Annotated in this window: 54 protein-coding genes (1 of these 54 only partly in view); 34 read left to right on the top strand and 20 right to left on the bottom strand. The window is 31.3% G+C overall.

The features are described 5' to 3' along the window. A protein-coding gene (locus IFB02_RS04525; protein ID WP_106686717.1) for a S46 family peptidase crosses the window boundary here: on the bottom strand, positions 1–292 show its 5' end (the start). The gene continues 1,799 nt to the left of window position 1, outside the view; only the first 292 of its 2,091 coding nucleotides appear in the window; it begins with the start codon at positions 290–292; its stop codon lies beyond the left edge, outside the window. Positions 293–391: 99 nt separating this feature from the next. On the opposite strand from IFB02_RS04525, the gene IFB02_RS04520 reads away from it, so the two are divergent. Continuing rightward, on the top strand, positions 392–910 hold the full coding sequence (locus tag IFB02_RS04520) for a hypothetical protein (RefSeq protein ID WP_146131257.1): 519 nt from the start codon (positions 392–394) through the stop codon (positions 908–910). Continuing rightward, a complete protein-coding gene (locus IFB02_RS04515; protein WP_106686715.1) occupies positions 910–1,698 on the top strand; it encodes a nitrilase family protein in 789 nt (262 codons plus the stop codon). Before IFB02_RS04520 ends, IFB02_RS04515 begins: the two co-directional genes overlap by 1 nt. On the opposite strand, the gene IFB02_RS04510 is transcribed toward IFB02_RS04515, so the two are convergent. Both IFB02_RS04510 and IFB02_RS04505 read right to left on the bottom strand, forming a co-directional pair. Further along, on the bottom strand, positions 1,685–3,292 hold the full coding sequence (locus IFB02_RS04510) for an Ig-like domain-containing protein (protein WP_106686714.1): 1,608 nt from the start codon (positions 3,290–3,292) through the stop codon (positions 1,685–1,687). The two genes, IFB02_RS04515 and IFB02_RS04510, sit on opposite strands and share 14 nt — an antisense overlap. 57 nt (positions 3,293–3,349) lie before the next feature. Beyond that, positions 3,350–4,030: a ComF family protein gene (locus IFB02_RS04505; RefSeq protein ID WP_106686713.1), complete on the bottom strand. Its 681-nt coding sequence runs from the start codon at positions 4,028–4,030 to the stop codon at positions 3,350–3,352. 167 nt (positions 4,031–4,197) lie between these two features. Here IFB02_RS04505 and IFB02_RS04500 point away from each other — a divergent pair, with 167 nt between their 5' ends. From IFB02_RS04500 to IFB02_RS04490, 3 genes are all read left to right on the top strand, one after another. Then, positions 4,198–5,025 (top strand): hypothetical protein, encoded by an 828-nt coding sequence (locus IFB02_RS04500; protein WP_106686712.1) that lies wholly within the window; start codon positions 4,198–4,200, stop codon positions 5,023–5,025. 89 nt (positions 5,026–5,114) lie between these two features. Continuing rightward, positions 5,115–6,020 (top strand): hypothetical protein, encoded by a 906-nt coding sequence (locus IFB02_RS04495; RefSeq protein ID WP_106686711.1) that lies wholly within the window; start codon positions 5,115–5,117, stop codon positions 6,018–6,020. Positions 6,021–6,125: 105 nt separating this feature from the next. Continuing rightward, complete coding sequence (locus IFB02_RS04490; protein WP_106686710.1) at positions 6,126–7,670, top strand: glycine--tRNA ligase; 1,545 nt, start codon at positions 6,126–6,128, stop codon at positions 7,668–7,670. Between the two features lie 72 nt (positions 7,671–7,742). Here IFB02_RS04490 and IFB02_RS04485 read toward each other — a convergent pair whose 3' ends face one another. After that, positions 7,743–11,186, bottom strand: a complete 3,444-nt coding sequence (locus IFB02_RS04485) for a hypothetical protein (RefSeq protein WP_106686709.1) — start codon at positions 11,184–11,186, stop codon at positions 7,743–7,745. A 118-nt stretch (positions 11,187–11,304) separates the two neighbouring features. On the opposite strand from IFB02_RS04485, the gene IFB02_RS04480 reads away from it, so the two are divergent. From IFB02_RS04480 to IFB02_RS14010, 6 genes are all read left to right on the top strand, one after another. Beyond that, the gene (locus IFB02_RS04480; protein WP_106686708.1) at positions 11,305–12,066 is read left to right on the top strand and encodes an exodeoxyribonuclease III; all 762 of its coding nucleotides are present in this window, start codon (positions 11,305–11,307) and stop codon (positions 12,064–12,066) included. 27 nt (positions 12,067–12,093) lie between these two features. After that, complete coding sequence (locus IFB02_RS04475; protein ID WP_106686707.1) at positions 12,094–13,050, top strand: OmpA family protein; 957 nt, start codon at positions 12,094–12,096, stop codon at positions 13,048–13,050. Positions 13,051–13,347: 297 nt separating this feature from the next. Beyond that, entirely contained in the window at positions 13,348–14,385 is a 1,038-nt protein-coding gene (locus tag IFB02_RS04470; RefSeq protein WP_106686706.1) for an aldo/keto reductase, read from the top strand. Positions 14,386–14,529: 144 nt separating this feature from the next. Then, positions 14,530–19,230, top strand: coding sequence for a T9SS type B sorting domain-containing protein (locus tag IFB02_RS04465; protein WP_165569186.1), 4,701 nt, complete (start codon positions 14,530–14,532; stop codon positions 19,228–19,230). A gap of 121 nt (positions 19,231–19,351) precedes the next feature. Then, positions 19,352–20,260, top strand: coding sequence for a PorP/SprF family type IX secretion system membrane protein (locus IFB02_RS04460; protein WP_106686723.1), 909 nt, complete (start codon positions 19,352–19,354; stop codon positions 20,258–20,260). Then, positions 20,193–22,193: an OmpA family protein gene (locus IFB02_RS14010; protein WP_270005553.1), complete on the top strand. Its 2,001-nt coding sequence runs from the start codon at positions 20,193–20,195 to the stop codon at positions 22,191–22,193. The genes IFB02_RS04460 and IFB02_RS14010 overlap by 68 nt, the downstream gene beginning before the upstream one ends. 101 nt (positions 22,194–22,294) lie before the next feature. Here the strand turns inward: IFB02_RS14010 and IFB02_RS04450 are convergent, their stop codons facing one another. Continuing rightward, the gene (locus tag IFB02_RS04450) at positions 22,295–23,839 is read right to left on the bottom strand and encodes an Rne/Rng family ribonuclease (protein ID WP_106686724.1); all 1,545 of its coding nucleotides are present in this window, start codon (positions 23,837–23,839) and stop codon (positions 22,295–22,297) included. Positions 23,840–24,149: 310 nt separating this feature from the next. Beyond that, entirely contained in the window at positions 24,150–24,440 is a 291-nt protein-coding gene (locus tag IFB02_RS04445; RefSeq protein WP_106686725.1) for an HU family DNA-binding protein, read from the bottom strand. Between the two features lie 138 nt (positions 24,441–24,578). Between IFB02_RS04445 and mutY the strand changes: the two genes are divergently transcribed. The 4 genes from mutY to gldD all read left to right on the top strand — a co-directional run bounded on the left by mutY (position 24,579) and on the right by gldD (position 28,075). Further along, positions 24,579–25,619 carry an A/G-specific adenine glycosylase gene (gene mutY / locus IFB02_RS04440; RefSeq protein WP_106686726.1) on the top strand — a complete coding sequence of 347 codons (1,041 nt, stop codon included), beginning with the start codon at positions 24,579–24,581 and terminating at the stop codon, positions 25,617–25,619. A gap of 90 nt (positions 25,620–25,709) precedes the next feature. After that, on the top strand, positions 25,710–26,153 hold the full coding sequence (locus IFB02_RS04435) for a single-stranded DNA-binding protein (RefSeq protein WP_106686727.1): 444 nt from the start codon (positions 25,710–25,712) through the stop codon (positions 26,151–26,153). A gap of 15 nt (positions 26,154–26,168) precedes the next feature. Then, entirely contained in the window at positions 26,169–27,473 is a 1,305-nt protein-coding gene (locus IFB02_RS04430) for a gliding motility-associated protein GldE (RefSeq protein WP_106686728.1), read from the top strand. A 17-nt stretch (positions 27,474–27,490) separates the two neighbouring features. After that, positions 27,491–28,075 (top strand): gliding motility lipoprotein GldD, encoded by a 585-nt coding sequence (gldD, locus tag IFB02_RS04425; protein ID WP_106687034.1) that lies wholly within the window; start codon positions 27,491–27,493, stop codon positions 28,073–28,075. Positions 28,076–28,123: 48 nt separating this feature from the next. On the opposite strand, the gene IFB02_RS04420 is transcribed toward gldD, so the two are convergent. After that, positions 28,124–28,693: a heavy-metal-associated domain-containing protein gene (locus tag IFB02_RS04420; protein WP_106686729.1), complete on the bottom strand. Its 570-nt coding sequence runs from the start codon at positions 28,691–28,693 to the stop codon at positions 28,124–28,126. 98 nt (positions 28,694–28,791) lie between these two features. On the opposite strand from IFB02_RS04420, the gene IFB02_RS04415 reads away from it, so the two are divergent. Beyond that, positions 28,792–29,685, top strand: coding sequence for a DMT family transporter (locus IFB02_RS04415; protein WP_106686730.1), 894 nt, complete (start codon positions 28,792–28,794; stop codon positions 29,683–29,685). 36 nt (positions 29,686–29,721) lie between these two features. Here the strand turns inward: IFB02_RS04415 and IFB02_RS04410 are convergent, their stop codons facing one another. Next, positions 29,722–31,803, bottom strand: a complete 2,082-nt coding sequence (locus IFB02_RS04410) for a M16 family metallopeptidase (RefSeq protein ID WP_106686731.1) — start codon at positions 31,801–31,803, stop codon at positions 29,722–29,724. 44 nt (positions 31,804–31,847) lie between these two features. Continuing rightward, on the bottom strand, positions 31,848–33,173 hold the full coding sequence (locus IFB02_RS04405; RefSeq protein ID WP_106686732.1) for a M16 family metallopeptidase: 1,326 nt from the start codon (positions 33,171–33,173) through the stop codon (positions 31,848–31,850). Between the two features lie 187 nt (positions 33,174–33,360). Between IFB02_RS04405 and IFB02_RS04400 the strand changes: the two genes are divergently transcribed. From IFB02_RS04400 to rpmA, 3 genes are all read left to right on the top strand, one after another. Beyond that, positions 33,361–33,813: a DUF4199 domain-containing protein gene (locus tag IFB02_RS04400; protein ID WP_106686733.1), complete on the top strand. Its 453-nt coding sequence runs from the start codon at positions 33,361–33,363 to the stop codon at positions 33,811–33,813. Between the two features lie 96 nt (positions 33,814–33,909). Continuing rightward, positions 33,910–34,554 carry a 50S ribosomal protein L21 gene (rplU, locus tag IFB02_RS04395; protein WP_106686734.1) on the top strand — a complete coding sequence of 215 codons (645 nt, stop codon included), beginning with the start codon at positions 33,910–33,912 and terminating at the stop codon, positions 34,552–34,554. A 38-nt stretch (positions 34,555–34,592) separates the two neighbouring features. Continuing rightward, a complete protein-coding gene (gene rpmA / locus IFB02_RS04390; protein ID WP_106686735.1) occupies positions 34,593–34,853 on the top strand; it encodes a 50S ribosomal protein L27 in 261 nt (86 codons plus the stop codon). Positions 34,854–35,020: 167 nt separating this feature from the next. On the opposite strand, the gene ahcY is transcribed toward rpmA, so the two are convergent. Next, positions 35,021–36,337, bottom strand: coding sequence for an adenosylhomocysteinase (gene ahcY, locus IFB02_RS04385; RefSeq protein ID WP_106686736.1), 1,317 nt, complete (start codon positions 36,335–36,337; stop codon positions 35,021–35,023). Positions 36,338–36,469: 132 nt separating this feature from the next. On the opposite strand from ahcY, the gene IFB02_RS04380 reads away from it, so the two are divergent. From IFB02_RS04380 to IFB02_RS04345, 8 genes are all read left to right on the top strand, one after another. After that, positions 36,470–37,096 carry a 4'-phosphopantetheinyl transferase family protein gene (locus IFB02_RS04380; protein WP_106686737.1) on the top strand — a complete coding sequence of 209 codons (627 nt, stop codon included), beginning with the start codon at positions 36,470–36,472 and terminating at the stop codon, positions 37,094–37,096. Next, positions 37,096–37,818 (top strand): geranylgeranylglyceryl/heptaprenylglyceryl phosphate synthase, encoded by a 723-nt coding sequence (locus IFB02_RS04375; protein ID WP_165569185.1) that lies wholly within the window; start codon positions 37,096–37,098, stop codon positions 37,816–37,818. Before IFB02_RS04380 ends, IFB02_RS04375 begins: the two co-directional genes overlap by 1 nt. A gap of 1 nt (position 37,819) precedes the next feature. Next, positions 37,820–38,080, top strand: coding sequence for a hypothetical protein (locus tag IFB02_RS04370; RefSeq protein ID WP_106686739.1), 261 nt, complete (start codon positions 37,820–37,822; stop codon positions 38,078–38,080). Then, complete coding sequence (pnuC, locus tag IFB02_RS04365) at positions 38,064–38,696, top strand: nicotinamide riboside transporter PnuC (RefSeq protein ID WP_106686740.1); 633 nt, start codon at positions 38,064–38,066, stop codon at positions 38,694–38,696. Before IFB02_RS04370 ends, pnuC begins: the two co-directional genes overlap by 17 nt. Further along, entirely contained in the window at positions 38,657–39,235 is a 579-nt protein-coding gene (locus IFB02_RS04360; protein ID WP_106686741.1) for an AAA family ATPase, read from the top strand. Before pnuC ends, IFB02_RS04360 begins: the two co-directional genes overlap by 40 nt. Then, positions 39,219–40,775, top strand: a complete 1,557-nt coding sequence (locus IFB02_RS04355) for a DUF4301 family protein (protein WP_317173495.1) — start codon at positions 39,219–39,221, stop codon at positions 40,773–40,775. The genes IFB02_RS04360 and IFB02_RS04355 overlap by 17 nt, the downstream gene beginning before the upstream one ends. After that, entirely contained in the window at positions 40,775–41,182 is a 408-nt protein-coding gene (gene arfB / locus IFB02_RS04350) for an alternative ribosome rescue aminoacyl-tRNA hydrolase ArfB (RefSeq protein WP_106686743.1), read from the top strand. The genes IFB02_RS04355 and arfB overlap by 1 nt, the downstream gene beginning before the upstream one ends. Positions 41,183–41,507: 325 nt before the next feature. After that, complete coding sequence (locus IFB02_RS04345) at positions 41,508–43,637, top strand: TonB-dependent receptor (protein ID WP_191073068.1); 2,130 nt, start codon at positions 41,508–41,510, stop codon at positions 43,635–43,637. A 65-nt stretch (positions 43,638–43,702) separates the two neighbouring features. Here IFB02_RS04345 and IFB02_RS04340 read toward each other — a convergent pair whose 3' ends face one another. After that, positions 43,703–44,146: a hypothetical protein gene (locus IFB02_RS04340; protein WP_191073067.1), complete on the bottom strand. Its 444-nt coding sequence runs from the start codon at positions 44,144–44,146 to the stop codon at positions 43,703–43,705. A gap of 163 nt (positions 44,147–44,309) precedes the next feature. Here IFB02_RS04340 and greA point away from each other — a divergent pair, with 163 nt between their 5' ends. Next, positions 44,310–44,783, top strand: a complete 474-nt coding sequence (gene greA / locus IFB02_RS04335) for a transcription elongation factor GreA (protein ID WP_106686746.1) — start codon at positions 44,310–44,312, stop codon at positions 44,781–44,783. A gap of 109 nt (positions 44,784–44,892) precedes the next feature. Then, positions 44,893–45,282 (top strand): HIT family protein, encoded by a 390-nt coding sequence (locus tag IFB02_RS04330; protein ID WP_106686747.1) that lies wholly within the window; start codon positions 44,893–44,895, stop codon positions 45,280–45,282. Here the strand turns inward: IFB02_RS04330 and IFB02_RS04325 are convergent. Further along, the gene (locus tag IFB02_RS04325; RefSeq protein WP_106686748.1) at positions 45,273–45,617 is read right to left on the bottom strand and encodes a hypothetical protein; all 345 of its coding nucleotides are present in this window, start codon (positions 45,615–45,617) and stop codon (positions 45,273–45,275) included. The two genes, IFB02_RS04330 and IFB02_RS04325, sit on opposite strands and share 10 nt — an antisense overlap. A gap of 1 nt (position 45,618) precedes the next feature. Further along, entirely contained in the window at positions 45,619–46,770 is a 1,152-nt protein-coding gene (locus IFB02_RS04320; RefSeq protein ID WP_106686749.1) for a sensor histidine kinase, read from the bottom strand. A 119-nt stretch (positions 46,771–46,889) separates the two neighbouring features. Between IFB02_RS04320 and IFB02_RS04315 the strand changes: the two genes are divergently transcribed. The 3 genes from IFB02_RS04315 to aat all read left to right on the top strand — a co-directional run bounded on the left by IFB02_RS04315 (position 46,890) and on the right by aat (position 49,070). Beyond that, positions 46,890–47,744, top strand: a complete 855-nt coding sequence (locus IFB02_RS04315) for a flavin reductase family protein (protein WP_106686750.1) — start codon at positions 46,890–46,892, stop codon at positions 47,742–47,744. Between the two features lie 46 nt (positions 47,745–47,790). Beyond that, positions 47,791–48,165: a DUF3127 domain-containing protein gene (locus IFB02_RS04310; protein WP_191073066.1), complete on the top strand. Its 375-nt coding sequence runs from the start codon at positions 47,791–47,793 to the stop codon at positions 48,163–48,165. A 281-nt stretch (positions 48,166–48,446) separates the two neighbouring features. Next, complete coding sequence (aat, locus tag IFB02_RS04305; protein ID WP_106686752.1) at positions 48,447–49,070, top strand: leucyl/phenylalanyl-tRNA--protein transferase; 624 nt, start codon at positions 48,447–48,449, stop codon at positions 49,068–49,070. A 234-nt stretch (positions 49,071–49,304) separates the two neighbouring features. On the opposite strand, the gene IFB02_RS04300 is transcribed toward aat, so the two are convergent. Continuing rightward, on the bottom strand, positions 49,305–49,868 hold the full coding sequence (locus IFB02_RS04300) for a DNA-3-methyladenine glycosylase I (protein ID WP_106686753.1): 564 nt from the start codon (positions 49,866–49,868) through the stop codon (positions 49,305–49,307). A 77-nt stretch (positions 49,869–49,945) separates the two neighbouring features. On the opposite strand from IFB02_RS04300, the gene IFB02_RS04295 reads away from it, so the two are divergent. After that, complete coding sequence (locus tag IFB02_RS04295; RefSeq protein WP_106686754.1) at positions 49,946–50,560, top strand: thioredoxin family protein; 615 nt, start codon at positions 49,946–49,948, stop codon at positions 50,558–50,560. Positions 50,561–50,610: 50 nt separating this feature from the next. Here the strand turns inward: IFB02_RS04295 and IFB02_RS04290 are convergent, their stop codons facing one another. From IFB02_RS04290 to IFB02_RS04265, 6 genes are all read right to left on the bottom strand, one after another. Then, positions 50,611–51,327, bottom strand: coding sequence for an energy transducer TonB (locus IFB02_RS04290; RefSeq protein ID WP_223878871.1), 717 nt, complete (start codon positions 51,325–51,327; stop codon positions 50,611–50,613). Positions 51,328–51,391: 64 nt separating this feature from the next. After that, positions 51,392–52,087, bottom strand: coding sequence for a tRNA pseudouridine(55) synthase TruB (gene truB, locus IFB02_RS04285; RefSeq protein WP_106686755.1), 696 nt, complete (start codon positions 52,085–52,087; stop codon positions 51,392–51,394). Between the two features lie 3 nt (positions 52,088–52,090). Beyond that, on the bottom strand, positions 52,091–52,885 hold the full coding sequence (locus IFB02_RS04280) for an undecaprenyl-diphosphate phosphatase (protein ID WP_106686756.1): 795 nt from the start codon (positions 52,883–52,885) through the stop codon (positions 52,091–52,093). A gap of 68 nt (positions 52,886–52,953) precedes the next feature. Then, positions 52,954–53,214 carry a DUF3098 domain-containing protein gene (locus IFB02_RS04275; protein ID WP_106686757.1) on the bottom strand — a complete coding sequence of 87 codons (261 nt, stop codon included), beginning with the start codon at positions 53,212–53,214 and terminating at the stop codon, positions 52,954–52,956. A 48-nt stretch (positions 53,215–53,262) separates the two neighbouring features. Further along, the gene (locus IFB02_RS04270; RefSeq protein WP_158256251.1) at positions 53,263–53,406 is read right to left on the bottom strand and encodes a hypothetical protein; all 144 of its coding nucleotides are present in this window, start codon (positions 53,404–53,406) and stop codon (positions 53,263–53,265) included. A 139-nt stretch (positions 53,407–53,545) separates the two neighbouring features. Beyond that, entirely contained in the window at positions 53,546–54,421 is an 876-nt protein-coding gene (locus IFB02_RS04265; RefSeq protein WP_106686758.1) for a cell division protein FtsX, read from the bottom strand. A 127-nt stretch (positions 54,422–54,548) separates the two neighbouring features. On the opposite strand from IFB02_RS04265, the gene IFB02_RS04260 reads away from it, so the two are divergent. Beyond that, on the top strand, positions 54,549–57,560 hold the full coding sequence (locus tag IFB02_RS04260; protein ID WP_106686759.1) for a leucine--tRNA ligase: 3,012 nt from the start codon (positions 54,549–54,551) through the stop codon (positions 57,558–57,560). Positions 57,561–57,671: the final 111 nt, after the last annotated feature.

The following is a 57,671-nucleotide window of genomic DNA, read 5'->3' as shown; positions in this document are numbered from 1 at the left end:
CGTTTTCTAAAGACGAATGTGATTGTATTTGACCATAACCACAATGATGATTGGTAAGTATTAAACCTTTAGGAGAAATAACTTCTGTTGTACATCCGCCATTAAAATGCCCAATTGCATCTTTTAAGCTAGAGTTGTTAACGCTGTAGATGTCGTCTGCAGTAAGCATACTACCAAGGTTAGCCATTTCAGTTTCGTTCATTCCATCAAGTAAAGAAGGAATCCACATTCCGCCTTGTTGTGCAGTAACATTTAAGGAGAAAAATAGAATTAGAATTTTTAAAAATTTCATAGTTTGTTATTTACAAGTTTTCAAATATAAAAAATAAGTTAAAGGCATTAGTAGTACTGGTCAAAATGATTATATTTAATTTTAATTAATACTATTATTATGAATCAAAAATTAACCATAATTCTTCTGTTTTTTGTTACAATTTGTATGTCTCAAGAGGTAACTGTAGATAGTCAAGTTTACCAAGTAAAACAAAATACAGTATTGCTAAATGGAATAGATGTAACTAACGATTTAAATCAAGTACAAAAAGAAAAAATTATGTCGCTTGCAAAACTTAAACGCGAGCAACTTAAAAATGAAGAAAAAGCTTTAAAACAAGCGAAAAAAGATGCAAAAGCAGCAAAAAAACAAGAAAAAGAATTAAAAAGAATAAAAAAAGCGCAAAAGAAAACAGATGCTGCTTTAAAGAAAAAAGAAAAGACTTTAGCAAAAAAGGAAAAAGCAGAAGAGCAACTAAAAGAAGCAACTAAAGAATTAGATAAAGCAAAAGATAAATACAATAAATTAAAACGAAAGGATAAGATTGATGCAGACGATGAGCTTAAATGGCAAGACAAGCTTGAAAAATTGATTGAAAAAGTAGACAAAGCCGAAAAGAAACTAAAAAAATTATAATGCCAGATACTTTATTGCATGTTGCTATTATCCAGCAAACTTTAGTTTGGGAACATCCATTACAAAATAGGATAAACTTTACTAAACTAATAGATCAAATATCTAATCCAGTAGATCTTATTGTTTTGCCAGAAATGTTTACAACAGGATTTACTATGTCTCCTAAATCTATTGCCGAAACTATGGAAGGAGAAACAGTTACTTGGCTTAAAAATTTAGCCGAAAAAAAACAAGTAGCTATAATGGGAAGCGTTGTGATAAAAGAAGCTGATGCTTACTACAATAGATTGCTTTTTGTAAAGCCAAATAAGCAAATAGAATTCTACGATAAAAAACACCTATTTACTTTAGCAAATGAAGATAAGGTTTACACAGGCGGAAATTCGCATGTAATTATTAATTATAAAGGGTTTGCAATACGACCGCTAATCTGTTATGATTTACGTTTTCCCGTTTGGTCAAGATACACTTCAACACATCCTTTTGATGTTTTAATTTATGTTGCTAATTGGCCAAAACAACGCATACATGCTTGGAATACGCTTTTGCAAGCTAGAGCAATAGAAAATATGAGTTATTGTATTGGCGTTAATCGTGTTGGATTAGATGCAAATAATTATGAATATTCTGGTCATAGTGCAGTTTATGATGTTTTAGGCGAAAAAATATCAAAAATACAACCTAATACAGAATCTGTAGAAATTGTTACTTTAAGCAAAAATCATATTGATAATTTTAGACAAAAATTAAAGTTTTTGGAAGATAGGGATAGATTTAATTTAGAATAAAATCTATAACATTACTCCAACCAACTCTTATGTCTTGCGCGTCTTTAGAGTAGCTAACACGTTCTGGTTGTATTTTTCTTAAAAAATCTCCAGTATCGTATTTACCATTTTTATTTTCGTCAAAGATTACTCTAACGTAATACTTTCCTGGAGTTAGATAGTAAAAATCTACAGGTTCTGGTTTGGTACTGTATTTTTCGTATTTAACTTCACTTTTTTCATTTACTAACTGTACAATAACAGGATAAGTAGCATTTTGTAATAGCACACGAGCATCACCTAAATTTTCAGGATTTGGTGTTCTTAAATTAAAATTTAAAGTATCGTTAGTGTTTTCAAAATAATCAATAACTGCTTCTGGTAGTATTTTTATGTTATATTGACTATTTTCTTTTTTATCAAAAGCAATGTCTAGCTGGTTTAAAATACTGTCTACAGATGTAGTAAAATCTATGTTTGTAGAGTCCTGATCTATTATTGCGATTTTGTTTTTACTTACTTTACTAATTGGTATGTTAGCTTTTAATTTAAAATTTTGAGTTAAAGCTATAGTGTTTATTGGTTGTCCTTTTAGGTTTAAAGAGTCTTTTAAATTATCCTTTAGCTTAACAGAAAATGTATCTATAATTTTAGTATTTGTGACTTTAAAAACCAAAGAGTCATTATTTAGCTTAGGTGAATAATAATAGTTTAATGTATCTGCTTCTTGCTCTTTTACAATACGGTAATTAAAACTATCGGTTACTTTGCTTAATAACTCAATTTGTGTTTTTGTGTAATCACCTTGATAAGGAAAAGCAATCTTCTCTCCAGCAACCAATCTAGGTTTAAATGCTTTGTAATCTAAGTCTTCTTTAAATAATTGTAATTCGTAATTAGCAGACGTATCTGGAACAGTAATAAAATCTTCGTAAAAACCAATTTTGTCTGTTTTTTGATCAAACAAATTGTTAGAGTTATTGTCTAAGACTGCAATTAATCTATAGGTTCCTGCTTTTAAATTTTCAATAGTAAAATTGGTTGTACTATCTAGCGTATTTGTAACGTATTTAGGTTTTTGTTTATAGATAATAGAGTCTGTATATGTCGAGTCTACTTCATATAAATTAACAGATATAAAAGGATCTGTAGTTCTGGTTAAAGCATCTTTTACACTACCTTTTACGGTTAAAGAGTCTATGTAATCTCCTGTAGAAAACACGTATTTGTAATACGTAAATGGGTTTTCTTCATTATTATCTACAATGCTATTTCCAAAATTAAAAGCATATGTAGTATTGGGTTTTAAAGTGTCATAAATTTTAATAGTAATGTATTTACTTGCGCTACCTAAAGGTGTTACTTCAGGTTGATTATTCATTGGTGGAGAAATAATTAATTGCTTTTGCAGGTTTTTTATTTTAATGTATTCGTTAAAATAAATTCTAATTTCATTTGCATTAAAATTAGTGCTGTAATTAGCAGGTTCGGTTTTTACAATTTCTGGCGGAGTTACATCTTTTGGTCCGCCACCAATAGATCCACGATTAGCACAATTAATAATAGTAAGTGCTATTAAAAAATAAAAACTAATATTTAACCAATGTTTTTGCATAAAGACGTAAATAGTATCACAAATTAACAACTAATTTATGGTTTAACGAAACATCATTTATGCTATTGCCATACATGCAATACTTATTTTGATATTTTTTGCTTTTTGTAGTTGTAAGCAACACGCTTCAATTGTATTTCCTGTAGTTATTACATCATCCACAAGAAGAATATGTTTGTTTTCTAGATGCTCAACATTAACAATATCAAATAATTCTTTATTGTTGTACCAACGATCAATTCTTTTTTTAGAAGCCTGAGAAGCTTTGTTAACACTAGTTTTAATTAATGTATTGTCGTCATAATTAGCTTCAAGTTTAACTGCAATTTGCTCTCCAAATTTGGCGACTTGGTTATAACCTCGTTTTTTTAGTTTTTTAGTATGTAAAGGAACAGGTATGACAACATCTATTGTTGAATAATCTTTGATAGATTTTAATTCTTCACCAAGCCAAGATCCTAAAAACATACCAACCTCTTGATTTTTCCCATATTTTAATTGATGTAATAAATGTTGAACAATACCGTGTTTACTAAATCGTAACAAAGCAGTTCCAGATTGTATGTTTGCTCTACCATAAAGTACATTTTTAACTGTGATATCATTTTTAAAATGAAAATTTGTGACAGGCAATAAATGTCTGCAAGAAATACATAAAAATGATTCATGATCTGTTAATGTGTTTTTACAATGGTTGCATACAGGAGGAAAAAATATATTTAAAAGATTAGTAAGCATTTTATCGATTGACGTTGAATGGTTTATAAGTTTTATCGATTAAATTTAATAAAAATTCTTTGACATCGAACGATTTTACACATAAGGCAAAAAATTATCGTTTCATCGAATAAATGTTAATTTTTCAGTATTTAAAATTAGATTTGCAGACATTTTAAGAAAATTTTATGATTATAAATCCCCAAATAAATAATCTAAAATTAACTAATGTGTTGCTAGTAATTCTAGTAATAATTTTAGTTGGTTTCAATTATTTTAGCTTAAATAATTTAAGTCAAGATAATCGTTATCTAACCAACGAAAACTTATTGTTAGAAAAGGAGGTAAGTCAATTAAATCAACAAAATGCAAACCTTCAAAAACAACTACAGTTACTTGTAAAGTCTGATAGATATTTAAAAAACAATCTTAATTCTAATTCTGTAATAGAAGCTAAAATAACTAATACTTTAGCGCAAAATTTCAGCAATAAAATCGATGCAGAAAAGGTAGACGCAAGTTTAAAACCTAGTATAGAGGTTGACAACATAAAGACTTCAAAAGTAAAAGAGACTAAAAAAGAAGTTGCAACAGCACAAGTACAAACCAAAAGCACTAACACGTCACTTGTATCTCTTTCAAAATTTGAAGCAGTTGCAGTTAAAAAAACAACAACTACTGGCGATTTAAAACTAACTAGTCAAGCTTCAAGAACAAAATTAATTAATGTAAGTTTTACATTAGATAATAATCAAGTTAAGCATAACATAAAAGATAATTTTTATGTTCAAATAGTAGATCCAAAAAATAATGTAATGGGTCTAAAAAAAGAACAAATAATAGATGAAAAATCTATTATATACAGCGAAAAAATAGAAGTTTTAAATACAGATCAAAATACCTTTAAGGTTAACATAAAACCATATCTAGAAAAGACCTTTTATAAAGGAAATTATTTTGTAAATCTATATTATAAAAACAAATTAATAGCAAATACAAACCTAGTACTTAAATAGTTATTGTTTATCAATTATTTTATCGTTTAAACGATTTTAATTCTTTTTAAAAACTATTTATTGTTAATTAGGTATATAATTTATTAGCAATGATAGTTTTCCCTAAAACATACAACTACAGGTTAATAATTGTTTGGTTAATAGTAGCTTTATCTATACTTAGTGTTTACAGTATTTATAGTTTTAGCACGTTACAAGATTATAAATCGTATTTAGTACAAGAAAAAAAGTTAATTCAAAATGAGTTATCAGAGATGATTTCGCGTTTTGATACTTTAGAGGTTAAAAACATAGAACTAAGACAAAAACTAAATGCGTCTAGACAAAAAGTACAAAAAACTTTAGACTCTTTAAATACCTTATCTATTAGTACAGAGATACTTTCGTATTACAAATCTAGACTTCAAATTTTAAAAGAAGAACGAAAAACATTTCTTGATTTAGTAGAGCAATTAGAACAAGAAAATAGAAGATTAACTTTAGAAGCCGAAAAAACTGAAGAAGAGCTAGATCAAGCAAACTCAGAAGTTAAAAACTTAAAACAAAATAATAGATACCTGTCAAGTAACCAAAATGCTTTATCTAAAAAAGTAGAAAAAGCTAGCCAATTACAAGCAACAATGCTAGAAGCAAGTGCAGTAAAAAGAGTGACAAAATCTAAAGTTATAACTACAGAAAGAGCTAGCAGAGCCAATAAATTTGTAGTACAATTTATTGTCCCAAAAAATATGTTAGTAGAAGAAGGCGAAAAAGAATTTTACATCCAAATACTTAATCCAGATAACAATGTAGTGTCCGATCAAGGTAACACAGTATTTGACAATAAATCTTTAATCTACACAAAAAAAATAAAGGTAAATTATCAAAAAGAAGATTTAAACGTCAGTACATTTATCGAAACTACAAAAGAAGAGCCTATTAAAAACGGTGTTTATTTTGTAAATGTGTTTAATAATCAAAATAGAGTAGCTACAACATCTATCACTTTAAAATAATACGCAATACAAAATTAAGCTTGTAATTTAACTTCTATAAATTAGCTTAAAAACAGCGATAAAAAATATTGCAAACTTTTTGTAATCGATTATCTTTGCTACACTATGGCAAACAACGACGATCAATTTAAAAAAGTAATCTCTCATGCAAAAGAGTATGGTTACGTGTTCCAAAGTAGCGAAATTTACGATGGACTAAGCGCAGTTTACGACTACGCACAAAACGGTGTAGAATTAAAGAAAAACATACGCGACTATTGGTGGCGCGCAATGGTGCAAATGCACGATAATATTGTAGGATTAGATGCTGCAATTTTTATGCATCCAACCACTTGGAAAGCGTCTGGACACGTAGATGCTTTTAACGATCCGTTAATAGATAACAAAGACTCAAAAAAGCGTTACCGAGCAGATGTTTTAGTTGAAGATTATTGCTTAAAAATCGAAGCTAAAATTGATAAAGAAGTTAAAAAAGCCGAAAAACGTTTTGGCGAAGCTTTTAATAAAGAAGAATTTTTAAGCACAAACGGTCGTGTTTTAGGCTATCAAGAAAAAATTGATACCATCCTAAAACGTCTTGGTAAATCTTTAGAAAATGAAGATTTAGCAGACGTAAAAGCCTTAATTGAAGAATTAGAAATTGCTTGTCCATTAAGCGGAAGTAAAAACTGGACAGACGTTAAGCAATTTAACTTAATGTTTGGTACCAAATTAGGTGCAAGTGCAGACAGCGCAATGGATTTATACCTACGTCCAGAAACAGCACAAGGTATTTTTGTAAATTTCCTTAATGTGCAAAAAACAGGACGTATGAAAATTCCTTTCGGTATTGCTCAAACAGGAAAAGCTTTTAGAAACGAAATTGTTGCAAGACAATTTATCTTTAGAATGCGCGAGTTTGAACAAATGGAAATGCAATACTTTATCAAACCAGGAACTCAAAAAGAATGGTTTGATTACTGGAAAGAAACACGTCTTAAATGGCATAAATCGCTAGGTTTAGGCGAAGATAATTACCGTTTCCATGATCACGAAAAATTAGCACATTACGCAGATGCTGCTACAGATATCGAGTTTAAGTTCCCATTCGGATTTAAAGAATTAGAAGGCATTCACAGTCGTACAGATTTCGATTTAAAACAACACGAAGAGTATTCTGGTAAAAAACTTCAGTATTTTGATAACGAAGATAATACAAGTTATACGCCTTATGTTTTAGAAACATCAATAGGTTTAGATCGTATGTTTTTAGCAGTGTTTTCTAACAGTTTACAAGATGAAACTTTAGAAGACGGAAGCGAAAGAACCGTTTTAAAATTACCAGCAGTTTTAGCGCCAACAAAAGCAGCAATTTTACCATTAGTTAAAAAAGACGAAGGTTTAACTAAAATGGCAAAAGATATTGTAGACGATTTAAAATGGGACTTTAACGTTACTTATGACGAGAAAGATGCAGTTGGCAGACGTTACCGTCGTCAAGACGCAGCAGGTACGCCATTTTGTATCACAGTAGATGGCGAAAGTCTAGAGAATAATACAGTAACGATACGTCATAGAGATACTATGGAACAAAAACGTGTTAAAGTTGAAGAATTACGCGACATCATTAAAAAAGAAGTTGATGTAAAAGAATGGTTAATGAAGATGTAAAATTCCTGTAAAAGCAGAAATTTATAAATAAAAAACGCCCAAAACTTTATGTTTTGGGCGTTTTTTATGATGTTAAAAATAAGCTTTTAACTGTACGCTTCCTGTGTGAATTGTATTAGAAGTTTCGGTTTTTCTACCAAAGTAATTAAGATTTAAATCTAAAAACTTGGTAAGTTTTTTTTGCGCTAAAAGTGTCCATGTAAAGTTTTTTCCTGGTTGTAAACCTTCAAGTAATTGATAAGCTACAGGACTATTGGCGTTTCCAGTAAAGTCGTTTTTAAATACATTAAACTCAGCCGAAATAGCACCAGATTGCGCATTGTTTTTAGGAGAAAACGCAAAGGATAGTCCGTATTTTTGCTGTTTTAAAGACTCTTCATTATTAATAGTGTTGTCTTTATTAGTTAATTGATAAAACACATCAAACTGAACGTTATCGTTAAGTAAATAGGATAATTTAGGGTTTAAAATTGTTGCGTCTACATCAAAATTTTTACTTGTAAAATTTTCACTTTCGCTAAATTGATTTTCTAAAGTAGAGGTTAATGTTACTAACCAACTATTGGCAATTTTATGATTAAAATTTATTTGGTGACTATTTAATTTGTTTTCTATAAAACCAAAACTTAATGTGTTTTTAGATTTTGTGTTAAGATAGGTGTACGATGTTGTAAAATGTTGCTTACCTCTATTAAAAAATAAGATGTTTCTAAAGTTTTGATTTAAACCAAGTTGATTGGTTTCGTCTTTTTTAAATGGATTAAGATCAAAATTGTTTCCGTTTCTTTTTATTTTTCTATCGATTAGATAACTGGTTTGATTGTAAAATTTTGAAATAACTTGCCTTATTTTGGATGTAGAATTTATCCATTGTATTGGATTTAAAGTTACATTTTGACTTAGCCTATTTTGATGAGTTTTAATATAAATTTGATTAGGTAATAACACTCTAATATAATCGCCTTGATCTGTAAATTGCGCGATTTCAAATTCTTCTAATTCTTGAATATTATTATTGTTATAATCTATCCATGTGTATGCGCCTTGACCAGATTCTACTTGAACGTAAGTAAAATCTTGTTGTGGTAACGCACCAGAATTAGTCTCGAAAGCAGTATTCCAAATTATCCCATTTTTTGCTATTTTTTTATTAAATAACAATCTGGAATTTAAAGAGTTTTCTTTATTAATTGTTTCGTCTTCAAAATCTAGAGTACGATAATTAACATACAAAGACACATCTGTATTTTGGGTTTTAATTAATCTAGAATTTAAATAATATGTGTTAGAAGTGTTTACTCTTGTTAATTTTTGGTTTTGAACACTATCATTAACTCTAAATTTATAACCTACTTCTGCAAAAATATTTGTGCTATCACCAACTCCTGTAAATACTTGATAGGCAGAAAACCGCTGTGTAAGATCTGTAAATGCTTGGGTTTGTTTAACACGTTCTTTATTTTCTTCAGAAGAAAATCCTGCGCCAATCCATTGTTTTTTTAAGCTATAAAGTGCTTTGTTATATGTTCTTATAAATTTAGACGAATTTTCTAAACCATTAGATTTTAAGTAGCTAGTTTGCGATACAAATCGCAGTTTTTTTAATTTTAAGTTGGTAGATAAATTGTGTTTGTTACCATTAAAAGTACCACTATAATTTAAATGCTGAAATGTGTAATTGGTAAACCCTTTTTTAGGATGAAAAACCTCAAAACCAGTAGATAATAATGCTTGATTGCCTAAGTTGCTATTTTGTAGTTGTGTAGTGTTTTGACTTAAATTCCAGTCGCGATTAAATTCTGGTTGATATAGTCTTTGTATGGTTTTAAAATCCTGTTGTATGTAGTCTAAATCTGCAATTGTTTTTACAGACCAAAGACTATCATTTTTTATAATGTTTTGCGTAACGTTTAATTTGTTAGCAAATCCATTATTGTTATTATCGTCTATGGTAGAGAATAAATTTAGATCATTTTTACTTGCTGCAAGTTCAAAATTTATACTAGTGTTTTTATTTGGGTTGTAATTAGCATTTACCACAGCAATTTGTAATAAAGTAGGTGCATCTAATTGAACAACTGGTGCATAGTTACCTTGTTTAATTCCGTTAATTGGCGCAATATATTCGTATATATTTGTAATGGTATTAGATGTTGATAAAATATAGTCGCCATTATTCTCGCCAACTAAAGTAAAGGTTACATTATAAAGTGTATCGTTAGGATTATTAGAGAAAATATAAATTGGATTACCATTTACTAATTCTTTTCTGTATAAAATTCTGTTTTCGTTATAGGTTTCTTCAACTTCAGATGGAGCAACCATTAGCAATGGGTCATCTCCAGCTTGAGATAAAATGGTAACTTGATCTTCAGATAAATTTTGTTGTAAAGGATTGTTTTTAGCATCATTTTCAGAATAGACAGAAGCGCCAATTGTAAGTTTTTCGCCAGAGTGATTTCCGCCTGCAAAAGCTACAATTCTTGAATAATTTCGTTCAGAATATTGAAAATCAATACTAATTCGCATTTCTGAAGTGACAGGAAAAGTAGGATTAAAGATAATCTCACCAGCATTGTAATCTATAATATAATCTTCGTTTTCGCCTCTTTTTAAAGCAATTCCATTAACGTAAACAGTTTCACTTCCAGAAACAATAAGTACAAATAATTCGCCACTTGGACCTTGTAATTTATAAGGGCCTTGATTACCTTCTTGTGCTGTAAATTGATAGTTGGTAAATTGCCCACGTACTAATGCGCCAGATGCAAAAACGTTGGTTGGATTAGAGTCGCTTCCTAAATTAGCCTTAACTTGTAATCCTTGTACGCGCTTAGAAAAATTAGCAAAATAAGAATTGTCATTTTGTAAGTCTATATCTCCAGCACGAATAGACCATTGGTCACTAAAAAGCTCTAAAAACACTTGGTCAAACTCGTCTAAACGCTGTGAATAACCGCTTTCTTGTAACGGAATATTAGCATCTTGTATACTAGCTCTTAAAGACACTTTGTCATTTAATTTTCCAATAATTTGTAGATCCAATTCGCTATTTAAAACCGAGTTTTGGTTGTTTCCAATAGTTACGCCACGACTAATACTTCCAGTAGTTGTTAACCCATCAAAAGGCGTAAAAGTGTTAGTGATGTTTGGCTTAGAAAGTTGGATTAATTTATTAGCACCTTCGCTATTTTCTACAATAATATTAGTGTCAAACTGCTTGTAGGTTTTGGTAATAAAATCCGGGTATTTTTGGTAGCTTATTATTACAGAATCTTCTTCAATAGGTTTTAAAAACTGTAGCGTTGAGGTAGCAAAATTTACTCTGTAATATGTAGAATCTATAGTTTGATTATTTTTAGTTTTTAATTCAAAAAAATTAGCATTAATACTTACGCTGTCTATAGTTATAGTGTCTTTTGTTTTATAGGTTCTAGTAACCAATAAGTCGTTTTGATTTTGACTGTAGCAAAACAAAAAGGATAAACTAAATAAAAAGCAAAGTATAAATTTCATCTAAAACAATAACAGTATAATTTACGGTTTATTTTGTTAATATGTTTTGTTTAAAAATGCCGTATTTCATCTTGTAAAAGTAAAGCATTATTTATTTTAGCAGAAATTAATAATTAAGATGAAAATTATCTCGTACAACGTTAACGGAATTAGAGCCGCAATTAACAAAGGATTTATAGATTGGTTAAAAAGTGCAAATCCAGATATTTTGTGTTTACAAGAGATAAAAGCAATGGAAGAACAGCTGGATTTAGACTTGTTTAAAGATGCTGGTTACCATTATAATTATTGGTTTAGCGCACAAAAAAAAGGGTATAGCGGTGTAGCAGTTTTATGTAAAACTGAACCAGATCATATAGAATTTGGTACAGGAATAGAATCTATGGATTTTGAAGGTCGAAACATACGTGTAGATTTTGGTCCATTATCAGTAATGAGCATGTATTTACCATCAGGAACAAACGATGCAAGATTGTCTCATAAATTTGAATATATGGACATGATACATCAATATTTAAATGAATTACGCCAAGAACGACCAAACCTTGTAGTTTGTGGTGATTACAATATTTGTCATGAAGAAATAGATATTCATAACCCAAAAATGAAAGGCGTTTCTGGATTTTTACCCGAAGAGCGCGAATGGTTATCAAGCTTTATTGATAGCGGATTTATAGATTCTTTTAGATATCTTCATCCCGAAAAACAAGAATACTCTTGGTGGAGCTATCGCGCCAATGCAAGAGCAAATAACAAAGGTTGGCGTTTAGATTACGCAATGGTTAGCGAGCCATTACAACAAAAAATAAAAAGAGCAGTTATATTACAAGAAGCAAAGCATAGTGATCACTGTCCAATTTTGCTAGAACTAGAAAACTAATAAACAACAATCCCAAATAAATAAAAAATGAAAAACACCTTTTTAACTTTAATGCTTTCAGTTTTTGTATTATCAAGTTGCGTATCGCCAAAAGTGTACAAAGAACTAGAAAGTAAATATGCAGGTTTAAAAAAAGAAAATAAAGCCTTAAAAGAAGAAAATAAAGAACTTCAATTAGCATTAAATCAAGCTAAAAATAAGTTAAAAGAAACCGAAGACGACTATCTAGATGCAGATGCAAACAAAAAACTATGGGAAGCAGAATATAAGGCATTATCTAAAAATTACGATGCATTAAAAGAATCCTATGACGCTTTAGAAGCAAATAGTAGTTCTGCAATTGCAGCAAACACCAAAAAAAACAGAGAATTATTAGCGCAATTAGAATCTAAAGAGCAAGCATTAGCAACAGAAAACGCTAGACTAGAACAGTTAAAGCAAGAGCTAGAAGCTAGATCGCAACGTGTAGCAGATCTTGAAGCAATAATTTCGGCAAAAGAAGCAGAGATGAATGCCTTAAAAGATGCTATTTCAAAAGCATTAGTAGATTTTGAAGGTAAGGGATTAACCGTAGAAAAACGCAACGGAAAAGTTTACGTGTCTATGGAAAATAAACTATTATTTCAATCAGGTAGTTGGGCAGTAGGAACACAAGGTAAACAAGCAGTTAAACAGTTAGGAGCTGTATTAGCAGATAATCCAGAGATTTCAGTATTAATAGAAGGTCACACAGATAACGATCCATTTTCTGGTAACGGAAACGTAAAAGACAACTGGGATTTATCAACCAAACGTGCAACAGCAATAGTAAATATACTTCAAGAAAATAAAAACATCAATCCAGAAAGTTTAACAGCAGCAGGTCGTGGCGAGTATGCTCCTGTAGCAAGTAACGATACAGCTGAAGGAAAAGCCAAAAACCGTCGTATAGAGGTTATTTTAACACCAAAATTAGACAAAATTACAGAGTTGCTAAATAATTAAGGCGTTACCACAAGTGTCGTGCTTTCGCAAGTCACAATCAAAGATGTGCTCCAACAATTGCTTAACTACGAAGTAATCATGAGTACTTTAATTTGAAATAAATAATAACGAATAATCCCTAACGTACCATACAGAGCGCAGTCGAAGTACAGGTTGAAGCAAAGGGTTCTTCATAAAAAATAGAACTAAAATTTTCAGCCAACTTTCAATAAAAATATCTTAACAAACATTTAGACCTTTAGTTAAAACAATTAATTAAAGGTCTTTTTATATTTGTTAAAAAGTAAACAATCAAAAATGAAATACACAACTTTACCAAATACAGATATAAAAGTGAGTAAAATTTGCCTAGGTACGATGACTTGGGGAAATCAAAACACAGAAGCCGAAGGACATGCTCAATTAGATTATGCGTTAGAACAAGGCGTAAATTTTATAGATACAGCAGAGTTGTATCCAGTTCCAGCAACTGCCGAAACACAAGGAAGAACTAGTAAAATAATAGGAACGTGGCTTAAAAAAACTGGACATAGAGAAAAAGTTGTTATCGCATCTAAGATAGCTGGACCAGGAGATTATACAGCGCACATACGTACATCAGGATTTCAAAAAGGATCAATTAAAGATGCAGTAGAAAAAGAATTAAATAGACTGAAAACAGATTATATTGATGTATTTCAATTACATTGGCCAGAACGTCAAACCAATACTTTTGGAGTAAGAGATTATAATCATAATCCTAACGACCAATGGGAAGATAATTTTAAAGACGTTTTAGAGCAGTTAGAAGCTGTTAAAAAAGAAGGTAAAATCCGATTTGCAGGACTTTCTAATGAAAAAGCATGGGGAACAATGCGTTATCTAGAAGAGTCTAAAAAACATAATTTAATAAGACCAATAACTATCCAAAATGCATACTCATTAATAAACAGAGTTTTTGAAGGTGATATGGCTGAGGTTTCAATAAGAGAAAATATAGGATTATTAGCTTATTCGCCTATGGCGTTTGGCGTGTTGTCTGGTAAATATATAAAAGGAATAGCTGAAGAAAATTCTAGATTAAAATTGTTTCCAAGATTTGCAAGATATAGTAGTGAAAATTCCACTATTGCCACTAAAAAGTATTTAGAATTAGCAGAAGAAAATAATTTAACTTTAGCTCAAATGTCTTTAGCATTTGTTAATCAAAGACCATTTGTAACAAGTAATATTATAGGAGCAACAAATTTAGAGCAGCTTAAAGAAAATATTAAAAGTATTGAAGTAAATCTATCAGATTCTATATTAGAAAAAATAAACCAAATTCATTCGGTTATACCAAATCCTGCTCCTTAATCGGTTATCACTAAGTAAATATTCGCATGAAGTATTTTACCGATAAATAAGTGTATTTAGTCTATATTAACAATAACAAATAACATGTAGTTTGTTTTTTTCATAGCTTAGATGTAACAAAAACTAAACATCTCAAAATATAAAATGAAAAAAACTACTCTTCTCATGTGCTTAATAGCCTTATTTACAGGTTATCAAGCATTGTCTCAAATTACTAGTTATCCCTATTCTGAAGATTTTGAATCTGGAGATGGCGGATGGACTGCAGACAATACAAATTCCGGAACTTGGGCATTGGGTACACCAGCTTCGGCAGTAATAAATAGTGCTGCTTCTGGAGCAAATTCTTGGGTTACTAATTTAACAGGTAATTACAACAATGGCGAGAGCTCATTTGTAAATAGTCCTATATTTGATTTAACTTCATTAACTAACCCAAGTATAGAATTTAGCGTTTGGTGGGAATCAGAGTTTAGTTGGGACGGTACTGTTTTACAATCATCAATAGATGGAGGAGCTACTTGGCAAAATGTAGGAGCAGTTGGCGATCCTAATAATTGGTATACAGACGGAACCATTAATGGTAATCCTGGAGGACAACAAGAAGGTTGGACAGGAAGAAATGGTTCTGGTTCTAACGGATGGGTTACAGCTAGACATGCATTAGTAGGTTTAGCAGGTCAATCTAGTGTGCAATTTAGAATAGCTTTTGGATCTGATGGATCTGTACAAGACGAAGGTTTTGCTTTTGATGATGTGTCAATTTTTGACGTTACATGTCCAGAACCATTAAACCTTACCGCGACTACAACAGGAGATAGTACTGCAGATATATTTTGGTCTTTAGGAGGATCAGAATCTGATTGGCAAATTTGGGTGCAACCAGCTGGAACTGGTTTACCAACTACAGATGGTACTGTAACTTCTAATAATAATCCTTATCCAGCTTCTGGTCTTACACCTAGTACAGCCTATGAGGTATATGTAAGAGCTAATTGTAACGCAAATGGTTACAGTAATTGGGTTGGGCCTGTTAATTTTACAACATTTAATGTACCGCCACCAGCACCAGTTGGTGTCACTTGTTCTAGTGGATCTTCTACGTTTATCTTTACAGAAGATTTTGGTAATGATACTAACTACGTTCCAACTGGATGGACAGGAACTACCTTTGCAGATTCTAACGGAAATTGGGATATTACAATTCCTTCAAGTAACTCAACTGGTACAGGACCAGATGTGACTTGGGATGGAAATGCTGGTACACATTTAGAATATGAAGCTTCTGGTAACACCACAAATGTTGCGTCTGCTATTACTCCTGCTATAGATTTATCTACAGCTGTAGATGGTGCAGAATTATCTTTTTACATGCATGCTTATGGTGTAGATATGGGAACTTTAAATGTTGGTGTTAGTACATCAGCAACTGGACCATTTACTACAGAATATACTTGGATTGGAGAATATCAAACTTCTGCTTCAGATCCTTGGGTTCCAATTGGAATTAACTTAGATGCTTATTTAGGTCAGGTAATATATATAGAATTTAGCTATGTTGGTACTGGAGCTACTTGGGAAGGAGACATGTCTATAGATCAAGTACGAGTTGAAACTTGTGGTAACTTTTGTGTTGCACCAAGTAATATTACAATAGCAGGAATTACACATGATTCTGCAGATATTTCTTGGACACCAAGTGGATCAGAATCACAGTGGAATTACGTTGTACAACCTGCAGGAACTGGTGTGCCAACATCAGGAACAACAGTTGGAACAACAACTCTAACAGAATCCGGTTTATCACCACTAACAGACTATGAAGTTTATGTACAAGCCATTTGTGGAGCAAACACAAGTGTTTGGGCTGGACCAATTAGTTTTTCTACTACAGCACAAACAAACTTTGTTTTAGATTGTACAAATGGAGGACCACAAAACCTTGTTTATTGTTACGAAAATAATGATACAAATGTCTTTACATTTACTAGTTCTGACGGTACAACGCCTTTAAATATTACATTTAATGCAGGTCAAGTAGAACAGAATTGGGATGAATTAATCGTATTAGACTCAGATGGAATAACAGACTTAAACGCTGCAACACCTTATGGAAACAATGGTGATGTAAGTGGTATAACTTATCAATCTACAGGATCTTCAATTTCTTTTCAAGTTCAATCAGATGGAAGTGTAAATTGTCAAGGTAATGGTTATACATCTATAGATGTTACTGTAAGTTGTGCAACTTGTATAAATCCTACAGCTACTTTTGCAATTGTTGATGATTGTGCAAATGGAGATCAATTTTTAGTAGATGTTAACATAACTTCTTTAGGTGATGCTACATCATTATCAGTTCAAGATAATCAAGGAAACTCACCTGTAAGTGTTTCAACAACAGGTTCAGTAACTCCTTTATTTGGACCTTATCCTTTTAATACAGATATAATATTCACAATTTCTAACGAACAAGATGGAAACTGTGTTATTACAAGTCAAGCTATTTCTTTAGCAGGTTGTCCTCCAGATAATGATAACCCATGTGATGCTACAACAGCAGTAGTAAATGATGCTTTCTTATGTGAAGTAAGTACTCCTGGTACATTATTAGAAGCGACTAGTTCTGGTGTTCCTAACCCTTCTTGTGGAGGAGATCCAGATGATGATGTTTGGTATCAATTTACTGCAACATCAGATTTTCATTTAATTTCTTTAGCAAATGTACAAGGAAGTAATACAGGAGATATTGACTTTGCTTTATATGAAGGTGCTTGTGATGCGCTTGTAGAAATTGATTGTACTTCCGGATTCGCTTTATTATCAAGTATAACACCTCAGTTAGTAGTAGGAAACACTTACTTTATAAGAATCTTTTCTGGGTCAAGTAATTCTGAAACAACAACATTTGATTTATGTATCACTCCTTATGAAGCACCAACAAACGTGACTTGTGATGCGACTGAAAACTTATGTCCAGGAGGAGATGATTTATATACTTTTAATACCGTAGGTGTAGAACCAGGTCTTGGACAAATAGATTGTTTATTTACTTCTCCTAATCCTACATTTAGTGTGTTAGAAATTGGAACTAGTGGAACAATTGAAGTGCAAATGGTACAGAATACTGCTTTTGATGCAGCAGGTAATCCAATTGGAGACGAATTAGATGTAGATTTTGCTCTTTGGGGACCATATGCTCCTGGCGATGATTATTGTAGTGGTGGAGATTATCCATCAGATCCTGTTACAGCTTGTAGTTACTCTGCAGCTCCAGTTGAAAGTTTTACGATAAACAATGCTATAGCTGGTGAAATTTATATTGTAATGATTACAAACTTTGAAAAAGAACCAGGTGTAATTCAAATTACTCAAACTAATTTAGATCCTAATAACCCAGATCCAAATGCAGGAACTTTAAGTGCAGATATTGATGTAGAATTATCTAGTGTAGATGTAACTTTTATCGATAACGATAATGATGATACTACACCTATGGTAGCAGAGCCTTGCGGTCTAGATTCAATAACAATTGAAGCAGATTCTCCATTTGCAGATACTTTTGAGTGGTATATTAATAATATATTCCAACCAAATTTAACTTCATCGTCAATTACAGTTTCAGAATCTGGTCCTGTAACAGTTTATGCTTATGATAACCAATGTATGGGTGTAGCAGATGCGACTGTAATTGTTAACCTTTACAAAGATCCAATTGTAAACGTAGTTCCGCCAGAAGAAGTTTCTATTGTTACTTGTGATGACGAGTCTGGTGATGGTGTAGAAGAATTTGATTTTAGTACATTATCAAGTATCATTTTAGATGATGTAAGTCAAGATCCAAACGATTTCGTGGTTACGTATCACGAGACCTTATCAGATGCGCAATCAGGTACTAATGCTATAACATTCCCTTATTCTGCAGTAGATGGAACTGTTATTTACGTTAGAGCAGAAGACGTTAATGCAGTAGGTTCTGGTTCAGGTTGTGCTAGTACTAACACATCTTTTACGCTTACTGTTTTAGGTGCTTTACCAGAAATTACAGATATATCTGATTTTATTGTTTGTGATGATAGTTTAAATGATGGTTATGAAACGTTTGATCTATCTACAAAAGATGATGAAGTATTAAATGGACAAGACTCTTCAGAGTTTAGTGTTTCTTATCATGTTTCAGAATTAGATGCTGAAACTAATAGTAATCCAATTACAGCGCCATTTACTAATACCGAAGTATCTAGTCAAACTATTTATGTTAGATTAGAAAATTTAACAGCATCAGACTGTTATAAAACTTCAAGTTTTGAAATTATAGTAAATCCTCTGCCAGAGACCACATTTGGAGATGTAGTTTACGAGGTATGTCCAAACGCTACAGTACCAATTACAGTAACAGCAATACCTGATAATTACACATCAAGTGAAGTAAGTGTAGTATGGTATGATCAATACGATACAGTAATTTCAGGCGCTACAAGTTTAGATTTAGATACCGTATTAACCGCAGGAGTTTATACAATAGAGGTTACTTTTACCGATACAGGATGTTCAAACACCGCTGAAGTATTAGTAGAAGAGTTAGAGAGTTGCGTTATACCACAAGGGATATCACCAGGATTAAAAGATGGTAAAAACGACACATTTGATTTAAGTAGTTTTGATGTACAACGCTTAGAGATCTATAACCGTTACGGTACTTTAGTCTACTCAAAAGACAATTATATTAATGAGTGGCATGGACAATCTAATAATGGAGACGAGTTACCAGTAGGAACTTATTACTATATTATGAAATATCAAGGAAGCAAACAAAAAGCGGCTTGGATTTACATAAACAGATAAACAACTAATCAATAATAAACACAACCAAAACAGATACTATGGAAACAACCAAAATAGCCAATAAAGCAAGAGCTATTTTGGTTGTTACATGTGACTATCCAAACACAGTAAACAATAACACATGAAAAAAGTATACATCCTATTCGCTTTGCTCTTTGCAATGCAAGCACAAGCACAGCAAGATCCACAATACACACAATACATGTATAACATGAATGTGGTAAATCCAGCCTATGCAGGTTCATATGAAGGCGTATCAATAGGCGCATTATATAGAAGCCAATGGGTAGGATTAGAAGGCGCACCATCAACAGGAACCTTAACCATTCATTCGCCAGTAGGTAATCGTGTAGGTTTAGGACTCTCTTTAATTAGTGACGAAGTAGGTCCAGTAAACGAGACAAATGCTTATGTAGATTTCTCTTATACCTTACCAGTAGGAACATCTACAAAATTAGCATTTGGTTTAAAAGCAGGAGCAACCTTTCATGATATAGGTTTAGTAGGATTAGATTTAATCGATCCAAACGATCCTTTCTATTCACAAAACATCAATGAAGTTACACCAAACATAGGAGCAGGTTTATATTTTTATAAACCAAACAAGTATTACATCTCTGCATCGATGCCAAATATTTTAGAATCTGTACACTTAGATGCTAATGGATTTAAAATAGGCTCAGAAATACAACACGCGTTTGTAGCAGCAGGTTATGTATTTGATTTATCAGAAAACTTCAAGCTTAAGCCACATGTAATGACAAAGGTAGCCTTTAATGCACCAGTGACTTACGATGCAAATTTAAACCTATTTATGTATGATTTTGTAGAAGTAGGCGCAGGCTATAGATTAGACGATTCTTTTAGCGGAATGATAAACTTTTTAGTAGCACCAAACTTAAGAATAGGTTATGCCTATGACAGTGTAAACTCTCAATTAGATGTAGTCACCAACTCATCACATGAGATTTTTATCAACTTTGATATTAATCTACCAAGAAAAGTATCAAGATCACCACGTTATTTCTAAACCAGATAAGCTAACCAGAACAATGAAACATATACAATTATTTATAGTTTGTGCCTTAATAAGCACCATAAGTTTAGCACAAAGCAGTGCCACACAAAAAGCAGATAAACTCTTTGCAAAATACAGATTTGTAGACGCTATAGAAGCCTACAATAAAATTGTAGAAAAAGGAGAAGCAGATGCCTATGTGTATAGTCAATTAGCAGAAGCCAATTACAATATTTATAGCACAGAAGCAGCAGAGAAATGGTACGCAAAAGCATTTGAAGCAGGAGCAAATCAAGCCGAGATGTATTACAAGTACTCAGAGATGTTAAAAGCAAACGGTAAGTACGAAGCTTCTAATACACAAATGGATAAGTTTGCAGCTATGCAACCATCAGATGATAGAGCAATGATGTATAAATCCAATCCAGATTATTTATCTAAAATATTAGATCGCGGGAAAAAATTTAACGTACAAAACTTAGATATCAATACTGCAGGATCAGACTTTGGAGGAACATTACAAGATGGTAAATTATACCTAACAAGCTCAAGAAACGCCAATCGTAAGAAGTACGGATGGAATGAAGAACCATTTTTAGATATCTACGAATATACTGTAGCAGACGATGGTACATACCAAGGAGAAAACCTATTAGATGGTAAAATAAACACTAAATACCACGAAGGTATCGTAAGCTTTTCTCCTGACGGAAAAACAATGTACTTCTCTAGAGAAAGCTTTTATGAAGATATATATGAAAAAGACAGTCTGTCAAACACTAAATACAGTGTACTACACCTATTTAAAGCAACAAAAACAGGAGACGATTTTAGTAAAGTAGAAGCCTTAGCAATAAACAGTCCAAACTATTCTATAAAAAACCCAAGTGTAAGTGCAGATGGAAGCACGATATACTTCGCTAGTGATATGCCAGGAGGATACGGTAAATTTGATATCTACAAAGCAACCATAAATACAGACGGTACATTAACAGCGCCAGTAAACATGGGACAAAAGGTAAACACAGAAGGACAAGAAATGTTCCCATATATTAGTGATAATAACACACTATACTTTTCGTCAACAGGACATTTAGGACTTGGAGGAATGGATGTATTCCATACTAAAGAAATAGACGGAAAAATGGCACCAATCCGAAATGCAGGAATTCCAATAAATAGTAACGGAGACGATTTTGCATTTAGAATGAACGAAGCAACAGGCGAAGGATTTATATCATCTAACCGTCAAGGAGGAAAAGGAAATGATGATATCTATGCGATTAAAAAGCTACAACCATTATGCGATGTGTTAATTACAGGAACTGTAGTAGACGAAAAAACAGGAGACGTATTAGCAGGAGCAACAACAAGTTTAGCAGATGCTAATGGAAACATATTAGCAACAAAAACAACCAACGCAGAAGGTGTTGTAGAGTATATTGTAGAATGTGAAACAGATACAGAATTACAAGTAACTATGGATGGTTACGAAAGTAATAAAGTTACTGTAGAAGGTACAAATGAAGAAGAAGTCGCAGTAGAAGTACCATTAACACCAATAGAAGAAATAATTACACCAATAGAAGTGGTATTAAACCCAATTTACTTCGAGTTTGATAAATCAAACATCACTGCAAAAGCAGCGTTTGAATTAGATAACTTAGTACAAGTAATGAACAAATACCCTGATATGGTAATAGAAGCAACGTCACACACAGATTTTAGAGGATCTGATCGTTATAACCAAGGATTATCAGAAAGACGTGCACAAACCACTAGACAGTACATTATATCTAAAGGTATTGATGCTAGCAGAATATCTGCTTCTGGTAAAGGAGAATCGCAACCAGCTGTAGACTGTAACCCTTGTAGTAAAGAACAACACCAACTTAACAGAAGAAGCCAATTCTTAATCGTTAGTGGTAACCCTAAGAATATGTAAAACTATTCAAAATACAATGTGTTAATTAAAAAAGCAGCTATAACTAGCTGCTTTTTTTGTACAAAAAAAAGCCTTGCTATTAGATAACAAGGCTTTATGTTTTATTTTATTAGCTTACCATTTTTATCGTAAAAATGATATTCTAAATAAGTGTAAGCATCTCTAGGTTGTATTTTAACCCATTTTTTGTGTTCAAAAAACCATTTTGAACGAATAGATGGAAAACCTTTTGTTAAAAAGGCTGCTATAAAAGGATGTGTGTTTAAAGTCACCTTCTTATAGTCTTTTTTAAATAATTGTTCCAGGTCATGAGTTATTTTTTGCACTAAAACTATTGGTGCTTCAACCTCTTCTCCATTATTACCATTAGGATTTTCCTCTCTGGTTTTAATATTCATTTCTGGTCTAACTCTTTGACGTGTAATTTGAACCAATCCAAACTTACTAGGAGGTAATATTTTATGTTTGGCTCTATCATCTTTCATTTCTTCACGTAAATAATTGTACAGTGTTTTTCTGTTTTCAGCAGAATTTAAATCTATAAAATCCACAACAATAATTCCACCCATATCTCGTAGTCTTAATTGTCTTGCAACTTCTTTTGCAGAAATTAAATTTACTTCTAGAGCAGTATCTTCTTGAGAGTTTGATTTATTAGATCTATTACCACTATTTACATCTATTACGTGTAAGGCTTCTGTATGTTCTATAACTAAGTAAGCTCCTTTAGCCATAGATACAGTTTTACCAAAAGAAGTTTTTATTTGTCGCTCTATTCCAAATTTTTCAAAAATTGGAACATTAGATTGATAGAGTTTGACAATTGATTCTTTGTTTGGTGCAATTTCTTGCAAGTAATCTTTTATTTGAAAAAATAGTTCTTCATCATCTACATGTATTCCTGTAAAGGTATCGTTAAATATATCTCTTAATATTGAAGAGGCTTTATTTAATTCTCCTAAAACTTTGGTTGGATGATGGGCTTTGTGTAACTTTTTACACATTGTGTTCCAACGACTTAATAAGTGTTGTAAATCTTTATCTAGTTCGGCTACTTTTTTGCCTTCAGCTACTGTTCGTACAATAACGCCAAAACCTGGCGGTGTTATGCTTTTTACCAAGCGTTTTAATCTATCTTTTTCTTCTTTATTTTCTATTTTTTGAGAAATTGAAATACGATCAGAAAACGGGACTAAAACAATATATCTACCAGCAATAGAAAGCTCAGAGCTTATTCTAGGACCTTTTGTAGATATAGGTTCTTTAACAATTTGTACTAAAATAGACTGATTTGATTTTAAGACGTCTGTAATTTTACCGTCTTTATCAATGTCTTTTTCAAATGGGTAATTTTTTAAAGAAAAATCCTTTAGTTTACCTGTGCTTACACTTTTTGTGAATTTTAAAAGAGAAGATATTTTAGGACCTAAATCATGATAATGTAAAAAGGCATCTTTTTCGTACCCAACATTTACAAAAGCAGCATTTAGTCCTGGAACAGCTTTCCTTATTTTGGCAATAAACACATCGCCAACAGAAAACTTGTTATCGTCTTCATCTTTATGTAATTCAATCAATTTTCCATCTTTTAATAAGGCAAAATCAACAGCATCTGGACTAGATCTAATGATTAATTCTTTATCCATTAAGGTTAATTTTTATCCATACAATTAAGTATAGATGGATTATACATTTTTTCACAGGATTTTTAAATCCGGTTAAGCTTAGTAATTACGCAAGGTTATACGTAATTAGTTGTTAAGCTTAGTTTTCAAAGAACGAAATTTTAAAAAACCAAAAAAGTAGTTAAAAAACTACTTTTTGGAATTATTTTTTCTTTTTGTGACGGTTAGCGCGTCTACGTTTTTTACGCTTATGCGTAGCAACCTTGTGTCTTTTACGTTTTTTACCACTTGGCATAGGTTAATGTTTTTTAATTAATAATTCGTTTAAATTTTACTTTACGTCAACATTTGTTTTAACACCTTCTACAAATACTTTAGCAGGTTTAAATGCTGGAATATTGTGAGCTGGAATCTTTATTGTTGTGTTTTTAGAAATATTTCTTCCAGTTTTTTCAGCTCTAGTTTTAATGATGAAGCTACCGAAACCTCTTAAATATACGTTGTCTCCGCTTTCTAAAGATGTCTTTACTTCTTCCATAAAAGTTTCAACAGTTGCTTGTACATCACCTTTTTCAATTCCTAATTTCTCAGAAATTCTTGCTACTAAATCAGCTTTAGTCATTTTCTTTTATTGTTTGTGTTATTAATTTTTTATTAGGGTTGGCAAATATAGGCATTTAATATTCAATATTTCAAACCTAATTCATTAAAATTTAATGCTATAAACTTTACTTTTGCATTTCTTTATTTTTTTAACCCTATGAATTTCTCTGCAAAGTTAATTAATTGGTATACAGTAAACAAACGCGATTTACCTTGGCGTAATACATCTAACCCTTATTATATTTGGCTTTCAGAAATTATTTTACAGCAAACTCAAGTTATTCAAGGTACACCGTATTACCATGCTTTTACAACTAATTTTCCTTCTGTTTTTGATCTTGCAAATGCTAAAGAAGACGAAGTTTTAAAATTATGGCAAGGCTTAGGTTATTATTCAAGAGCTAGAAACTTGCATTGGTCTGCAAAATATATCGTCGAGGAGTTAAACGGTGAATTTCCTAACACGTATAAAGAGATTTTGAAGTTAAAAGGTGTTGGTGATTATACCGCAAGCGCAATAGCGTCTATTTGCTTTAATGAAGTAACAGCTGTTGTAGATGGTAATGTGTATAGAGTTTTGTCAAGGTATTTTGGGATAGAAACTCCTATAAATAGTACACAAGGTCAAAAACAATTTAAACAATTAGCTCAAGATTTGATAGATCCTAATCGTCCTGCAATTTTTAATCAAGCTATAATGGAGTTTGGCGCTAGGCATTGTAAACCTAAAAATCCAGATTGCAATAGTTGTACATTTAATCAAAATTGTCAAGCATTAATTTCTAACAAAGTAGATGTATTACCTGTAAAACTTAAAAAAACTAAAGTGTCTATTAAGTACTTTAATTTTATAGTAGTACTTGCAAACAACAGTTATACGATTTTAGAGCAAAGAAAAGGAAATGGAATTTGGCAAAATTTATATCAATTCCCGTTAATAGAAACTAAAGCAGCTGTTAACGAGCAAGAAATTACCAAAAAAATAAATGATTTGGGCGTAATACCTAATAATGATTTCGAGATAAGTTTATATAATACAGAAGATATTATACATAAACTTTCACACCAGCATTTACATACTAAATTTTGGATTGTAACAACACAGCAATCGCTAAAAAATGCAATTTCTACAACTAAATTACATGACTTTCCTGTACCAATTTTAATAAGTAATTTTATTGAAAAGTTTGATTTTTAAAATCTAAATACAATCACTTTAAAAAAAATTATTAATTTTAGTAACAGTGAAGCACAAATCTTTAATTTTGTGTCTTAATACAATAATACTATGTCTGGAACACTAAATAAAGTTATGCTTATTGGGCATTTGGGAGATGAAGTAAAAATGCACTATTTTGAAGGTGGTGGTTGTGTAGGACGTTTTCCCCTTGCAACTAACGAAACTTACACAAATAAGCAAACTAACGAGCGTGTTACAAATACAGAATGGCATAATATAGTTGTAAGAAATAAAGCTGCTGAAATTTGCGAAAAATACCTTACAAAAGGAGATAAGGTGTATGTAGAAGGACGTATTAAAACTAGAAAGTGGCAAGACGAAACTGGAAATGATAGATATAGTACTGAAATCCAAGTAACAGATTTTACATTTTTAAGTACAAAAAAAGAATCTGAAACCAATGCAGCAAATGCACAAAACAAAACAGTAAGTACCAATCCTACACCACAACAAACACAACAACCGGAAGTAGACGATGATCTTCCATTTTAAGCATTAAAATAATATATGGATCCTGAACCCTTGTGCCTAATTTTATTAAATACCAGCGATAATATTAATATTGCGCTTGGTTTTGCACTATTAGTAGTTCTTTTAATTGGTTCTGCATTAATTTCTGGCGCAGAAGTAGCAATGTTTTCTTTAACAAGAACAGATCTTGAAGACGAAGATCTAGCTGCAAAAAATCAAATAAAAATTATAACAAAGCTTTTAGAAAGACCTAAAAAGTTATTAGCAACAATTCTTGTCGCAAATAATTTTATAAACATAGGTATAGTAATACTGTTTGCTTTTTTAAGTGAGTTTATGTTTGCAGGTATATCTTCTGCTATTGTAAAATTTATATTAGACGTTGTAGTTGTTACCTTTTTAATTCTTCTATTTGGAGAGATTTTACCTAAAATTTACGCAAGTCGTAATAATTTAAAATTTGCCACTTTTATGGCGTATCCGCTACGTGTTTTAGACGTTGTATTTTCACCATTAAGTTTGCCAATGCGAAGTATAACTATTGGAATACACAACAAATTAGGGAAACAAAAATCTAATTTAAGTATCGACCAATTATCACAAGCATTAGAATTAACAAGTGAAGATGATACCACAAAAGAAGAACAAAAAATATTACAAGGTATTGTAAGTTTTGGTAATACAGATACCAAACAAGTTATGCAACCTAGAATAGATGTGTTTGCATTAAATATAGAATTGCCCTATAAAGATATTGTTGACGATATAGTAAATAATGGATATTCGCGTATTCCGGTTTATCAAGACAATATGGATAATATAAAAGGGATTTTATATGTAAAAGATCTATTGCCACATATAAACGAAACAGATTTTAATTGGACATCTTTATTACGCGATCCATTTTTTGTGCCAGAGAACAAAAAATTAGACGATTTAATGTCAGAGTTTCAAGAGAAAAAAGTGCATTTAGCTGTTGTGGTAGACGAGTATGGAGGCACGTCTGGTGTAGTGTCTTTAGAAGATATTATAGAAGAAATTGTTGGTGATATTAGTGACGAGTTTGATGATGAAGATCTAATATTCTCTAAACTTGACAACAACAATTATGTTTTTGAAGGAAAAACAGCATTAAAAGACTTTTATAAAATAGTTAAGCTCGAAGACGAATCTATTTTTGAAGACAATAAAGGAGAAGCCGAAACTTTAGCAGGATTCATTCTAGAAAACTCAGGTGGATTTCCTAAAAGAAATAGTAAAATAAAATTTGAAAATTACGTTTTTACCATAGAGTCTTTAGATAAAAAAAGAATTAAACGAGTTAAGGTTACCTTGCCTTAATGCATTTACTTATTAAAATGAAAATTAAAAACGTTTGTTTATTTGCGATACTAATTCTAACATTTATGGGTTGCGGTAGCGATCCAATACCTAAACCAAAAGGATATTTAAGATTAGAATATCCTGAAGCAAACTATACTAAATACATCAAGCAATTACCGTTTACTTTTGAAAAAAACCAAATAAGTGATACGGTAAAAATTAAAAGAATACCTAACGATCCTACAAGTTTTGGATTAAATTTAGAATACAGTAAACTTAAAGGAACTATTTATTTAACCTATAAGACAGTAAATAGTAAAGAACAACTTACTAAGTTTTTAAAAGATGCTCAAAACTTTACACAAGAGCATACAAGAAAAGCAGACGAAATTACAGAACAAGTTTACGAAAACAAAGAAAGACGTGTTTACGGAATGTTTTATGAAGTTGGCGGTAATGCTGCTAGCCAATCGCAATTTTATGTAACAGATAGTATAAAACATTTCTTAACAGGTTCTTTATACTTTTATGCTAAACCAAATTACGACTCAATTTTACCAGCTGCACACTATTTGCAAAAGGACATAAAACATATTATGGAAACCATAGAATGGAAATAAAAAAAGCCTCGATGTCTCGAGGCTTTTTTTATGATTATAAGTTGTTTATTATGCTTTTTCAACTTTTGCACAACACGCTTTTTTACAATCTTTAGCGCAAGCCATTTTTTCTGCTTCTGTTTTGTTAGCGCATTTTTCTTTACATGCCGCTTTTTTTGCAGCACAATCGCTACAATCTTTTTTAGTACAGTCTGATTTACATTTTGCAGTACATTCTTTTTTATCTGAAGAGAAGTTTTCTACAGTTTTCATGTCTGTAACTTTGTATTGATCTGCAACACTTGTAACAGTGTTTTCTAAGCTAGTAGTATTAACTTTAGCTTCATCATACTCTACCATAGCTAATTTCTTGTCAAAGTCTACTTTTGCAGATTTTACACCTTCCATTTTAGCCATTTTCTTTTCGATAGTTTTTGCACAACCCATTGCGCAAGTCATACCTTCGATAGTAAATTCAGCTTTTGCATAAGTAGCATTTGTATCTAATTTAGCAACTTCTGTAGCTGTGCTAACCTCGCTATTTGGAGATGTAACAACTTCTGGTTGAGTTTCTTTTTTACAACTAAAAGCAAAAAGCATAATAGTAAAAACGGTTACTATAGTTTTTAAAGATTTCATATTAAATAGTATTTATTTATAAATTGATAAATACAAAACTAATAAATATGTTTCTTTATTTGTATTTAAGTCCGATTTTTGTGCCGTAATAACTAACTATGAAAACAACTAACGGCTTAAAATGGGTTTATTTAATACTACTTTCTTTAATTTGGGGCACATCTTTTATTTTAATTAAAAAGTCTTTATTAGGTTTAAATGCTTATCAATTAGGAGCATTGCGCACCATAATTACAGGTTTATTTTTGTTTATTGCTGGATTTAAATCTATAAAATCTATTAAAAAGGAATCTTGGAAATGGATAGCTTTATCTGGATTTATGGGTTCTTTCTTTCCTTCGTTTTTTTTCGCAATCGCAGAAACCGAAATTGATAGTGCAGTTGCTTCTATTTTAAACAGTTTAGTGCCATTAAATACAGTGTTACTTGGCGCTGCTATTTTTAAAATAGCTACAAATACCAGACAAGTTTTGGGTGTAATTATAGGTTTTATTGGTACATCTATTTTAATAATGAAAGGCGCAGAGCTTAACCCAAATCAAAATTATTTGTATGCGACTTTTGTTATTTTAAGCACGATTATGTATGCAATAAATGTAAATATTATTAAAAAATATTTACAAGATGTTAAGCCGCTAAGTATCGCTACAGGAAATTATGTTGTAATATTTTTACCTGCTTTAGTAATCTTGGCTTTTACAGATTTTTTTAAAGTAGAAAATTTTAAAAACAATACATTTTTAACGTCTATAGGATTTGTTGCTGTTTTATCCTTTTTTGGGACAGCTTTGGCTAAGGTTTTATTTAATAAGTTAGTACAAATGTCTACGCCTGTTTTTGCGTCTTCTGTGACATATATTATGCCTATTGTTGCTTTATTTTGGGGACTTTTAGATAATGAAACCTTTAGTTGGACACAAGGTTTGGGTACAATTATAATTTTATTAGGTGTATATTTAGCTAATAAAAAGCCAAAAAAAATCCGAAGTTAAAAACTCCGGATTTTTAATACTGATTAAAAACAATTTTTATTCAAAGTCTGCGTCTGTAACACCTTCGTTTACTTTAATAGCTTTAAAATTCATTGCAATAGTTTGTGGTCCAGTAACTACAGTTTGTCCATAAGGGATTTGTACACCATTTACTGGAGAGTAATTGTTGTAAGTAACCACAGATTTAATTTCTTGACCTTGTACTTCTTTACTGCTCTCTACTTGAGTTAGTAATCCAGTTTCTACATCATAAAACCTGTAAACGTTATCTTCTCCTATTATTACTTTTACTTTATAGTGGTCTTTACCATTAATATCTACTATGCTTTCTAATTGTACATTATTCATGTCAAATTTAGTTTCGGCAAATAAACCTGGTTCTGCTTTTTTCTCAGCAATTTGATCTTCAGTTAAAGGTCTTTTCATACCTTGTTGCTCTGCATAACCAGTAGTTCCATTCCACTTTTGTTTCATGATTGTTCCCATACCTTCTGCATTAATTTCTACAGATTCTTTATTTGAAGCAATCATGTATTTAACTTCAGCAGTTAAAGGAATTGGTACACCATCTATTTTAACATCTCCAGACATTAATACTGTTTTAACAGCATCTAAGTTTGATTTTCCTCCAATAGCTTTAATGTAATTATCTATTACGCTTTGCGCAGTAACACCTTCTGGAATTGGTTTAGAAAACACTGGTTTTTCTACTGGATTTGCATAAGTGTCAAAATATTTAATTGGTAAACCTGTTTTTTCTAAATTAGAAATTACGTCACTTCCTTTACCTACAATTACAATTCTTGCATTTTCTGGTTTAAAATACTTGTTTGCAACACGATTTACATCTTCTGCAGTTACAGCATTTATTTTTTCTAAATAGGTTTTGTAAAAGTCTTTAGGTAAGTTGTTTAACTTAATGTTTAAAGCGTATCTAGCTATAGTTTGCGGACTTTCTAAAGCTAATACAAAATCACCTACGTATTTAGATTTAGCATTTTTTAACTCTTGTGCAGTTACAGGTTCTGTTTTTATTCTTTTAATTTCTTTTAATGTTTGCACAACCGCGCTATCTGTAACCATATTTCTTACAGCTGCTCCAGCAGTAAATCTTGAAGCGCCATAACGCGATGTGCCTACGCTAGATCTTGCACCATAAGTATAACCATGCTCTTCACGTAAATTCATGTTAAGGTAGCTGTTAAATCCACCTCCTAAAATTTTGTTAGCGATTAAAACTGCATGATAATCTTCATCATTCATTTTTAAATCAGCATTATTTGTAAGAGAAATGTTAGATTGTACAGCGTTTGGCATGTCAACAAAATTAATCTGAGTTGACGGTACATTTGGACTTGGGTTAATTAGGTTAGTTGTAAAGTCTATTCCTTTTTCCCAGTTTTTAAAGTATTTTTTTACTTGCTTTTCTACTGTTTTAAAATCTACATCACCAACAACAACTAAATATGCGTTGTTTGGATTAAAGTACTTTTGATAAAAAGCTCTAACATTATCTAATGTGATATTATTTATTGTTTCTTCTGTAACAAACTCGCCGTAAGGATGTTTTTTACCGTAAGATAAAGCGGTTCCAACACGACCTGCTATAGCATCTACACTTTTATCAGAGCTTTTAATGTTTTCAATCATCTTATCTTTTTCTTTCTGAAATTCTTCTTCAGAAAATAAAGGATTGATTGCAGCATCTGCCATTAATTCTAAAATACGCTCTGAGTATTTAGATAACGACGACGCGTAAGCATTACTTGATCCAAAGCTTAATCTAGCTCCTAAAAAATCTATTTCTTCGTTAAATTGATCTTTAGAGATTGATGTTGTACCGTTACCAAGTAAAGCGCCAAGCATACTAGAAACTCCAGCTTTGTCACCTTCTACAATAGGTTTATTGTCTATTGTTAAAGAGTAAGAAACGCGAGGTAATTTATGGTTTTCTACAACTAAAACTTTAAGTCCATTTTTTAATTCAAATTCTCCAGGAACTTCAAGTGTAATACTTGGTGCTGGACCTGGTTTAGGTTGTACAGATCTATCAATTTGAGCTGTTGCAGTAATTGATATGAACAATACGGCTAATAGTGCTGTTATTTTTGTTTTCATGTGTTTTTATATTTTGTAAAATAGCCTAAACTAATTTATGTCAATTATTCGCTAGCTTTTTCAGATTCTGGTAAATACTCTAAAAGTAATCTTTGATTAGGATTTAAGTATTTTTTTGCTACTTCTTTAATTTCTTCTCTTGTAATTGATCTGTAGATGTCAATTTCAGTATTAATTAAATCTGTGTTACCATATAACATGTAGTAAGTTGCTAAAGAGCTAGCAATTCCTTCTACGCTAGAATTTGAGTTTACAAATTGATTTTCGAAGATGTTTTGTAGTTTTTGATAATCTCTTTCAGAAATTAACTCGTTTTGTACTTTAACTATTTCTTCATCAATTTCTTTCATTATATCTTCAAGTTTAGTTTCACCTAAAGGAAGACCAAATAAAATGTAAGTCCCGTAATCTTCTTGACTGTTATTAAATGCACCTACTTGTAAAGCCATTTTTTTCTCGTCAACTAATTTTTTATATAATACTGAAGATTTTCCGCTACTTAAGTAAGTAGATAACATGTCTAAAACATAAGCATCTCTATCTTTCATAGAAGGCGTACGGTAAGCAGCTACAATTGCAGGTATTTGTATGTTTGCATCGTAAGCAGTAGCAGTAATAGGCTGCGTTATAGGATCTTCTTTAGGAAAGTTTCTTGTTACTTCTTCACCTCTTGGAATTGGTCCAAAGTAATCTTTGATCATTTTTTTAACCTCTGGTACATTAATATCTCCAGCAACAACTAGAACAGCGTTATTAGGTACATAGAATTTTTTGTTGAATGCTTGAAACTCTTCTAATGTTGCAGCATCTAAATGTTCCATTTCACCAATTGTAGTCCAACGGTAAGGATGCTTTTTAAACATGTTCTTCTTTACGTTTTCAAAGAATTTACCGTAAGGAGAATTGTCTACACGTAAACGTTTTTCTTCTTTAACTACTTCGTTTTGTGTATCTACACCATCTTGATTAATAACAGGATGTAAAAGTCTTTCAGATTCCATCCATAGTCCTAATTCGACACTGTTAGAAGGGAAAACTTCGTAATAATAAGTTCTATCATCGGTTGTGTTTGCATTGTTGCTTCCTCCTTGAGAAGTCACAATAGTAAACCATTCGCCACGAGCAATGTTTTCTGTGCCTTCAAATAAAAGGTGCTCAAAAAAATGGGCAAAACCAGTACGTTCTGGATTTTCGTCTTTTGCACCTACGTGATACATTACAGATGTAGTTACCACAGGAGCAGAATTGTCTTGATGTAAAATAACGTGCATACCGTTATCTAAATCATACTCTTCATACTTAACTTCTTGTGCATTAGTAGTAAAACCAGCTAATACCAAAGCAGCTAATGAAAATAAACTTTTTTTCATGTTTAAATTATTTTATTATCAGTTTAAGGTATATGTATCAAAAAATAAATTTTGTTACACTTTTTAACAAAAATAATAATAGTAACTAGTTGTTTTAAGTTTTGAGAAAAAATTAACACCAAATATTTAAAATTTTAAAAGAAAATCACGAACTTATAATGTTGATAACCAATAAAATAAAAAAACTATGAAAAATATCTCTTTACCCATAAAATATGGGCTGTATATAACAGCAGGTTTAATCGCTTATTTTTTACTACTAGCAGCTTTTGGATGGCACACAAATCCATTTTTTAGTTTATTTAATGGATTTATAACTGGTTTTGGTATATATGAAGCAATAAAACATTATAAAGACGAAAAAGGACATACCTTTAGTTACACCGGTGGATTTACCGTAGGTATTGTTTCCGGGTTTATAGCAGCAATTTTATTTACAATATTTTTTACTTTTTATGCTACAGAAATTAATCCGAATTTTTTAGAACAATTACTAACGGTTTTTGCTAACGACTATAATGTACACATAGGATTAGTGTCTTTTGTTGTTGCCATAATGGGTTTTGCAACAACAGTAGTTTTAACATTAACCTGTATGCAAGTGTTTAAAAAAAGTAGAAATATGCTTCAAAATGCTTAAAACGTTTGTAGATTAATTAATTAGAAGTATATTTGCATCCGCTTTCTAAGAATTTGGAAGCAAAAAGTTAAATTAATTTAATAAAAACGTTACGCTATGTACGCAATTGTAGAGATAGCAGGGCATCAATTTAAAGTTGAGAAAGACCAAAAAGTTTTTGTTAACCGTTTAGCAGTAGAAGAAGGAGACAAAGTAGAATTTGATAACGTTCTTTTAATTGCAGATGGTAGCGATGTAACTGTTGGCGCCCCAGCTATAGGCGGAGCACAAGTTAGTGCAAAAGTCTTAAAGCACCTTAAAGGTGATAAAGTTATTGTTTTCAAAAAGAAAAGAAGAAAAGGTTACCGTGTAAAGAATGGACACAGACAATACCTTTCTGAAATTGTTATTGAAAACATCGTAACTTCTGGAGCTAAACCAGCTAAGAAAGCTGAAAAAGCGGCTCCAAAAAAAGAAGAAAAAAAATCTGAAGCTAAAGCAGTAAAATCTACTGGAAAGGCAGACGATTTAAAAAAGATTGAAGGTATTGGACCTAAAATCGCATCTACATTAGTAGAAGCAGGAATTTCAACTTTTGCTGAATTAGCAAAAACGGATGCTGCTAAAATTTCTGAAATTATCTCTGGTGTTCGTGGTAACCACGTTACAGATACTTGGCCAAAGCAAGCTGAATTAGCTGCTGAAGGTAAGTGGGATGAATTAAAGAAATGGCAAGACGAATTAGATGGTGGTAAAGCATAATTTATCACTTAAGTATAACAATATAAAACCATAAGATCATGGCTCATAAAAAAGGAGTTGGTAGTTCTAAAAACGGTAGAGAATCAGAATCGAAACGATTAGGTGTTAAGATTTTTGGTGGTCAAGCTGCTATTGCAGGTAATATTATCGTTAGACAAAGAGGTAACACACATCATCCAGGTGAAAATGTATACCAAGGTAAAGACCATACATTACACGCTCAAGTAGATGGTATTGTACAGTTTACAAAGAAAAAAGATAACAAGTCTTATGTTTCTATAGAGCCTTTTAAAGCTTAAGAAGCAACTTATTATTTAAATAAAAAAAAAGCACTTTCTTTAGAAAGTGCTTTTTTTATTGTTTTAGTTTAGCATAGAAAATAAAAATCCCAAACTATAGTTTGGGATTTTTTGAATGTTATAAAAGCAAAGCTTACTAAAAACATTAGAAACTTTTCGCTCTGTTTTTAATATCTATAGTGTTCAGGTTTAAATGGACCTTCAACTGTTACACCAATATATTCAGCTTGATCTTGTTTAAGCTCAGTAAGTTCAACACCAATTTTTTCTAAGTGTAATGCTGCTACTTTTTCATCTAAATGTTTTGGTAGCATATATACTTCGTTTTCATACTTATCAGAATGATTCCAAAGCTCTATTTGTGCTAACGTTTGGTTAGTAAAAGAATTACTCATTACAAAACTTGGATGACCAGTTGCACAACCTAAGTTTACTAAACGTCCTTCTGCTAAAATGATAATATCATTACCATCAATAGTATATTTATCTACTTGAGGTTTAATCGTGTTTTTAGTATTACCGTAGTTTTCGTTTAACCAAGCCATTTGTATTTCGTTATCAAAATGACCAATGTTACATACTATGGTTTTATCTTTCATTGCTTTAAAGTGCTCTGCACGTACAATGTCTTTGTTACCAGTTGTAGTAATTACGATATCTGCATTACTAACTACAGTTTCTAATTTTTTAACTTCAAAACCGTCCATTGCAGCTTGTAACGCACAAATTGGGTCAATTTCAGTTACTGTTACGATACTTCCAGCACCTTTAAATGATGCAGCAGTACCTTTACCAACATCTCCGTAACCACAAACAACAACGCGCTTTCCAGCTAACATCACATCTGTTGCACGACGTATAGCATCTACAGCACTTTCGCGACAACCGTATTTATTATCAAATTTAGATTTTGTTACAGAGTCGTTTACGTTTATAGCAGGCATTGGCAATGTTCCGTTTTTAACACGCTCGTATAAACGGTGTACACCAGTTGTAGTTTCTTCAGATAAACCTTTAATACCAGAAGCCAATTCTGGATATTTATCTAAAACCATATTAGTTAAATCTCCACCATCATCAAGAATCATGTTTAATGGTTTACGATCTTCACCAAAAAATAAAGTTTGCTCGATACACCAGTCAAATTCTTCTTCAGTCATATCCTTCCAAGCATAAACAGCAGTTCCTGCAGCAGCAATAGCAGCAGCAGCTTGATCTTGAGTAGAGAAAATGTTACAAGAACTCCAAGTAACTTCTGCACCTAAAGCTTGTAAAGTTTCGATTAAAACTGCAGTTTGAATCGTCATATGTAAACATCCAGCGATACGTGCACCTTTTAAAGGTTGTTCGTCTTTATACTCTTCACGTAAGCTCATTAAACCTGGCATTTCTGCTTCGGCTAATTCAATTTCTTTTCTTCCCCAATCTGCAAGAGACATATCTTTTACTTTATTAGGAACGTATGGGACTGTTTTTGTACTCATATATTTTTGTTTCAATTTTTATTAATAAGCTAAAATAGGCTTATACTTAAAATTTAATTACATTCGCTATTGTAAAAAAATCCAAATAGCCTTAAGCGCTGCAAAGATAACTAATAACATTTAGAATATTAAATGCCTCTTTATAAATCCATTACTGCTAATAGCCAAACTGTTGTTAAAATTTGGAAAATTGAAGAATCTTACGATGATTTAATTGCGCCTTTAGACTTAAAAACAGAAAGTTTAAGTAGAGTTTTAGGAATGAAAAGCGAGTTGCATCAACGTGGTTTTTTAAGTGTTAGACATTTGTTACGTGAGTTTGGTTACACCGATCAAGATTTGTTTTATGATGAAAACGGTAAACCTCATTTAAAAGACGGAAAGCATATTTCTATAACCCATAGTTTTACGTTTTCTGGAGTTATTATTAGTGATAATGAAGTTGGTATTGATATAGAAATGCAGCGCGAAAAAATAGCTAAAATCGCTAAGAAATTTGTCGAATACGAGTTTGAGTATTTAGATACAGAAGCTGAAGATTATATTAATAAACTAACCGTAGTTTGGGGCATAAAAGAATCTTTATATAAATTATTTGCAACACCAGGAATGTTGTTTAGAGAACACTTTTTAGTTATTCCTTTTTCTATTAAAGATGAAGAAACTGTGTGTTGGATTGATTACAATGGACTTAAAAAAAGATACAACTCGCACTTCTTAGAATTTGAAGGATTTACTTGCGCATACGTTATTGAATAATGAACATTTACAACCATATATTACAAGCTAAAAACGACGGAAATAAACTATTAGCAGTCTTAATAGATCCGGACAAGTTTCAGCTTAAAAATGCATTGCAATTTATAGATAAAGTCAATAAATCTATAATAACACATATTTTTATTGGCGGTAGTGAAGTAGGGCAAAACGTAACCCAACAATTAGTTGAGGTTATAAAAATGCTAACCGATTTGCCAATAGTTTTATTTCCTGGTGATGTGACTCAAATTTCAAAAGATGCCGATGCTATTCTGTTTCTGTCTTTACTTTCTGGTCGTAATCCAGACTATTTAATAGATAAGCAAGTGCAAGCTGTACCATTATTAGAAAAAACACAATTAGAAGTTATTTCAACAGGATATATTTTAATAGAATCTGGTAAAACAACAGCTGTACAACGCGTTACAAATACGTTGCCTCTAAATAGAACAGACGTAGATGCTATAACAAACACAGCAAAAGCAGGAGAATTACTAGGTAAAAAGCTGATTTATTTAGAAGCTGGTAGCGGCGCAACTTATGAAGTGCCAGCTGAGGTAATTTCTTCAGTAAAAAATAAAATAGATATTCCGTTAATTGTTGGTGGCGGCATTAGAACAAAAAGACAAATAGAAAACGCTTTTATTGCAGGTGCAGATTTGGTAGTTATTGGTACTGCTTTTGAAGAAGACCAACAGTTTTTTGAACAATTAAAACATTAGTATGCAAATTTCAGTAGATTTAACCTTGTCTCCGTTACAAAACGATTATGAGGCACATATTATAGACTTTATTAAAACACTAAGAAATTCTGAATTTAAAGTGCTTGAAAACCCTTTAAGCACGCAAATATTTGGAGATTTTGAAACGCTTATGCCATTTTTAAATCAAGCTATCAAAACGTCTTTTGAAAATGCAGATATTAGTGTGTTAACCATGAAGGTTGTAAAAACTAACAGAAGCGATTATGAGCCACATTTTTGATTTCTTTTTTGGTCAATATGCAACTTATAATACCATAGATGTTGTTTTAGAAATTATTGCTGTAATCTTTGGTTTTTTATCTGTTTGGTATTCTAAACAAAATAAAGTTCTTGTATTTCCTACAGGTATGATTAGCACAATAATTTTTGTGTATCTATTGCTTAAATGGGAACTTTTAGGCGATATGATGATTAACGCTTATTATTTTATAATGAGTGTTTATGGATGGTATTTTTGGACAAAAAAGGTAGATCAAACTCATGTAACGCCAATTTCTACAACAACCACTAAAGAAAAACAAGCTAGTGTTGCTATATTTATAGCAACTTTAATTTTTGTTTTTGCTGTTTATAAAACCTTTGATAAATGGACAAGTTGGGTTGCTTATGTAGATGCATTAACAACTGCAATTTTCTTTGTTGGAATGTGGTTAATGGCAAAACGAAAAATTGAAAATTGGATTTTTTGGATTATCGGAGATATCATTTCTGTACCTTTATATTTCTATAAAGGGTTTACGTTTACCAGTTTTCAATATTTAGGGTTTACGGTAATAGCAATTTATGGATATTTAGCATGGAAGAAGCTCTTAAACAACAACCAAGTAACTGTATAAAAGTTGTGCTTTTTGGACCAGAAAGCACTGGTAAAACAACACTATCTATTCAGTTAGCACGATATTATAATTCGGTTTGGGTACCAGAATATGCACGCGATTACCTTCAAAATAAATGGAATAACGAGCGTAAAACTTGCGAGCCTAAAGACCTTTTGCCAATAGCTATTGGTCAAATGGAATTAGAAAACACACTAGCCCAAAAAACAGATTCAGTTTTAATTTGTGATACAGATTTGTTAGAAACTAAAGTGTATTCAGAAGAATATTATTCTGGGACATGCGATTCATTATTAGAAAAATATGCTTTAAAAAATACATATGATTTGTACTTTTTAACTTATATTGATACACCTTGGGAAGCAGATGATTTAAGAGATAAGCCTGAAGAAAGACAAGAAATGTTTGAAGCGTTTAAAGCAGCTTTAATTAAATATAAAAGACCATTTGTCTTATTAAAAGGCGATAAAAAAACAAGGTTAGCAACTGCTACCAAACATATTAATCAACTACTAGAGAAGAATGATGAAGTTAAGTGATAAAGATCTAGATTTACTTGAAAAAAAAGGAATCTCAAAACAAACAATAGATCAACAAATGCAATTGTTTAAAAATGGATTACCTTTTATAAACCTAAAGCGTGCAGCTACTGTAGACGATGGTATAATAAAACTTACTGCTAAAGAAGAAAATGAATATATTAAGCTGTATGATAATGAAAAAGAAAACATAGACATTGTTAAATTTGTGCCAGCTTCTGGAGCAGCAACAAGGATGTTTAAATTTTTGTTTCAGTTTTTAGATTCTTTTCGATCTAAAGAAGAAAGCATAAATGCTTATATTAATCGTAAAAAAGCGTTAGATCTTTCAATCTTTTTTATAGGACTAGAAAAATTACCTTTTTTCACCAAAGTAATTAGTTATTTAAAAGAGAAACATTCTAATTATTCAGAATTAAGTTTAGAAGAAAAAAGAATATTGTTTATAACAGCACTTTTAGAAGAAGATCAATTAAATTACAGTTTTTATCCAAAAGGGATTTTACCATTTCATAACTATAAAACACATACTGCAAGTGCATTTGAAGAACATTTATATGAAGCAGCAATGTATTCGGCTTCAAAGGATAATGCAAAAATCCATTTTACCATTTCAGATCAGCATAAGACACTTTTTGAAGAAGAATTTAATAAAATAAAATCTGCTGTAGAAGAAAAAACACAGACTAGTTTTGATATTTCATTTTCATTTCAAAAACAATCTACAGATACAATAGCGGTAACAAATAAAGACGAAATTGTAAGAACTAACACAGGCGACATTTATTTTAGACCTTCTGGACATGGCGCCTTATTGTCTAATCTTAACGACTTAAATGCGGACCTAATATTTATTAAGAACATAGATAATGTAGTCGTGTCTAAGTATAAAAAAACAGTAGGAAAACATAAGAAAATTCTTGCAGGATTATTAATAGATATAAAAAACACAGCGTTTAAGCATGCAAAAGATTTAGATGAAAAAGATTTAAATGAAGCCCAACTCATTCAAATAGCAACCTTCTTGCAAAATAAGTTAAATGTTGTGATTTCTGCAGAATTTGAAAAATATGCAAAGAAGTATCAAATAGAATATTTAAAGAAAAAATTAAACCGTCCAATTAGAGTTTGCGGAATGGTAAAAAACGAAGGTGAACCTGGAGGCGGACCATTTTGGGTAAAAGATGAAGCTGCAAACATTTCACTTCAAATTGTAGAATCAGCTCAAATAGATACTAAAGCAAAATCACAGAAAAAAATCCTAAAAAAAGCAACGCACTTTAATCCTGTAGATATTGTTTGTAGCATAAAAAATCATAGAGGCGAAGTGTATGATTTACAACAGTTTTTAGATCCAAAAGCAGCTTTTATAACACAAAAAACAATAGACGGTAAATCTATAAAAGCATTGGAGTTACCTGGTTTATGGAATGGTAGTATGTCTAACTGGAATACTGTTTTTGTAGAAGTTCCATTAGCAACTTTTAATCCGGTTAAAAATGTAAACGATTTATTAAAACCTAGTCACCAAACCAATTAATGTTGTTAGATAAAGAGATTGAAAAAGAGTTTAATTTAAAAGCCATTCGCAGTTCTGGAAGTGGTGGACAACATGTAAATAAAGTTGCTACAAAAATTGAATTAAGTTTTAATGTAGAATTATCACAGTCTTTAACACAAGAGCAAAAAGAGATAATCATTGACAAATTAGCAAAAAGACTAACAAAAGAAAATGTGTTAATTATACAATGTAGCGAAACAAGAAGTCAATTAAAAAATAAAAGAATTGCAATACAAAAAGCAATATCAATTATTGAGGAAGCTTTAGTTATAAATCCAGAGAGAAAACCAACAAAAATCCCAAAAGCAGTCATAAAAAAACGATTAAAATCTAAACGTCTAAATTCAGAAAAAAAAGCCAATAGACGTAAACCTGATATAAATTAGTTATTAATCGTAGTTTAGCAATGTTATTTTTGCAGGTTAATTTAGAATGTTATTTTTTTAGGAATTCAATTTGATTCTAAAAAATCATATTTATCTTTGCACCGTTCTCAAAAAAGGGGTGCTTTTTTTGATTTAAGATATACTAGTCAACTTAAATCTTACAGGCTGAGATCATACCCAACGAACCTAGAACAGGTAATGCTGTTTAGGGACAAAGAATGGACAGTTTTACAAGTAAAAATGTATGATTGACATTCAACAAATTAATTATAAATAGTAAAGAATAATTACCTCTTTTTATTCGATTATAAATTTCATAATCGTAATGAAAAATTTATTTCTTTTTTTAACACTATTAGTGTTGTCAGTCAGTGTTAATGCTCAAGAAGACAAGCAGCAAGACACTACAAAAATTCAAAAATTAGACGAAGTTTTAGTAAAAGCAGTACGTGTAGATGCAGATTCGCCTATTACACATAGTAATGTAGACAAAGCAGAAATTCAAAAGCGTAATTTAGGTCAAGATATTCCAATTTTACTTAATTATTTACCGTCTGTTGTAACAACAAGTGATGCTGGAGCTGGTATTGGTTACACAGGGATTAGAGTACGTGGTACAGATGCAACTAGAGTTAATGTAACTATTAATGGAATACCTTATAATGACCCAGAAAGTCAAGGTACATTTTGGGTTAATTTAGGTGATTTTGCGTCCTCTACAGAAAGTATCCAATTACAACGTGGTGTTGGTACATCTACCAATGGTTCTGGTGCTTTTGGTGCAAGTTTAAATTTATTAACAGACGTGTTTTCTGAAGAAGCTATGGCTGAAATATCTAACAGCTTTGGTAGTTATAATACAAGAAAACATACAGTAAAGGTAAGTTCTGGATTGCTAAACGATCACTTTGAAGTATCAGGAAGATTCTCTAAAATAGATTCAGATGGTTATGTAGATAGAGCATTTACAGATTTAAAATCTTACTTTTTACAAGGTGTTTATAAAAATAATAACACTTTAATAAAAGCCTTAACTTTTGGTAATTATGAGCGTACATATCAATCTTGGTATGGTTTAACCGAAGATCAATTAAAAGAAGATCGTCGTCAAAACCCATATACTTATGATAACGAAACAGATAATTACTGGCAAGATCATTATCAATTACACTGGAATCAGCGATTTAATAACAATTGGTCTACTAACTTAGGGTTAAATTATACAAAAGGAAAAGGATACTTTGAGCAATTTAAAGAAGGAGAATCTGCTGCAGATTTTTCTAATTTAATCGAAGACGATTCTGATGTAATTGTCCGTCGTTGGTTAGATAACGATTTTTATGTTTTAAATGCTAACGTGGTTTATCAAAATACGAATTTAGAATTAGTCACAGGATTATCTTATAACACTTATACAAGTGATCACTTTGGAGAAGTAATTTGGGGAAGCGATTTAGCACCAAACACACAAATAAGAGATCGTTATTACGATGGAGATGCAACTAAAAACGACTTTAGTATATTCTCTAAAGCAACATTTAATATTGTTCCTAAACTAACAGGATTTGTAGATTTACAAGGACGTTTTGTAAGCTATAAAACAAACGGAATCAATTCAGATTTAAATGAATTTGTAACCGATGCAGACTTTAGTTTTTTCAATCCTAAATTAGGGTTAACTTATAAATCTTCAGAAAAAAATAGCTACTACGTTTCTTACGCAAGAGCTAATCGTGAGCCAAATCGTGACGACTTTAAAGCTGGTGTAACAGAAAATGAAACTTTAAACGATATAGAATTAGGTTGGCGTTATGCAAGTAATAAAGTAAATGTTAGCACTAATTTATATTACATGTTTTACCAAAACCAGTTAGTGTTAACAGGAGAATTAGATGATGTTGGTAGCCCAATAAGAGCAACTAGCGGAAAAAGTTACAGATTAGGACTAGAGGTTGATGCAAACATTGCTTTTAGTAAAATGTTTAGTACCTCTTTAAACGTAGCTGTTAGCCAAAATAAAAATCAAGATTTTACAGCGTCACTTGACGGAGAATTTGTAAATCTTGGAGATACAAATATTTCTTTCTCTCCAGAGTTAGTTATAGGTAATGCTATTAATTTTATGCCTACAGAAAATTTACAGCTTTCATTTTTAAGTAAATATGTTGGTGAGCAATATATGGGTAATATAGATAGAAAAAGTTCTAAATTAGATAGTTACTTTGTAAACGATTTCAATATCAACTATCAAATTAATCCTAATAAAATATTTAAATCAATAATAGTATCTGGATTAGTAAATAATGTATTTAATAAAAAATATGTGTCTAATGGTTACTATGGTACTTATGATGATACTTGGTCTGTTCCAGGAGAAACAACAACATTAGATTATGCAGGATATTATCCTCAAGCAACAACTAACTTTTTATTAGGGCTTACTTTAAAATTTTAAAGTGTAGAAAAAGTTAATAAAAAAAGCATCACTTTTTGTGATGCTTTTTTTTATTTCAAAATCAATTAATTGTTATACACACGTATAACACTACCGTTAACTTCTACAAAATATTGCTTAAGGCTAAAGTTTCCGGTTGTACCATCAAAAGCGCCACCATTAACAATATTATAGCTGTTATTATCATCACAATTACAAGAGGCAGTAATACCATCTACAGATAATCTAGAACAGTTAGAAGGTGCATGGTTAGGATCTGTTAATTCAAAAGACACATAATTTCCGTTTCCAACATTGTAAATTACAATAGCATTGTAACCAAAAGCATTTAATACTAAGTGATTACCATCAAACTGTAAATCGTTATACTGCGGTAAAGACGTGTCTATAGAGTTTTGCGTGTCAAAAACAATATCTGGAATATAATTGTTGTTATTATTATCATCATCTTTATCACAAGAGAATATTAATAAAATAAAAACTAAAAGTGGTAATAACTTGATTTTCATTAGCAATAAAAAATGTTTTTCAATAGCAAATTTACAACAATAACCTAGTTGAAATAAATATTTTATATATTTGTAGAACAAAATCTCGTGTCTGCGAGATTTTTGCGTTTTACGCTGAAAGTATTTTAAATTTCGGCGTCTTTTTATTTAAAACGAAATTATTATGAGTAAAGTATCTTATTATACAGCCGAAGGACTAAAAAAATTACGTGATGAATTAAATCACTTAAAAGATGTAGAGCGACCAAGAGCATCGCAAGCAATTGCAGAAGCTAGAGATAAAGGTGATTTGAGTGAAAATGCAGAATATGATGCTGCAAAAGAAGCTCAAGGATTATTAGAGATGAAAATTTCTAAACTAGAAGAAACCTTATCCAATGCCAGAATAATTGACGAGTCACAATTAGACACATCAAAAGCTTTAGTGCTATCTAAAGTAAAAATAAAAAACCAAACCAATGGTATGGAAATGGTGTACACTTTAGTAGCAGATGGAGAAGCAGATTTGGCATCAGGAAAAATATCTGTAAACAGTCCAATTGGTAAAGGCTTATTAGGTAAATCTGTTGGCGATGTTGCCGAGATACAAGTGCCAAGTGGTATTATGAAATTTGATATCATAGAAATATCACGATAATAAATTTTCGCTTTCGCGGAAACGTCTAAATATTTATTCCTGTTTATTCTGAAAAAATTTTCAGTTTAGCAGGAATCTTTTTTATATTTAAATCATAAATTCTTTCAGTATGGCTTCCATATTTACAAAAATTATCAATGGTGAAATACCATGCTATAAAATTGCCGAAACCGAAGATTTTTTTGCGTTTTTAGATATTAATCCTAACGCAAAAGGACATACATTATGTATACCAAAAAAAGAAGTCGATAAAATTTTTGATTTAGACGAAGCTACATATACGGGCTTAATGCAGTTTTCACGTAAAGTAGCAATAGCTATAGAAAAAGCAATACCTTGCAAACGTGTTGGTGTTAGTGTAATTGGTCTAGAAGTACCACATGTGCATGTGCATTTAATACCGCTAAATACTATGGAAGATGCACGATTTATTAGAAAAGAAACCTTAACTAAAGAAGACTTTGAAGCTACAGCTAAAGCAATTCAATCTTACCTATAAAGCAAAAAAGTAACTATTGCTGCAATTACAGCTATACCAATTAATAGCAGGATAAAGGTTAAAGGTTTTAGTTTTAAATAACTACGTTTAGGTTTAAAAGCACGCATTTGGTAATCGTAAACACGTTCTATATCTTCTGTCCATCTTACAGGAAAAATCTCGGTATTACAAGTGTCACAACGCAAACTTGTCCTAACATTTTGTGTCAAAGTTTTATGCAATTTGGTTTCAATAAACTCTTGTTTAAAAGTTAATTGTAATCCGGTTTTGCTATAGCATTCTGGACAATTGTTGTTTAAGCTTACTTCCTTTATGGTTAGATATTGTTTGTGCATTTTAAACGGTTTTTAAGGTGATTAACATGGTAGTGCCAACACCAATCTCAGAAAACTGAACTTTTATTTTTCCTTCATGAAAATCTTCTACAATTCGTTTTGCTAAAGATAAACCTAATCCCCAACCACGTTTTTTTGTAGTAAATCCAGGTTCAAAAATACTATTAAATTCTTTTTTAGAGATACCTTTTCCTGTATCACTTACAGTAATTTCTACAAATTTATCTTTGGGTAATATTTGGATTTTTAAATTGCCTTTTCCCTTCATAGCATCTATAGCATTTTTTACTAAATTTTCTATAGTCCAACCATAAAGTTGCTTGTTTAGATTAACGTAAATGCTATTATCTGGAGCATCTATACTAAAGTTTATTAGCTTAGAAGATCTTGATTTTAAATAACTATAAGCGTCTATAGTTTCTTTTACAATATCATGTTTTTCTAAAGTAGGTAAAGAGCCTATTTTGCTAAAACGCTCGGTAATAGTTTGTAATCTATTAATATCTTTTTCAATTTCTAGGATATATTCTGGATTGGTGTTTTCAGATTTTAATATTTCTGTCCAGCCAATTAAAGAAGATAACGGTGTGCCAATTTGATGTGCAGTTTCTTTTGCCATTCCAGACCATAACTTATTCTGTGTAGCAATTTTACTGCTTCTATAAAAAAAGTAAACCACTGCACCAAATAACAGGATAATTAGTAGTAAAGCTAGTGGATAAAATTTTAACTTTTTTAAAAGCGGAGAATTACCATAATATAAGGTTGATAAAACTTTACCATCGTAAACAATCTCTATTGGTTTATTTTCATTTTTAAATTGTTCTATTAGCTGTTTTAAATAGGCGTTGTCTTTTGCTTTTTTTTCATCTATATTATTGTAATCCATACTACCATCTTCATTAAGTTTAATCATTGGAGTAGTAGTATTACTTTCAAGAATTTTTAATGGCAAATTACCAATGTCACCATTTAAATCCATATTTTGAATGATGTCTTGTTGTGCAAAAGACCAATTTTGCATTTTTATACGTTCTTCGGCTTTAAACTTTTGAAAAAACACATAGGTATTCCAAAGTATTAAAGAGATTATTCCAAAAGACGCAATTATAATAATCCAACGTATAAGTTGACGATGTTTTGTAAAAAACATAGTATATTTTTTTGTTGTTAATATAATGCAATTCTGTTAATAATATTGTTAGAGATAGGTATTAAATTGCTTTTAGTTGGTTTTAAGATTATGTACTTTTGCCTAAAATTACTCAAGATATGTTATCCTTTTTGCCATCAGATTTAGCAACTCCAAAACTTCATAGTTATTTGTTAAGTGCAGTAGCGCCAAGACCAATTGCATTTGCTAGTACAATAGATGATAAAGGTCAACCTAATTTATCGCCTTTTAGTTTTTTTAATGTATTTAGTGCTAATCCGCCAATTTTAATATTTTCTCCTGCAAGACGTGTAAGAGATAATACAACAAAGCATACTTTAGAAAACGTACAGCAGGTAAAAGAAGTTGTTATAAATGTTGTTAATTATGATATTGTACAACAAATGTCTTTAAGTAGTACAGAGTATCCTGAAGGTGTAAACGAATTTGATAAAGCAGGATTAACCATGCTAAAATCTGATATTGTAAAACCATTTCGTGTTGCTGAAAGTCCTATTCAAATGGAATGTAAAGTAAACGAGGTTGTTACATTAGGCGATCAAGGTGGCGCAGGTAATTTAGTAATATGCGAGGTCGTTAAAATGCATATTAATAAAGATGTATTAGATGAAAACGAAAGCATAGATCAAGTTAAATTAGATTTAGTATCTAGAGCTGGCGGTAGTTATTATAGTAGAGCAAAATCTGGTTTTTTTGAAATTCCTAAACCGTTAAGCACATTAGGAATAGGTGTAGATGCATTACCAGATCATGTAAAAAATAGCCACATATTAACAGGAAATGATTTAGGATTGTTAGGTAATGTAGAAACTTTACCAGAACCAAATCAAATAGCCGAATTTAAAATAAAACATAATTTACAGAATTTAACAGAAGAGCAAAAGCATAAAAAAGCACACGACTTTTTAAGTTATAATGATGTGCTAAGTGCTTGGAAAACACTATTATTGTAAATTAATTCAAATAAAAACGACGAATATTTAATAATTATATAGAGAAATGGAAGTACAAGGAAAAGTAAAGTTAATAGGAGCAACTCAAACTTTTGGAAGTAACGGATTTAGAAAGAGAGAAATTGTTGTAACTACAGAAGAGCAGTATCCACAACATATCATGATAGAGTTTGTTCAAGATAAAACAGATTTATTAGATAACTATCAAGTAGGTCAAGATGTAAAAGTAAACATAAACTTACGCGGTAGAGAATGGGTTAATCCACAAGGAGAAACTAAATATTTTAACTCTATTCAAGGATGGCGTATAGAAGCTGTACAAACTGGAGCGCCACAAGGTATGCCAGATGTGCCACCAGCTCAAGCTTTTGAGCCTGCTACAAATGTAAACGAAGACGATCACGACGATTTACCGTTTTAATTTATAAAGACATTTAAAGACACAAAAAACCTCAAAACAACTGTTTTGAGGTTTTTAAGTTTTAGTGGTTTTAGCATAGGTCTCTACAAACAAATTTTAAACAAGAAATTTTTCAACTAATTATCTTTTAAAAAAAGACCTTCCTAAATTTCAAATTAATATTGCTAAAAACAAAGTAAAGTATTGAGATTTAATGCAATAAATTAACTAAAACGTTTTCGGAAAATCACTTTTTTGTCATTTTCACAATAAATCTTTAAATTATATCTAAAATTTTATAAATGAAATATATTAATCAACATCAATTTTTTCCTCCTGTAAATCAAGCTACAGAAGATGGATTATTAGCAATTGGTGGTGATTTAAGTCCAGAACGATTATTAGCAGCTTACCAAAACGGAATTTTTCCTTGGTTTGAAGATGATAATACCATTTTATGGTGGTCACCAGATCCAAGATTTGTTTTATTTCCTTCTAGGTTAAAAGTATCTAAAAGTATGAAACAAGTGTTGCGTAATTGTGATTTTGAAGTAACCGTAAATAAAGATTTTAATGCAGTGATCACCGAATGTGCTAAATCAAAACGATCTGGACAAGATAGCACTTGGATTACCAACGGAATGATAAAAGCCTATAATACACTACATCAATTGGGATTCGCAAAATCTGTTGAGGTTTGGCAAGACCAAAAACTTGTTGCAGGCTTATATGGTATCGATTTAAATAATGGTGTGTTTTGTGGCGAAAGTATGTTTACCAAAGTTAGTAATGCTAGTAAAGCAGGCTTTATCACCTTTATTCAAAACAGTAATTACAAATTAATAGATTGTCAAGTTTATACCAATCACTTAGAAAGTTTAGGCGCTGAAGATATTTCTAGAGATGAGTTTTTAAAGTATTTATAAGTTTTAAGTTATTGTGGCAAAAAATATTATTGTAAAAATTAACCCTAAAATCACATTGTAAAATTGTGTCTTCTCACTGTTATAAAAACTTTTTGATCCAGAAAAGTAGTTTTTAAAGTTATAAGTATTCATTTTAAAAAGAAACCTAATGATGCTTCCAACGATCCATCGTATAATTGCTCCAATTATATTAATTAAAAAGTAGAATATAATTCCAACTATTTCATTCATGAATTACACTTCATTATACCTAAAACAATCAACCTCATGATCGTTAACCATTCCGGTTGCTTGCATATGCGCATACATTACTGTGCTACCTACAAATTTAAATCCACGTTTTTTTAAATCTTTACTTAAAGCATCACTTATAGGTGTATTTGCTGGAGCTTCTTTGTAGTTTTTTACTTTATTTTTTATAGGTTTTCCATCTACAAAAGCCCAAATATATTTACTAAACGTACCAAATTCTTCTTGCACTTTCATAAACGCTTGTGCATTGGTAACTGTAGCTTTAATCTTTAGTTTATTGCGAATAATACCTTCGTTTTGCATTAATTCTTCAAGCTTCTTTTCGTCATAAGAGGCTATTTTTTTGTAATCAAAAGCATCTAAAGCTGCTTTAAAATTTTCGCGTTTACGCAACACAGTAATCCAACTTAATCCAGCTTGAAACGTTTCAAGAATTAAAAATTCAAAAATGGTATCGTCATCGTAAACAGGTTTTCCCCATTCTTGGTCATGGTAAGCTTCGTAAAGTGCATCGCCAACACACCAACCGCATCTGTGTTTAGTCATTGTAAGGATTAAAAAATTATCCTACTAATGTAACAACTGTTACTAAAAATTCCTAAAGGTTGCAGTAAATTTATAGTATGGAAACAACACAAATAGATATAAACACTATCATAGAAAAAAGTCTGGAAAATAGCCTGAATTATCAAAGTTATAGAGCTTTAGTTAGTAAGCTTGTAGCAGATAAATCTACAACTGGACCTAATCAATCAAAATCGTTAATAAATTACACCATGCTTAACGATAAACGTATGAAGCGTTGGGATAAAACAGTAAAAATTAATGAAACCGATAAAATAGCTATTACAAACACAACCGTTAATCAAACGTGGATTGTACTTACCGAAAGTTGGTGTGGCGACGCAGCACATGTTATACCGGTGATAAATAAAGTAGCTGAATTACATCCTGGAATAGATTTAAGATTGGTGATGAGAGATGAAAATGAGCAGTTAATGGATTTATTCTTAACCAATGGTGGTAAATCTATACCTAAATTAATTCAATTTGATAATGCTTCAAAAACGGTTTTAAATAGTTACGGTCCAAGACCAACTGAAGCTACAAAAATGGTCAACAATTTTAAGGCAGAACATGGTACATTAACTGCCGAATTTAAAGAAGATCTTCAGCGTTGGTACAATAAAGATAAAGGACAAAACGTCATTAAAGATTTAATTGAATTGATCGATTAAAAACGTCAGTTTGATTGATTTTGTGGTAATAAAAATTGTATTAAGAACTTTTATTGAAATTCAAAAGTAATCGTACCAATTTGAGACGCTAACTTTGAGCGATCAAACCTAGCTTTTTTGGCGTACTTTAAAGCGTGTTCTTCTAAACAACCATTTGAAGATGTAGAAGCCGAATTTAAGCTTGTCTTAATTACAGTTCCGTTTTGGTTAACCGTAATGTTTACTACAATTTTACCAGTTGCATCGCATAAGTAAATAGGAATTGGCAAGTATTGGTCTGTTCGCTCTTTTAAAGAATAGTAAACAGTACTATTGGTATTTGCAACGTTGCTTTGTGCTGCACTTTGATTTTGACTTCGTTTTGCTAAAACACTATTAATACTGTTGTAACTAGTCATTGTTTCTTCAGAAATGGAAGAATTACCATCACTTTTAGAAGAGGTCGTTTCTTTAACAATGTCCTTTTTATACGTTTCTAATTTTGGATTGGCATAATCCTTTGGTGGCGTAATAGGTTTGTAGGCTTGGGCAAAATGTTTATAATTTTCGGTGTTGTTATAAGCTTGATTTGTAGATTTTGAAGTTTTTATTTGTTCTTCATGTTTAGCAATGTCTTCCTCTAATTCTTCAATAGTTTCAACTTGATAATAATCTGCTTCTGTAACAGTTTCAATTTTAAAAACTGTAGCATTTAACAAGGTTAAAACTAAGGTTGAAATTATTAAAAACGTTATTGCTACCGCTTTATGAGAATTATTAAAAGTCATGTAATAGAAAAGGCTAATTTATGTTTAATCTATATACGATTACAAAACGATAAAAAGTTGTGTTTTAGTCCTTTTTTGGCAATTTTTTAATAAAATCTTCGATAGAAAGTGCATTTTTCACATCAAAATCACCAATTTTTGTGCGTCGTAAAACTGAAAGATGAGCACCAGAATTTAACGCTTTTCCAAAGTCATTTGCTAAAGATCTAATGTAGGTTCCTTTACTACAAACAACTCTAAAATCTAGGTTTAAACCGTCAATTTTAGTGATTTCAAAAGCTTGAATGGTCACTTTTCTAGGTTTGATTTCTACGTCTTCTCCAGCACGAGCAAACTCATAAAGACGTTTTCCATCCTTTTTTATCGCAGAAAATACTGGCGGATATTGATCAATTTCGCCAATAAATTGTTTGGTTGTTTCGTGTATTAATGCTTCGGTAATATGATCTGTAGGATAGGTGTTATCAATTTCGGTTTCTAAATCAAAAGACGGTGTTGTACTACCTAAAACAAAAGTGCCTGTATATTCTTTAATCTGACCTTGAAAAACATTAATTTGTTTAGTCATTTTTCCTGTGCAAATTACTAATAAACCAGTTGCCAAAGGGTCTAAAGTACCAGCATGACCAACTTTAATTTTTTTTATGTTGTAAGCTTGCCTTATTTCCCATCTTAGTTTATTTACAGCTTGAAAAGAGGTCCATGTTAAAGGTTTGTCTATTAATAAGACTTGTCCGTTTTTATAGTCTTCTGCAGTCATTTTTTAATTTAAAATTGAATAAATTATTGCAATTAAACCTACAATAGCACAGTAGATAGAGAAGTAAGATAGTTTACTTTTTTTAACAAGACTTATCATCCAAGTACAAGCAAATAATCCAGAAATAAATGCAGCTATAAAACCTATTGAAAGCGTCGTAATGTTTTGAGATTCAAAACTTAAATCGCCACTTAAAACATCTTTAGCAATTTTACCAAAAATTAAAGGTACAACCATTAAAAACGAAAAACGTGCAGCTTTGGTTTTATCATTACCCAATAATACAGATGTAGATATTGTTGCGCCGCTTCGCGAAATACCTGGAAGCATTGCAATTGCTTGAGAAACACCAATGATAAAAGCATTACTAAACGATACATTTTTATTTGTGTTTTTGGCTTTGTCTGCAAAAAATAAAAGGATAGCTGTAACTAATAACATAAAGCCAACTAATAAGATGTTTCCTCCAAAAAGTTGTTCTAATTGTTCTTCAAAAAACAAACCAACAATTACAGCAGGAATCATAGATATTACAATTTTTGAAGCAAATTGCAGATCGTCGTTCCATTCAAATTTTAAAATTCCTTTTATAAGTAACCAAATGTCTTTTCTAAACACAACAATGGTACTTAAACCAGTAGCAAAATGAAGTACAACGGTAAATAATAAGCTTTCTTCAGGAATACTTTTATCACCCAAAATAGCTTTTCCAAGTTCTAAATGACCACTAGAAGATACTGGTAAAAACTCGGTTAAACCTTGTATAATTCCTAATAAAATCGAATCTAATATATCCATGAAGCAAATGTATAAAATACCATTTACCAATTTGATAAATTACTTCATAAAATTAGAAAGTAAGGTAATTAGTCTTTTTTGGGTTTAGATAATATGGCATAAACCTGTACGCCAAGCCCAACAATTATTAATGCAGGAGCAAGTCTTATACGTTGCCAATTAAATATTTGAGGATTAAAAACATTGGGATCGTCACTTCCGCCACCAGACATAAGTATAAAACCAAGAGCCATAAGTGCAAGACCTATAAACATAAACTTGTAATTATGTTTTTTAAAAACTAATTCGGTTTTAAGATTGTTTTTACTCTTGTGTTTACTTTCGCTCACGATGGTGTTTAAATTAAAGTTGATACGACAAATTTAAACTTTTTTAAATTAATCGTAAATATGTTTTAAGGTATGTTTTTTTGGACTAACCTTTTCAACTTGTGCTACTTCATTATCTAGCTCTGGTTTTGTTTTAGCTATATATATTATAATTGCTATAAGACCTATTAATACAAACGTTACTCGTTTCATAATCATTAGTTTTTGGGATTAATTAAACTTTTTAAAGTAATGGTTTGGTCAGTCGCACTTAATTTTTTTGGTTAAGTAAATATAACGTGCTAAAGTGTGAAGTATTGTTAACGCTAACGTTAAAAGGTGTTAAAGTTATTTAATACAACTGGTCTGTTTTTAAGTTTAAAAAACGCTGTGTAGCAAAGTGTGTACTTATCCAAGTAATAATAATACCTAAAAGGAAAACCGCTAAAAACAATCCGCCAATTAATATTAAACTTTGTCTAAGTGCTAATTCCGGAAACATTTTATCTACGTAATACACTACAAAACCAAGTCCTATTAACGCGACAATTGCACCAAGAATACCAAGTTTTATGCTTTTCCAAACAAAAGGTCTGCGTATAAAGCTTTTTGTAGCGCCAACCATTTGCATAGTTTTAATCGTAAATCGTTTTGAGTAAACAGATAATCTAATAGAACTATTAATTAAAAGCACAGCAATTAAAGTGAAGATAGCACTAAGTAATAATACCCAAAAGCTTATTTTTTTTACGTTGCTATTAATAAGTTCAACAAGACTTTCGTCGTATTTAACTTCGTCTACAAAGCTTTTTTCTTGTGCTAAAGCAGTTAATTCTTCTAATTTTTCATTAGTTAAAAAATCGGCTTTCAACTTTACATCAATACTATTTTGTAAAGGATTATAACCAACAAGATCCATAAAATCGTCACCAAATTCAGATTTCATTGCTTCTGCAGCGTCGTCTTTAGATACAAAATCGGTTGTTTTTACATAATCTGCAAGCGCTAGACTTTTTTCAAGTTGTTTAATTTCAACATCTTTAGCAGTATCTTTTAAATAAACTGTTACGTTTACGTTTTCTTTCATAAAATCGGTTACTTTTTTCGCGTTAAGCAATAAAAAGCCAACAATTCCCAATAGAAAAAGTACTAAAGCGATGCTAATTACAACTGAAAAGTAAGACGAAATTAAACGTCTTTTTTGATATCTGTCAAAAGATGAACTCATAAAACGATGTTAGATTATACCGTAAAAATATAAATATTTTGGATTGCTTAATGTTTACAAGGTTTAAACTTTCAACATTGTTATAATAAGTTTAAATTTGCGCTTTTATAAGCCGAAAAACAACAAGATGCAATACGATTTTAAAAAGATAGAAGACCATTGGCAACAGTATTGGGCCAAAAACGAAACTTTTAAAGCCGAAAACAACAGCGAAAAACCTAAATATTACGTGTTAGACATGTTTCCTTATCCATCTGGAGCAGGATTACACGTTGGACATCCGTTAGGGTATATTGCTAGTGATATTTATGCGCGCTACAAACGCCATAAGGGTTTTAATGTATTGCATCCGCAAGGTTATGATAGCTTTGGGTTACCGGCTGAACAGTATGCAATCCAAACAGGACAACATCCTGCAATTACTACAAAAACCAATATTGCTACGTACAGAAAACAGTTAGATAAAATTGGGTTTTCTTTTGATTGGAGCAGAGAAGTACGTACCAGTAATCCAGAATATTACAAATGGACGCAGTGGATTTTCATTCAACTGTTCAACTCTTGGTATAATGTAGATTCAGATCAAGCTGAAGACATTTCAACATTAGAAGCGCTTTTTTCTTCGGAAGGAAATGCAACAGTTAACGCTGTTTGTGACGAAACAGTTGAAACATTTTCTGCTGAAGAATGGCAAGCCTTTTCATCTGAAAAACAACAAGACATATTATTAAAATACAGATTAACGTATTTAGCAGAAACCGAAGTAAATTGGTGTCCGGCTTTAGGAACCGTTTTAGCTAACGACGAGATTGTAAATGGCGTCTCAGAACGTGGCGGTCATCCTGTTGTGCGTAAAAAAATGACACAATGGTCTATGCGTATTTCGGCTTATGCAGAACGATTATTACAAGGTTTAGATGGCATAGATTGGACAGATGCGTTAAAAGAAAGTCAGCGTAATTGGATTGGTAAATCGGTTGGAGCATCAGTAACTTTCAACGTAAAAGATCATAACGAAACAATCGAAGTATTCACCACAAGACCAGATACTATTTTTGGTGTAAGTTTTATGACTTTAGCGCCAGAGCACGATTTGGTTTCAAAAATTACAACACCAGAACAAAAAGATGAGGTAAATGCCTACATCGAAGCAACTGCAAAACGTAGCGAACGCGACCGTATGGCAGATGTAAAAACCATTTCTGGTGCATTTACAGGCGCGTATGCAGAGCATCCGTTTACTAAAGAACCAGTCCCAATTTGGATTGGAGATTACGTACTAGCTAGTTATGGTACTGGAGCAGTAATGGCTGTACCTTGTGGCGACCAACGTGATTACGATTTTGCAAAACATTTTAATATCGAAATCCCAAATATTTTTGAAGGTGTAGATATAAGCGAAGCAGCGTTTGCAGATAAAGAAAAAACCGTGATTGCTAATAGCGATTTCCTTAACGGAATGAACTATAAAAAAGCAACCAAACGTGCTATTTTTGAGCTAGAACAAATTGGACAAGGACAAGGAAAAACCAACTACCGTTTACGTGACGCAGTATTTAGTCGTCAGCGTTATTGGGGAGAACCTTTCCCAGTGTATTATGTTAATGGTATGCCACAAATGATAGACCAAAAACATTTGCCAATTACCTTACCAGAAGTAGAAAAATATCTACCAACCGAAACTGGCGAGCCACCATTAGGTCGTGCAGATGTTTGGGCTTGGGATACGCAATTAAACCAAGTGGTTAGCAACGATAAAATAGATGATAAAACGGTATTTCCTTTAGAGCTTAACACCATGCCAGGTTGGGCAGGAAGTTCTTGGTATTTCTTTAGATATATGGAAGAACAAGCTAATCGTGGTAATGCATTTGCAACCGAAGATGCACTTAACTACTGGGAAAATGTAGATTTATACATTGGCGGAAGTGAGCACGCGACAGGACATTTATTATATGCACGTTTTTGGACTAAGTTTTTAAAAGATAGACATTTTGTAAACGTAGATGAACCTTTTAAAAAGCTAATAAACCAAGGAATGATACTTGGGACTAGTGCATATGCATTTGTTTTAAAAAGAGGTGTTAATTTTCAAGCAAATGATGTTCATGATGTAAGTGAATTAATGCAAAAATCAGATTACTTCAACAAGCTTAAAAAGTTAGGTGTTAAAAACACTTATATAATATCAGAAGAATTATATAATAAATTAATATCAGGAAATTATACTAAGGAAGATATTGTGAAAATTACGGAAAACGACGAAAAATTTCACGATTTATTCAAAGATTACGGAGTTCAATATGCTGAAATTACCAAGGAAGACCTAAGAAAAATTCCAATTCCAGTCGAATATGTGAATTCTTCTAATGAAATAGATTTTGAAAAATATTTTAATTGGAACCCAGAAAATTCTAATTCAAAAATTTTAACAAACATAGCTGCTCGCGAAGTCGAAAAAATGTCTAAATCAAAATACAACGTGGTTAATCCAGATCAAATCTGTGAAGATTACGGTGCAGATAGCCTACGTTTGTATGAGATGTTTTTAGGTCCGTTAGAGCAAGCAAAACCTTGGAATACTGCTGGTATTACAGGTGTGCATGGTTTCCTTAAAAAATTATGGAAGTTATACGTAGACGATAATGGTTTAAAAATTACCGATGCAGAACCTACAAAAGACAACCTGAAAACCTTACATAAAACCATTAAAAAGGTAGAAGAAGATATTGAGAATTTCTCTTTCAATACATCGGTATCTACTTTTATGATTGCAGTTAACGAGCTAACAGCGCAAAAATGTACAAGTCGTGATATTTTACAACCATTACTAATTTTAGTATCGCCATACGCGCCACATATAGCAGAAGAGTTATGGCACCAATTAGGTAATGAAATGTCAATTTCTACAGCGCCTTTCCCAGTTTTTGAAGAAAAACATTTAGTAGAAAGTAGTAAGAATTATCCAATTTCATTTAACGGTAAAATGCGTTTTACACTAGAATTACAGTTAGATATGAGCAAAGACGAAATAGAAAAAACCGTTATGGCTCACGAAAAAACACAAGAACAATTACAAGGTCGTACACCTAAAAAAGTAATTATTGTGCCAGGTAAAATTGTGAATATCGTAGGATAAAACCTAAATAAAATAACATTTTATAAAGAAAAGCCTTCAACAATTTTTGAAGGCTTTTTTTTGCTTCTCGATACAATTTGTTCGTGTCTCATAAATCTTTCGAAGTGACGA

Source organism: Mesoflavibacter profundi (genome assembly GCF_014764305.1).
GTDB classification, from domain to species: domain Bacteria; phylum Bacteroidota; class Bacteroidia; order Flavobacteriales; family Flavobacteriaceae; genus Mesoflavibacter; species Mesoflavibacter profundi.
Note: the sequence above shows the minus strand (reverse complement) of the source record. Positions and strands in the feature narration are given on the sequence as shown.

What these genes read in the sequence shown, in the direction of transcription:
- IFB02_RS04520 (WP_146131257.1), top strand. Translation starts at nt 392, where the DNA reads ATGAATCAAAAATTAACCATAATTCTTCTGTTTTTTGTTACAATTTGT.
- IFB02_RS04515 (WP_106686715.1), top strand. Translation starts at nt 910, where the DNA reads ATGCCAGATACTTTATTGCATGTTGCTATTATCCAGCAAACTTTAGTT.
- IFB02_RS04510 (WP_106686714.1), bottom strand. Translation starts at nt 3,292, where the DNA reads ATGCAAAAACATTGGTTAAATATTAGTTTTTATTTTTTAATAGCACTT.
- IFB02_RS04505 (WP_106686713.1), bottom strand. Translation starts at nt 4,030, where the DNA reads ATGCTTACTAATCTTTTAAATATATTTTTTCCTCCTGTATGCAACCAT.
- IFB02_RS04500 (WP_106686712.1), top strand. Translation starts at nt 4,198, where the DNA reads ATGATTATAAATCCCCAAATAAATAATCTAAAATTAACTAATGTGTTG.
- IFB02_RS04495 (WP_106686711.1), top strand. Translation starts at nt 5,115, where the DNA reads ATGATAGTTTTCCCTAAAACATACAACTACAGGTTAATAATTGTTTGG.
- IFB02_RS04490 (WP_106686710.1), top strand. Translation starts at nt 6,126, where the DNA reads ATGGCAAACAACGACGATCAATTTAAAAAAGTAATCTCTCATGCAAAA.
- IFB02_RS04485 (WP_106686709.1), bottom strand. Translation starts at nt 11,186, where the DNA reads ATGAAATTTATACTTTGCTTTTTATTTAGTTTATCCTTTTTGTTTTGC.
- IFB02_RS04480 (WP_106686708.1), top strand. Translation starts at nt 11,305, where the DNA reads ATGAAAATTATCTCGTACAACGTTAACGGAATTAGAGCCGCAATTAAC.
- IFB02_RS04475 (WP_106686707.1), top strand. Translation starts at nt 12,094, where the DNA reads ATGAAAAACACCTTTTTAACTTTAATGCTTTCAGTTTTTGTATTATCA.
- IFB02_RS04470 (WP_106686706.1), top strand. Translation starts at nt 13,348, where the DNA reads ATGAAATACACAACTTTACCAAATACAGATATAAAAGTGAGTAAAATT.
- IFB02_RS04465 (WP_165569186.1), top strand. Translation starts at nt 14,530, where the DNA reads ATGAAAAAAACTACTCTTCTCATGTGCTTAATAGCCTTATTTACAGGT.
- IFB02_RS04460 (WP_106686723.1), top strand. Translation starts at nt 19,352, where the DNA reads ATGAAAAAAGTATACATCCTATTCGCTTTGCTCTTTGCAATGCAAGCA.
- IFB02_RS14010 (WP_270005553.1), top strand. Translation starts at nt 20,193, where the DNA reads ATGAGATTTTTATCAACTTTGATATTAATCTACCAAGAAAAGTATCAA.
- IFB02_RS04450 (WP_106686724.1), bottom strand. Translation starts at nt 23,839, where the DNA reads ATGGATAAAGAATTAATCATTAGATCTAGTCCAGATGCTGTTGATTTT.
- IFB02_RS04445 (WP_106686725.1), bottom strand. Translation starts at nt 24,440, where the DNA reads ATGACTAAAGCTGATTTAGTAGCAAGAATTTCTGAGAAATTAGGAATT.
- mutY (WP_106686726.1), top strand. Translation starts at nt 24,579, where the DNA reads ATGAATTTCTCTGCAAAGTTAATTAATTGGTATACAGTAAACAAACGC.
- IFB02_RS04435 (WP_106686727.1), top strand. Translation starts at nt 25,710, where the DNA reads ATGTCTGGAACACTAAATAAAGTTATGCTTATTGGGCATTTGGGAGAT.
- IFB02_RS04430 (WP_106686728.1), top strand. Translation starts at nt 26,169, where the DNA reads ATGGATCCTGAACCCTTGTGCCTAATTTTATTAAATACCAGCGATAAT.
- gldD (WP_106687034.1), top strand. Translation starts at nt 27,491, where the DNA reads ATGAAAATTAAAAACGTTTGTTTATTTGCGATACTAATTCTAACATTT.
- IFB02_RS04420 (WP_106686729.1), bottom strand. Translation starts at nt 28,693, where the DNA reads ATGAAATCTTTAAAAACTATAGTAACCGTTTTTACTATTATGCTTTTT.
- IFB02_RS04415 (WP_106686730.1), top strand. Translation starts at nt 28,792, where the DNA reads ATGAAAACAACTAACGGCTTAAAATGGGTTTATTTAATACTACTTTCT.
- IFB02_RS04410 (WP_106686731.1), bottom strand. Translation starts at nt 31,803, where the DNA reads ATGAAAACAAAAATAACAGCACTATTAGCCGTATTGTTCATATCAATT.
- IFB02_RS04405 (WP_106686732.1), bottom strand. Translation starts at nt 33,173, where the DNA reads ATGAAAAAAAGTTTATTTTCATTAGCTGCTTTGGTATTAGCTGGTTTT.
- IFB02_RS04400 (WP_106686733.1), top strand. Translation starts at nt 33,361, where the DNA reads ATGAAAAATATCTCTTTACCCATAAAATATGGGCTGTATATAACAGCA.
- rplU (WP_106686734.1), top strand. Translation starts at nt 33,910, where the DNA reads ATGTACGCAATTGTAGAGATAGCAGGGCATCAATTTAAAGTTGAGAAA.
- rpmA (WP_106686735.1), top strand. Translation starts at nt 34,593, where the DNA reads ATGGCTCATAAAAAAGGAGTTGGTAGTTCTAAAAACGGTAGAGAATCA.
- ahcY (WP_106686736.1), bottom strand. Translation starts at nt 36,337, where the DNA reads ATGAGTACAAAAACAGTCCCATACGTTCCTAATAAAGTAAAAGATATG.
- IFB02_RS04380 (WP_106686737.1), top strand. Translation starts at nt 36,470, where the DNA reads ATGCCTCTTTATAAATCCATTACTGCTAATAGCCAAACTGTTGTTAAA.
- IFB02_RS04375 (WP_165569185.1), top strand. Translation starts at nt 37,096, where the DNA reads ATGAACATTTACAACCATATATTACAAGCTAAAAACGACGGAAATAAA.
- IFB02_RS04370 (WP_106686739.1), top strand. Translation starts at nt 37,820, where the DNA reads ATGCAAATTTCAGTAGATTTAACCTTGTCTCCGTTACAAAACGATTAT.
- pnuC (WP_106686740.1), top strand. Translation starts at nt 38,064, where the DNA reads ATGAGCCACATTTTTGATTTCTTTTTTGGTCAATATGCAACTTATAAT.
- IFB02_RS04360 (WP_106686741.1), top strand. Translation starts at nt 38,657, where the DNA reads ATGGAAGAAGCTCTTAAACAACAACCAAGTAACTGTATAAAAGTTGTG.
- IFB02_RS04355 (WP_317173495.1), top strand. Translation starts at nt 39,219, where the DNA reads ATGATGAAGTTAAGTGATAAAGATCTAGATTTACTTGAAAAAAAAGGA.
- arfB (WP_106686743.1), top strand. Translation starts at nt 40,775, where the DNA reads ATGTTGTTAGATAAAGAGATTGAAAAAGAGTTTAATTTAAAAGCCATT.
- IFB02_RS04345 (WP_191073068.1), top strand. Translation starts at nt 41,508, where the DNA reads ATGAAAAATTTATTTCTTTTTTTAACACTATTAGTGTTGTCAGTCAGT.
- IFB02_RS04340 (WP_191073067.1), bottom strand. Translation starts at nt 44,146, where the DNA reads ATGAAAATCAAGTTATTACCACTTTTAGTTTTTATTTTATTAATATTC.
- greA (WP_106686746.1), top strand. Translation starts at nt 44,310, where the DNA reads ATGAGTAAAGTATCTTATTATACAGCCGAAGGACTAAAAAAATTACGT.
- IFB02_RS04330 (WP_106686747.1), top strand. Translation starts at nt 44,893, where the DNA reads ATGGCTTCCATATTTACAAAAATTATCAATGGTGAAATACCATGCTAT.
- IFB02_RS04325 (WP_106686748.1), bottom strand. Translation starts at nt 45,617, where the DNA reads ATGCACAAACAATATCTAACCATAAAGGAAGTAAGCTTAAACAACAAT.
- IFB02_RS04320 (WP_106686749.1), bottom strand. Translation starts at nt 46,770, where the DNA reads ATGTTTTTTACAAAACATCGTCAACTTATACGTTGGATTATTATAATT.
- IFB02_RS04315 (WP_106686750.1), top strand. Translation starts at nt 46,890, where the DNA reads ATGTTATCCTTTTTGCCATCAGATTTAGCAACTCCAAAACTTCATAGT.
- IFB02_RS04310 (WP_191073066.1), top strand. Translation starts at nt 47,791, where the DNA reads ATGGAAGTACAAGGAAAAGTAAAGTTAATAGGAGCAACTCAAACTTTT.
- aat (WP_106686752.1), top strand. Translation starts at nt 48,447, where the DNA reads ATGAAATATATTAATCAACATCAATTTTTTCCTCCTGTAAATCAAGCT.
- IFB02_RS04300 (WP_106686753.1), bottom strand. Translation starts at nt 49,868, where the DNA reads ATGACTAAACACAGATGCGGTTGGTGTGTTGGCGATGCACTTTACGAA.
- IFB02_RS04295 (WP_106686754.1), top strand. Translation starts at nt 49,946, where the DNA reads ATGGAAACAACACAAATAGATATAAACACTATCATAGAAAAAAGTCTG.
- IFB02_RS04290 (WP_223878871.1), bottom strand. Translation starts at nt 51,327, where the DNA reads ATGACTTTTAATAATTCTCATAAAGCGGTAGCAATAACGTTTTTAATA.
- truB (WP_106686755.1), bottom strand. Translation starts at nt 52,087, where the DNA reads ATGACTGCAGAAGACTATAAAAACGGACAAGTCTTATTAATAGACAAA.
- IFB02_RS04280 (WP_106686756.1), bottom strand. Translation starts at nt 52,885, where the DNA reads ATGGATATATTAGATTCGATTTTATTAGGAATTATACAAGGTTTAACC.
- IFB02_RS04270 (WP_158256251.1), bottom strand. Translation starts at nt 53,406, where the DNA reads ATGAAACGAGTAACGTTTGTATTAATAGGTCTTATAGCAATTATAATA.
- IFB02_RS04265 (WP_106686758.1), bottom strand. Translation starts at nt 54,421, where the DNA reads ATGAGTTCATCTTTTGACAGATATCAAAAAAGACGTTTAATTTCGTCT.
- IFB02_RS04260 (WP_106686759.1), top strand. Translation starts at nt 54,549, where the DNA reads ATGCAATACGATTTTAAAAAGATAGAAGACCATTGGCAACAGTATTGG.